At 67.1% G+C, this 57,671-nt stretch carries 37 protein-coding genes and 3 pseudogenes (2 of these 40 running past the window's edge); 10 read left to right on the top strand and 30 right to left on the bottom strand.

Annotation, left to right across the window (positions count from 1 at the left end):
* The 19 genes from OG524_RS30685 to OG524_RS30595 all read right to left on the bottom strand — a co-directional run.
* Positions 1-1,012, bottom strand: partial view of a metallopeptidase TldD-related protein gene (locus OG524_RS30685; protein ID WP_405812062.1) — the 5' portion only. Its footprint begins 419 nt before the window's first position; only the first 1,012 of its 1,431 coding nucleotides appear in the window; it begins with the start codon at positions 1,010-1,012; the stop codon falls past the left edge of the window.
* A 1-nt stretch (position 1,013) separates the two neighbouring features.
* A complete protein-coding gene (locus OG524_RS30680; RefSeq protein WP_405812061.1) occupies positions 1,014-2,510 on the bottom strand; it encodes a TldD/PmbA family protein in 1,497 nt (498 codons plus the stop codon).
* On the bottom strand, positions 2,507-2,926 hold the full coding sequence (locus tag OG524_RS30675) for a thioesterase domain-containing protein (protein ID WP_405387457.1): 420 nt from the start codon (positions 2,924-2,926) through the stop codon (positions 2,507-2,509). Before OG524_RS30675 ends, OG524_RS30680 begins: the two co-directional genes overlap by 4 nt.
* A gap of 54 nt (positions 2,927-2,980) precedes the next feature.
* Positions 2,981-4,102, bottom strand: a complete 1,122-nt coding sequence (locus OG524_RS30670) for an aminotransferase class I/II-fold pyridoxal phosphate-dependent enzyme (RefSeq protein WP_405387458.1) — start codon at positions 4,100-4,102, stop codon at positions 2,981-2,983.
* A complete protein-coding gene (locus tag OG524_RS30665) occupies positions 4,099-5,667 on the bottom strand; it encodes an amino acid adenylation domain-containing protein (protein ID WP_405812060.1) in 1,569 nt (522 codons plus the stop codon). Before OG524_RS30665 ends, OG524_RS30670 begins: the two co-directional genes overlap by 4 nt.
* 51 nt (positions 5,668-5,718) lie before the next feature.
* The gene (locus tag OG524_RS30660) at positions 5,719-5,958 is read right to left on the bottom strand and encodes a phosphopantetheine-binding protein (RefSeq protein ID WP_405387460.1); all 240 of its coding nucleotides are present in this window, start codon (positions 5,956-5,958) and stop codon (positions 5,719-5,721) included.
* A 656-nt stretch (positions 5,959-6,614) separates the two neighbouring features.
* Positions 6,615-9,053 (bottom strand): aminotransferase class I/II-fold pyridoxal phosphate-dependent enzyme, encoded by a 2,439-nt coding sequence (locus OG524_RS30655; RefSeq protein WP_405387461.1) that lies wholly within the window; start codon positions 9,051-9,053, stop codon positions 6,615-6,617.
* Positions 9,050-10,063 carry a 4-hydroxyphenylpyruvate dioxygenase gene (gene hppD / locus OG524_RS30650; RefSeq protein WP_405387462.1) on the bottom strand — a complete coding sequence of 338 codons (1,014 nt, stop codon included), beginning with the start codon at positions 10,061-10,063 and terminating at the stop codon, positions 9,050-9,052. Before hppD ends, OG524_RS30655 begins: the two co-directional genes overlap by 4 nt.
* A 92-nt stretch (positions 10,064-10,155) precedes the next feature.
* A complete protein-coding gene (locus OG524_RS30645) occupies positions 10,156-11,073 on the bottom strand; it encodes a phytanoyl-CoA dioxygenase family protein (protein ID WP_405812059.1) in 918 nt (305 codons plus the stop codon).
* Between the two features lie 6 nt (positions 11,074-11,079).
* Positions 11,080-11,397: a Dabb family protein gene (locus OG524_RS30640; RefSeq protein WP_405387464.1), complete on the bottom strand. Its 318-nt coding sequence runs from the start codon at positions 11,395-11,397 to the stop codon at positions 11,080-11,082.
* Positions 11,398-11,408: 11 nt separating this feature from the next.
* Positions 11,409-12,869 carry a pyridoxal phosphate-dependent decarboxylase family protein gene (locus tag OG524_RS30635; protein WP_405387465.1) on the bottom strand — a complete coding sequence of 487 codons (1,461 nt, stop codon included), beginning with the start codon at positions 12,867-12,869 and terminating at the stop codon, positions 11,409-11,411.
* The gene (locus OG524_RS30630) at positions 12,862-13,209 is read right to left on the bottom strand and encodes a hypothetical protein (protein ID WP_405387466.1); all 348 of its coding nucleotides are present in this window, start codon (positions 13,207-13,209) and stop codon (positions 12,862-12,864) included. The genes OG524_RS30635 and OG524_RS30630 overlap by 8 nt, the downstream gene beginning before the upstream one ends.
* A gap of 906 nt (positions 13,210-14,115) precedes the next feature.
* Complete coding sequence (locus tag OG524_RS30625) at positions 14,116-14,883, bottom strand: thioesterase II family protein (protein WP_405812058.1); 768 nt, start codon at positions 14,881-14,883, stop codon at positions 14,116-14,118.
* Between the two features lie 79 nt (positions 14,884-14,962).
* Positions 14,963-16,567 (bottom strand): PhpK family radical SAM P-methyltransferase, encoded by a 1,605-nt coding sequence (locus tag OG524_RS30620; protein ID WP_405387468.1) that lies wholly within the window; start codon positions 16,565-16,567, stop codon positions 14,963-14,965.
* A 10-nt stretch (positions 16,568-16,577) separates the two neighbouring features.
* Positions 16,578-17,837, bottom strand: a complete 1,260-nt coding sequence (locus OG524_RS30615; RefSeq protein WP_405387469.1) for an acetyl-CoA carboxylase biotin carboxylase subunit family protein — start codon at positions 17,835-17,837, stop codon at positions 16,578-16,580.
* The gene (locus OG524_RS30610; RefSeq protein ID WP_405812057.1) at positions 17,828-19,561 is read right to left on the bottom strand and encodes an ABC transporter ATP-binding protein; all 1,734 of its coding nucleotides are present in this window, start codon (positions 19,559-19,561) and stop codon (positions 17,828-17,830) included. The genes OG524_RS30615 and OG524_RS30610 overlap by 10 nt, the downstream gene beginning before the upstream one ends.
* A gap of 69 nt (positions 19,562-19,630) precedes the next feature.
* Positions 19,631-21,373, bottom strand: a complete 1,743-nt coding sequence (locus OG524_RS30605; RefSeq protein ID WP_405812056.1) for an ABC transporter transmembrane domain-containing protein — start codon at positions 21,371-21,373, stop codon at positions 19,631-19,633.
* 1 nt (position 21,374) lies between these two features.
* Complete coding sequence (locus tag OG524_RS30600) at positions 21,375-30,386, bottom strand: condensation domain-containing protein (RefSeq protein WP_405812055.1); 9,012 nt, start codon at positions 30,384-30,386, stop codon at positions 21,375-21,377.
* Between the two features lie 389 nt (positions 30,387-30,775).
* Entirely contained in the window at positions 30,776-31,759 is a 984-nt protein-coding gene (locus OG524_RS30595) for a fatty acid desaturase family protein (RefSeq protein ID WP_405812054.1), read from the bottom strand.
* A gap of 282 nt (positions 31,760-32,041) precedes the next feature.
* Here OG524_RS30595 and OG524_RS30590 point away from each other — a divergent pair.
* The 5 genes and pseudogenes from OG524_RS30590 to OG524_RS30570 all read left to right on the top strand — a co-directional run.
* Positions 32,042-32,412: pseudogene (locus tag OG524_RS30590) on the top strand (IS5/IS1182 family transposase); the annotation flags it as partial.
* Positions 32,413-32,689: 277 nt separating this feature from the next.
* Entirely contained in the window at positions 32,690-32,893 is a 204-nt protein-coding gene (locus OG524_RS30585) for an MbtH family protein (RefSeq protein WP_405387474.1), read from the top strand.
* Positions 32,894-32,944: 51 nt separating this feature from the next.
* Positions 32,945-34,033: an amidinotransferase gene (locus OG524_RS30580; protein WP_405812053.1), complete on the top strand. Its 1,089-nt coding sequence runs from the start codon at positions 32,945-32,947 to the stop codon at positions 34,031-34,033.
* A 40-nt stretch (positions 34,034-34,073) separates the two neighbouring features.
* On the top strand, positions 34,074-37,247 hold the full coding sequence (locus OG524_RS30575; protein ID WP_405812052.1) for an amino acid adenylation domain-containing protein: 3,174 nt from the start codon (positions 34,074-34,076) through the stop codon (positions 37,245-37,247).
* Positions 37,248-37,407: 160 nt separating this feature from the next.
* The gene (locus tag OG524_RS30570; RefSeq protein ID WP_405812051.1) at positions 37,408-37,911 is read left to right on the top strand and encodes a phosphopantetheine-binding protein; all 504 of its coding nucleotides are present in this window, start codon (positions 37,408-37,410) and stop codon (positions 37,909-37,911) included.
* A 1,090-nt stretch (positions 37,912-39,001) separates the two neighbouring features.
* On the opposite strand, the gene OG524_RS30565 is transcribed toward OG524_RS30570, so the two are convergent.
* Both OG524_RS30565 and OG524_RS30560 read right to left on the bottom strand, forming a co-directional pair.
* Entirely contained in the window at positions 39,002-40,573 is a 1,572-nt protein-coding gene (locus OG524_RS30565; RefSeq protein WP_405812050.1) for an amino acid adenylation domain-containing protein, read from the bottom strand.
* 280 nt (positions 40,574-40,853) lie between these two features.
* Complete coding sequence (locus tag OG524_RS30560) at positions 40,854-41,006, bottom strand: MbtH family protein (protein ID WP_405387480.1); 153 nt, start codon at positions 41,004-41,006, stop codon at positions 40,854-40,856.
* A gap of 191 nt (positions 41,007-41,197) precedes the next feature.
* Between OG524_RS30560 and OG524_RS30555 the strand changes: the two are divergent.
* Positions 41,198-41,443: pseudogene (locus OG524_RS30555) on the top strand (TraM recognition domain-containing protein); the annotation flags it as partial.
* A 576-nt stretch (positions 41,444-42,019) separates the two neighbouring features.
* On the opposite strand, the gene OG524_RS30550 reads toward OG524_RS30555, so the two are convergent.
* The 4 genes from OG524_RS30550 to OG524_RS30535 all read right to left on the bottom strand — a co-directional run bounded on the left by OG524_RS30550 (position 42,020) and on the right by OG524_RS30535 (position 46,691).
* Positions 42,020-43,324, bottom strand: a complete 1,305-nt coding sequence (locus OG524_RS30550) for a BNR-4 repeat-containing protein (protein WP_405812049.1) — start codon at positions 43,322-43,324, stop codon at positions 42,020-42,022.
* 156 nt (positions 43,325-43,480) lie between these two features.
* Entirely contained in the window at positions 43,481-44,782 is a 1,302-nt protein-coding gene (locus OG524_RS30545) for an ABC transporter substrate-binding protein (protein ID WP_405387482.1), read from the bottom strand.
* Positions 44,783-44,844: 62 nt separating this feature from the next.
* Positions 44,845-45,765, bottom strand: coding sequence for a carbohydrate ABC transporter permease (locus OG524_RS30540; RefSeq protein ID WP_405387483.1), 921 nt, complete (start codon positions 45,763-45,765; stop codon positions 44,845-44,847).
* A complete protein-coding gene (locus OG524_RS30535) occupies positions 45,765-46,691 on the bottom strand; it encodes a carbohydrate ABC transporter permease (protein ID WP_405387484.1) in 927 nt (308 codons plus the stop codon). The genes OG524_RS30540 and OG524_RS30535 overlap by 1 nt, the downstream gene beginning before the upstream one ends.
* Positions 46,692-47,035: 344 nt before the next feature.
* On the opposite strand from OG524_RS30535, the gene OG524_RS30530 reads away from it, so the two are divergent.
* Complete coding sequence (locus tag OG524_RS30530) at positions 47,036-49,324, top strand: FAD-dependent oxidoreductase (protein ID WP_405387485.1); 2,289 nt, start codon at positions 47,036-47,038, stop codon at positions 49,322-49,324.
* Positions 49,325-49,388: 64 nt separating this feature from the next.
* On the opposite strand, the gene OG524_RS30525 is transcribed toward OG524_RS30530, so the two are convergent.
* The 3 genes from OG524_RS30525 to OG524_RS30515 all read right to left on the bottom strand — a co-directional run bounded on the left by OG524_RS30525 (position 49,389) and on the right by OG524_RS30515 (position 52,843).
* Positions 49,389-50,177, bottom strand: coding sequence for an IclR family transcriptional regulator (locus OG524_RS30525; protein WP_405387486.1), 789 nt, complete (start codon positions 50,175-50,177; stop codon positions 49,389-49,391).
* A gap of 201 nt (positions 50,178-50,378) precedes the next feature.
* Positions 50,379-51,401: an acetylxylan esterase gene (locus OG524_RS30520; protein ID WP_405387487.1), complete on the bottom strand. Its 1,023-nt coding sequence runs from the start codon at positions 51,399-51,401 to the stop codon at positions 50,379-50,381.
* Between the two features lie 1,121 nt (positions 51,402-52,522).
* Positions 52,523-52,843 (bottom strand): hypothetical protein, encoded by a 321-nt coding sequence (locus tag OG524_RS30515; RefSeq protein WP_405387488.1) that lies wholly within the window; start codon positions 52,841-52,843, stop codon positions 52,523-52,525.
* A gap of 1,020 nt (positions 52,844-53,863) precedes the next feature.
* Between OG524_RS30515 and OG524_RS30510 the strand changes: the two genes are divergently transcribed.
* From OG524_RS30510 to OG524_RS30500, 3 genes and pseudogenes are all read left to right on the top strand, one after another.
* Positions 53,864-55,435, top strand: a complete 1,572-nt coding sequence (locus OG524_RS30510) for an ABC transporter substrate-binding protein (protein WP_405387489.1) — start codon at positions 53,864-53,866, stop codon at positions 55,433-55,435.
* A gap of 714 nt (positions 55,436-56,149) precedes the next feature.
* Positions 56,150-56,260, top strand: a pseudogene (locus tag OG524_RS30505) (IS5/IS1182 family transposase); the annotation flags it as partial.
* 35 nt (positions 56,261-56,295) lie between these two features.
* A complete protein-coding gene (locus OG524_RS30500; RefSeq protein ID WP_405812048.1) occupies positions 56,296-56,517 on the top strand; it encodes a hypothetical protein in 222 nt (73 codons plus the stop codon).
* 46 nt (positions 56,518-56,563) lie between these two features.
* Here OG524_RS30500 and OG524_RS30495 read toward each other — a convergent pair whose 3' ends face one another.
* Both OG524_RS30495 and OG524_RS30490 read right to left on the bottom strand, forming a co-directional pair.
* Positions 56,564-57,073 carry a hypothetical protein gene (locus tag OG524_RS30495; protein ID WP_405393046.1) on the bottom strand — a complete coding sequence of 170 codons (510 nt, stop codon included), beginning with the start codon at positions 57,071-57,073 and terminating at the stop codon, positions 56,564-56,566.
* A 250-nt stretch (positions 57,074-57,323) separates the two neighbouring features.
* Positions 57,324-57,671, bottom strand: the final stretch of a protein-coding gene (locus tag OG524_RS30490) for an ROK family glucokinase (protein WP_405387490.1). 819 nt of this gene lie beyond the right edge of the window; only the last 348 of its 1,167 coding nucleotides appear in the window; its start codon lies off the right edge, out of view; its stop codon occupies positions 57,324-57,326.

The raw sequence follows: 57,671 nt of genomic DNA, 5'->3' as shown, positions 1-57,671 counted from the left end.
GACTGGAGGGCAGGGCCGACAACACACCCGACGAGATCCACGAGGCCCGCCCGGCGGGCATCCCGTTGTCGAACACCGAGGAATCCGCCCCTGAGGCTTGCCCCACCACGAAAGGCCGGCACTCCAGGCCCGGGTGCGCGGGGTCGCTGAACAGCGTGACGGGCTGTGTTGCGAGCCGCTCGCCGACCCGTGTCCCGCCCCCGGGCTTGCCGAACACCGTCCGGCCCTCCGCGGCCTCCCGCGCTCCGGCCGACCAGTACAGGTTGACCATGAGGTCGGCCACGGCAGTCGCCGGCAGCAGCGTTTCGTACCGCCCGGCGGGCAGTTCGACCTTCCGCGACTGCCACGACAGCCGTTGCGCCAGCGAGGCGTCCAGCGAGGCGATGTCCACGTCCGAAAAATCCCGGGTCGTCACCCCGGCCCACGCCGAGCGCGCGAAGTCCGGTGACTTCGCGTTGAGTTCCAGCCGCCCGGTCGGTTGATCGTGGCGCAACCGCACCCCGGCCGACGTCCCCAGGAACGTGGATGTGACGGTGTGCTCGGCGAACCCGTACATCGCGCGCCCGGCTCCCTTGGCCGCGTCCAACGTGGCGCCCAACTCGGCCGTGAACTCCCGCAGCGCGCCCACTTCGGTGCCCGCGGGTATGTCGTCCCAGGACGAAGTGGAAATCGACCCCACGTGCGCCGGCAGTTCATCGGCGTCCTCGGCCGGTGGTGCGGCCGAGGACGCCTTGCCCGCCTCACGGACGAGGTCCTCGATCTGCGCGGGGCGGACGTCCGAGCGCGCCACCACCCCCACCCCGCACGTACCGTCCGCACGCCGGTCGATCGCGATCACCTTGAGGCTGCGCGTGCTGGTGACGCCGTTGGTTGTCAGCGTGTTACCCGCCCAGCGCAGGTTCACGCTGGAACGCTCTTCGGCGATCGCGATGATCTCCCCCCTCCCAGCTCCGGCCGCGAGCGCCAACTCGACCGTGTCCTGCGGGGAGGTCGCGGATGCGTTCGGCATCATCTCAGCCTGTTCCTTCCTGCGCTGTGTTCAGCACTTGCACTCCCGCGAAGCAGGCCGCCGGGGCGCCGTGGCTGACCGGGGCGACCTGCCCCGGCTGCCCCTTGCCGCAGTTGAACTCCCCTGCCAGGAGGTAGGTTTGCGGGCCTCCGACGGCCTGCATCGAGTTCCAGAAGTCCGTCGTCGTAGCCTGGTACGCCACGTCCCTGAGCTGACCGGCGAGCCTTCCGTTGCGAATCCGATAGAAACGCTGACCGGTGAACTGGAAGTTGTGGCGCTGCATGTCGATGGACCAGGACTTGTCGCCGACGACGTAGACACCGTCCTCGACTCCGGCGATCAGCCCGGCGATGTCCGGGCCGTCCGGCGCGGGCCGCAACGACACGTTGGGCATCCGCTCCAGCGGCATGTGGCCGGGGGAAGCGGCGAACGCGCACCCGTTGGACCGGCCGAAGCCACTGAGTTGGGCCATTCGGCGGTCCAACTGGTAGCCGACGAACACGCCGTCGACGATCAGGTCCCACGACTGGCTCGCCACACCCTCGTCGTCCCAGCCGACGGTGGACAAGCCGTGCTCCACCGTTCGATCTGCGGTGACCTGCATGAGCTCCGAGCCGTACCGCAGAGAGCCGAGCTTGTCGGGCGTGGCGAAACTGGTGCCCGCATAGGCGGCCTCGTAGCCGAGCGCGCGGTCGAGTTCGGTGGCGTGCCCGATCGACTCGTGAACGGTCAGCCACAGGTTGGTCGGGTCGATGACCAGGTCGTAGCGGCCGGCCTGCACCGACGGGGCACGCACCTTCTCCGCGAGGAGTTCCGGGAGTTCGGCGAGCTCGCCCGGGAAGTCCCAGCCGGTGCCGGTCAGATACTCCAGTCCCCGGCCGGCGGGCGGTGCAAGCGTGCACAGGTCGTCGAAACCCGCTGCGGTGACCGCGCCCACGGTGAGCTGCGGGAAGAGGCGAACCCGTTGCTGTGTCGCGGTAGTAGCCCCGTCACTGTAGAACTTGCACTCCTTGACCTGGTACAGGTCGGCGTTCACGTGCGAGACGACGGAATGCGCGAGCAGGTCGGCGCTCCACCCCTCGAGGAGTTCGACCTTGTCCCGCGCGGGGACCGCGAACGGGTCGACGTCGTACGCCGAGACCCAGACCACGTCACCGTGGGCGGGTTCGGGGGCCAACTCAATGCGTTCGGTGTTCATCGCGGCGGTGACCCTGGCGACCTCGACGGCCTGCCGTGCCGCGGCTCGGGCAGCTGCCGGGGTGAGGTCCACCGTCCCGGCGAACCCCCACGTTCCGTCCACGATGACCCGCACGGCGAGGCCGGCGTCCTCGGTGTCCACAAGGGACTGCAGCCGTGCGTCCGACAGGCGCAGCCGCTGGCCGTGGATGCGTTCCACCCGGAAGTCCACGTGCTGTGCCCCGGACTTCCGTGCTTCGCTCAGCGCCGCGTCGGCAAGCTCGTGCAGCGGCAGCGCGGCGAACTCGGGATCGATCCCGTTCATCGTCGAACACCCGTCGTGCGGGCGTTGTCAATGCCGACAGCAGTGATGACTCCCTGACGCGCGGTATTCACGAAGAAGTGTCCTCCAGGGAATTCGGTCATGTCGATCGGGCCCGACGCCACCTCGGCCCACGTTTGCCGCAACCGATTCGGTGCGCACACTTCATCGGTCCCGTAGTAGAGGTGAAACGGACAGTCCGGCGGTCGGGCCGTTGAGTCCATGCGATAACCGTCCTGTACTTTGAGGTCCACACCCAGTGCCGACATCATGAGATGCGTCAGCCGGTCGTTCTCCATGACTTCCTCGGGACCGTCCCGAACTTGACGGTCCGGCCTCGGAACGCGGAGTCGTCGAGGTCTTGCGGTTTCCGACGCGGAGGAGATCACCCCGTGCGCCGCACAGCCGGAGACGATCACGAGTGCGGAAAAGGCGGCGCGGGTGCGTGAGCGGTCTACGGAACGTGGCGGACATCAGAAACGACGTCCGATGAATTCGTCGATGCGGTCCAGGGCGAGCGGGAGCGAGGTGCGACCGAGGCCGACACGGAAACGGTTGTCGGCCATGTCGAAAACACTGTCCGGCAGGAGTAGAACGCTCTGCTCACGGGCGAGGTCACGGACGAACTCCTCGACCGGGATGGGAAGCAGCAGCCGAGGGAAGCCCAGCATGCCCGCGCGCGGCGGCTCCCACGCGAAGGCATCGGAGCGGCGGCGAACGAACGACTCCATGCACGCCAGGTTGTCCATGATGATCCGCTTGCTGCGTGCGACCAGGTGATGCCGCGCGCGAAGTGCGATGAGGGACAGGACTTCCGACGGGGCCGAGGCGCACACGGAGGTGTAGTCCTTGATGGCCCGGGTGGCCTCCGACAGCGCCTGGTTGCGGGTGGCCAGCCAGCCGACGCGCAGGCCCGCCAGGCCATATGCCTTCGACATCACGCCCACGCTGACAGCCCGCTCGTCCAGATCGCACGCTGCCGGGAGGGTCGCGGCGGGGTCGAATTCCAGGTGGCGGTACACCTCGTCGGAGACGATGGTGACCCCCGCTTCGGCGCCGAGGGCGACCAGGGCCTCGAACTCCGCACGGCTGGGCAGCGCACCCGTCGGGTTGTGCGGGAAGTTGACGAACAGCGCGCGGGTGGACGGCCGCAGTGCGCGGCGGACGGCGTCGAGGTCGAGGCGCCAGCCATGGGCCGGGTCCAACGGGACCGGCGTGACGGTGGCCCCGAGCGCGGGGGCGATCCGGTGCACGGACTCGAACGCGGGCGAGATGACGACGGCGTGATCGCCGGGGCTCAGGAGGGCGTTGGCGAGGAGGAACAGCGCCTCGGCCGCTCCGCCGCCACAGACGGTGATGCCATCGGTCCCGGTCTTGGTGTACTCATCGGCGATCGCTTCGCGCAACAGCGGGTGCCCGACGGTCTCGGTGTAGCCGAGTTCAAGTCCTTCCCACAGGGCGAGGGCTTCGTCGTCGGCGAGGTCCAGTAGTTCGCGCATGGAGCAGGCGTCGACGTCCGAGGCGCAGGCCACGTGGTCGACGTCGAATTCCCACTGCCCGAAAAAGTTCTCGATCTTTGAGCTCTGGGGGATCACTGGGTGTCGGCCTCCTCGTGGACGGCTGTCGCGACTGGTTCCGGCGCAACACCGTCGCTGCCCGGCGTTCGCAGAGCCCTGTGGTCGGTTTTTCCGCTGCTGGTGGTCGGAATCGCCGCGACCCGGTACATCCGGGTGGGCACCATGTAGGCAGGCAGCCTGGCTGCCAGCCGACGGCGTAGTTGCAGGACATCGCAGTGCGGATCGGCGATGAACGCCGCGAGGTGCTCGCCCACCGCGCTGTGCGCGTCGACCCGGACCGCGACGCGGCCGTGGCCGATCATGTCGGCGAGGGTGCCCTCGACCTCGTCCAGCTCCACCCGGTTGCCACGGATCTTCACCTGGCGGTCCAGACGTCCGGCGTGGACCAGCAGACCGTTGGCCCGCCGCCGGACCACGTCACCGGTGGCGTAGCGCGATCCGCCGTCCAGGAACCGTTCGGCGGTCAGGTCCGGCCGATCCAGGTAGCCCAGGGCGACGCCGGTTCCGCCGATGAGCAGTTCGCCGGTCTCGGTTTCACCCGGCGCAGTCGTTCCCGGCAGTGGACGGATGTCCAGCACAGCCCCGTTGACCGGCGCCCCGATGGGCATGTCCGCCTCCGGGTCGTCAGGCGTGAGGGGAAGGCAGGCGTGCGCGGTCGCGTAGATGGTGGTTTCGGTGGGGCCGTACAGATTCCACACCTGCTTGACGTGCGCAACCTGAGCGACGAGCGATCGGCGCAGGCGCTCCCCGGCGAGCAGCAGGACGGTGCCTTCCGGCAGATCCAGGCCGTTGCGGAGCAGATGTTCCACAACCGTCGGTGTGGTCTGCATGAAGGCGTGCCCGCCGGACTTCTCCAGCAGCGTGCCCAACTGGTTCCCCAGGATCTGCAGTTCGTTGGCGATGACCAGCTCCCCGCCGACCGACCAGGGGCCGAAGATCTCGAACACCGACACATCGAACGCGAACGATGACAGGGCGATGAACACGGAGTCCGGGCCCATGCCGATCAGCGACACCACCGAGGAGACCAGACCGGCCGCCGCGGCGGACCGGACCTCGACGCCCTTGGGCGCGCCGGTCGATCCGGAGGTGAAGATGACGTAGGCGGCGCCCGGGTGCGGGCGAGGGCGCGGAGCTGACGGCGTGGTCTCGCCGGCCTGGAGCAGTTCCGGCGTCGCGAGGTCCAAACGCGGGACGCCGTCCGATGTGTCCTGTTCGGTGTCGACCGCGAGCACCGCTCGGGCCTGTGCCTCCCGCAGCACCGCGGCGCGCCGCGGTGCCGGCCAGTTGGGGTCGATCGGGATGTAGGTGGCCCCGCTCCACAGGACGGCCAGGATCGCCACCGGGCCGCCCGCCCGGCGACTTGCCAGCACGCCGACCCGGTCTCCGGGTACCACGCCCAGGACGGCGAGTCGACGAGCCAGAGCCGACGCCGCGCCGACCACCTCGGCGTAACTCCACACCCCGTCGCTGTCGCGAACCGCAGTTCGCTCGGGTGCGTCGTGCGCCGACTTCAGCACCAGGGTGGCGAGCGGGTCGGGCTCGTCGAGGCTCACTAAAGGCTCCTTCCGTGACGCGCCCACAGGGAACCGGCTATTCGGGCACTTTCGCCAGATCGTTCAGAATTCCCTGCCTCAGCCATTGCCGTCGATCGGTGTCTGCAACGAATTCCAGTGCGCGGTGAACAGCGCTATCGTCGGGTATTCCAGCAACATAAGGACATCGGGGTTGATATTCAACTCCCGCTCGAACCGGCCGGCAAGGTCCATAAGCAGCAGTGAGTGCCCACCGATGTCGAAAAAATTCGCATTGACGTCTGCTTCATCGATCCCCAGCAATTCCGCCCAGATCCGAGAGACCTCGTGCTCGCGCACCAGCATCGTCGATTGCCCCCAACGTGTTTCGGCAGCCTTTCACTCCCTGGCACCCTACACACCAACTTCCGTACGGTGCAAGGATCTTCGAGCAGTGCGACTCCAGGGCGTTCTGGCTGCATTCCAGCATTCATGCTTGCGTCAGTCCGTCAAGATCAGGCGCTTCGCCTGGGCGGGCCCTATGTCCCCGGTGATGCCTTACTCGTGATCCAGCGCCCGGGACTGCGGGCTCCGGAAACTGTCAGGGGCCTCCCCAGGATTCCCGTTCGTCGGCGGAAAGCGGCAACTCCCTCTCTGTTCAAAGGCAGGAACGCAGCGTGCCGCTCCGCCGGACATCGACGGTCGCACAATGAAAGGATCCGCCGAAGCTGTTGAACGCCCGGAACGGCCGGGGATCGCAGTGATCCCCAGTCCTCGGCGAAGCGGCGCATCGGCTCGTCCTGCGCCTCCACGATCACCCGGTCCTCGTCGGTCATCACCACGACTCACCGCGTTCGCCACCAACACCAGCGGCCTGCCCGGACTCCCCCGTTCCGGCTCGGGCGCCGGGTCGAGGCCTCCACGATCCGCCGGCTCCCGCGGTCCCACCGCAGTCCGCCGCCGGCGGCAACGTGACGATTCCTGGCGCGCCTTCCTGCGCGCGAATGTCCTTGGGATCAGCCACCCGTCCTCGCCGTCTCGGCCTCAATGAACTCGGCCAGCCTCCCGGCACCGGACCGAATGCGTTCCGGCGTCAGGCTGCTGAAGGACAGCCGCAGAGTGCTCTCTCCACCGCCGTTCGGGTGAAAGTACGACATCGGGGTCCAGATGACGCCGAAGCTCTCGGCGGAACGCACCAGAGCCTGCTCATCCGCCGGGAACGGGACCTGGACAGCGAGGAAGAAGCCGCCGGTCGGAGCATTCCAACGGACGCGGTGAGCATCCCGGCGGTCGGCGGGGAAGTGTTCGTCCAGACTGGCGAGCAGCGTGTTCAGCGAGTGGCCGTAGTGCCGGGCCGCAGGTTCGTTGGACTTGGACAACTCGCCGTCGCTCGCGAGCAGCATGCCCGCGACGACCGCCTGACTCAGCGACGACGTGTTCACCGTCACCATGCTCTTCACCTTGGCGAGCTCGTCAGCCAGCAAAGTGGTGGAGCCGTTGGCGTCGACGACGATCTGGTCCGCCACCGCGAAGCCGACCCGGGCCCCGGGGAACACCGTCTTCGAGTACGAGCCCAGGTGCACGACACGGCGATCTCGGTCGAGGGCTTTCAGCGTCGGGACCCGCTCGCCCGGACTCACCCCGCGATACGGACTGTCCTCCAGTATGAGGAAGTCGAAACGCGAGGCCAGGTCGAGCAGCTCACGCCGGGTATCCACACCGATGGTGTTCCCCGACGGATTCGAGTGGTCAGGGACCACGTACAGGGCCTTCGGCCGCCTGCCTCGCGCACGTTCGGCGCGGACGGCGGCCTCGACGGCAGCGCAGGACAGCCCGCCGACAGGATCCTCCTCGACCCCCGTCACCGTGATGTCCAGCAGCCGGGCGGCCCCGGTGATGCCCACATAGGCCGGCGTCGAGACGAGCAGGACGTCGTCCCGGCCGCGGAACAGTGCCCGCAGCGTGATGAGCATCGCCTCCTGGCAGCCGACCGTGACCACAACCGCTTCCGGAGCGACGTCGATGCCCTCGTCGACGCGAAGCGATCCGGTCACGATGTCGCGGATCTGTCCCGCTGTGGCGCCGTACTGATACAGGAACGTACGGATGTCCTCCGGCGAGTTTCCCTGGCGGCTCAGGTGTTCCAGGTAGCGGTCCAGGTGCTCGTGGACGTCCTGGACGGAGAAGAACCCCTCGAACGGACGGCCGGGCGCGAACGACACCGCGTCCGGATATCGCGCCGTGATCTCGTTGAGGAAGGTCATCGTGTCCAGCACCGCGTCGGCCAGGCTGGCATGCAGATCTTCCTTGCGCACCCGGCCATCGTCGAGGGGCGTCAGAGCGCCGATACCGCGGGTCGGGGACTGGCGGCGCGGCGCGACCGGCCGAGGCGGGCCGATCAGCTCCGGGTCGAGGTCTGCCACCGAACCTGCCCCGGCGAGCGCCATGGCGTCACGGAACTCTTCACAGACGGTCTCGAGCACGCGCCGCACGCCCGCTTCGCCATCGACAGCCAGGCCGTACAGCACCGGACGCCCGACGAACACCGCGTCCGCGCCGGAGGCCAGGGCGGCCAGGACATCGGTGGCACGTCGCACGCCCCCGTCGACAAGCAGCGCGCATCGCCCGCCCACGACGTCCGCGATCGCGGGCAGCGCCTCGATCGCCGCAGGGACGCCGTCCAACTGCCGGCCGCCGTGGTTGGACACCACGATCCCGTCGGCGCCGGCCTCCAGCGCGCGGATCGCGTCGCCGGGTGCCAACAACCCCTTGACGACCACCGGGAGTCGGCTGATCGAGCGGAGCCAGTCGACGATCGCCCAGTCCACGGCCGGGTCGAACTCCGTCCGGGCGTGAGAGCCAGGCGAGGAGTAGTCCGCCTCCGGCAGATTCGCCGGAACGATCCCCGGCGGAAGCCGGAATCCGTTGCGCAGATCGCGCAGCCGCCGGCCGAGCCTCGGCGCATCGACGGTCAGCACCAGCGCCTCGAATCCGGCCCCCTCGGCGCGGGCCACGAGCTCGCGGGTCACGGCCCGGTCGCGGAAGCAGTACGTCTGCAACCAGAGCGGCGCCCGGGCCACCGAGGCCAACTCCTCGAACGTCCGCCCAGCGAACGTACTGACCACCACCGGCACGCCGACGTCGCCCGCTGCGCGCACCGTGGCCAGTTCGCCCTCGGGATCAGCGATCGTGTGGTACGCCATCGGCGCCACGCCGACCGGCGCACTCCACGTCGCGCCGAGCACCTTCGTCGCCGAATCGGGCTCTGGCGCCCCGGTCAGCATCCGCGGCAGCAGGCGGACGCGGTCGAACGCCTCGATGTTCGCCGCAAGCGTCCGCTCCTCCCCCGCCCCGCCCGCGATCCAGTCCCACACGTCCGGGGCCAGACGCCCGCGCGCCAGCCGCTCGTAGTCGGCGAGCGTGAGGACGGACCGTTCCGGCGCACCCCCGGTCACGCCCCGCTCTCCCGTTCGCGCTCAACCGACTCGTACAGCGCCTGGATGTTGCCGGCCCCGAAGCCCTGTGATCCGCGTCGCTGGATGAGCTCGAAGAACATCGTGTTCCGCTCATAAGGGGACTCGGTGAACAGCTGGAGCAGGTAGCCCCACTCGTCTCGGTCGGCCAGGACGTCGGTGTCGCGCAGGTCCTCGATCGTCTCGTTCAGATGGCCCACCCGCTCGGTCAGCGCCTGGTAGTAGGCGTCGGGCGTGCTCAGGAACCTGACACCGCGCTCGCGGAAGCCACGGACCGCGCCGACGACATCGTCGACGAGGAACGCCGGGTGCTGGACGCCGGCGCCGGCGTTGCGGCTCAGGAACCCGTCCACCTGGCCCGTCTGGCGCGTCGCATCGGGCTCGATGATCGTGAACGTCACCTTGCCGGAGCCGCTGCGCACCACGATCGAGTCCATCGCCTGCGCACCGACTTCCACGTACTCGCTGCTGTATTGCTTGAGATCGAATCCGTCCTCGTAGAACCGCACGGTGTCGCGCAGCGTCCCGTGCGGGACCAGGACCGCGAGGTGGTCCAACTCCCGGATGAAGCCCTCGGTCGCCGAGCCCGGCCGCGCCTCCGACGCGACCCAGGCGCGGTCGTCCGGATACCCGGCGTTCGCGTCCACGTCCGGGCTCCGTTGCACCAGGGTGTGCCCCACATCGCCGAAGCCTGACAGCGTCACCGGGCCGAGCCGGCGCGCGCCGGCGGCCTCGGCCCGCTCCATAGCGGCGGGTATGTCGGTACAGAAGAACGCGACATCGGAGACGCCGTCGCCGTGCGCCGCCAGATAGGCCTCGGTGGCCGGGCCTGAGGTGACGACGATCCGGACGTCGCCCTGTCGCAACAGCGTCGACGACCGGTGCGGCTCCTCACAGAAGGCCGTCTCGGTGAAGCCGAACGACTGAGCGAAGTAGTCCACCACCGATCCATGGTCGCTCGCGGAGAACTCCAGATAGGCGATGTCGTGCAAGGCAGTTCACCCTTTCGGAGCCGGTATTTCCGGCGCTCGGCGGACCTTTTCCGCAAGAAACATCGGCCTCGGTCTGGACGGCCTTGGACACATCACGGACCGTCGCGGCGTTCGCGCCAGATCGTCGGACAGAATTCCGGATCGGCATAGTCGGGCCGCCCGTCCGCGGTACGCCTGACTAGGACATCATGGTTGTACTCCGCAGTGGATCCATCAGCCAGGTTCCATTCTCGGTATTCATTTGCACTGTCCTGCATGTGCAGAGAGATGGCACGTCGTGGCTGCGAGGAGCGATTTGATCCGCTGCCGTGATAGACGCGGCAGTGATGGAAGCTCATATGGCCTTTGGGGATTTCCACCGGGACCTTCTTGACCGCTGCACCATTGTACTCGGCAGTTGCGTGAAGAGCGGCATCGGCTTCGCGTCGGATCTCGGCGAAGTGCCTGGCAGTAATGGCGCCCCGATCCAACTCCTTCCATCGGTGAGAGCCGTCGATCATCGCGATCGTGCCCATTTCGACATTGCAGTCATGGAGCGGTACGAACGCCGTGAGCATTGCATCACTGGTCGATGTCGCCCAATAGTCCCGATCGAAATGCCAAGGAACCACGTTGCTCTCCTCTTCCTGGCGTGGAGGCTTATATATAAGGGTTGCCTGGAAGATTCGGATTGCGTCTGCCTCGGCCAGTCGCGCCGCCACCGCGCCAATCAGCGGTTTACGGAGGATGGCTCCGATAGTGTCATCCTCGTAGTGGATATAGTCATTGTGCCGCTGGATGTCGCCCATTTCCGGCACCCAATAGGAAAGACGCTTCGGTCGCCTAGGGAGGTGACGGTCGCGGTTTCCGGCATAAAATCGCTCGCTCGCTTCACGGAGCGTGTCGACTTCATCGTCGGTGAGCAGCTTCGGCGAGAGCCACCAACCGTGCTCGATGTAAAAGGCGATATCCGAGTCGTCAGGCAACAGCGCGCGGTCATCGTCTGCAAGCTCGAAGAACTGGTCGGCCAAGGGGACCTACTCCTCCTCGTGGGGGAAATGAGCTTCAAACAGGTCGGCGACCGCGCGGTCACTCACGGCCGTCCACCGTGCGGACACCTCACGGTGAGCGGGGTGATCCAGGTAGCTCGTCAGCGCATTCTCGTCTGCGAACATGGCGACGAGAGCGTAGTCGTGGGCATCAGCCCGCTGCGTCACATTCCTCCCGAACCGCATATCCTCGATGGCCGGTACAACGCCTTGGAGGCGGTTCGTGTCGCGTTCGAGATCCAGAAGTAAGGGTTCGTCCGGGCCGTACGGCGGCCGTAGCTTGAGTAGAACGATATGCTTGATCATTTACTCCCCCGTCAGAACCGCTGCCCGGCATGCAGGGCTTCGGCCGTCGACGCGAGCAGGCGCCACAGTTCCTTCACGTCCACCGATGTCGTACGAATATTCCCGACAGCGACGCGGATCACGTATCCGTCTCTCAGAACCGAGTGAGAGACGAAGGCCTGACCACTCTTGTTGACGGCGCCGACGATCGCCGCATTCAGCCGGTCGCATTCATCCCGAGCCAACGGCCTGCCGTTCGGCTTCGGCGTATAGCGCAGGCATACGAGTGGATATGGTGTCGAGCCGATGACGGTCCAGTCGGCGTGCCCAGTCGCGTCCTCTCGCAATTCCTCGGCCATCTCGAGGGATCGATCAAGGTGAGATGTCAACCCGTTACGCCCGAAGGAGCGGAGCACCCACCATGCCTTCAACGCGCGGAACCCGCGGCCCAGTTGCGGTGAAAGGTCCATGTAGTCGAATGCGACAGGCTGATCGGATGTGAGGTAGTCGGGCACTATGCGGAACGATTCTGCAAGTGCCCCTTTACGGCGACAGAACAGGGCGGTTGAGTCCAGTGGCACGAGAAGGGTTTTTTGCGGGTTCACGACCAGCGAGTCACCGACACTGACGTCCTCGACGCGGCCACGCAATCTTGGACATGCTCGGTAGAACCCCCCATAGGCGGCATCGACATGGAGCCAGACCCCGTAACGCTCAGTGATTCGCGCGATCGCTGTGAGATCGTCAGCGGCACCTGTTGATGTCGTGCCCACGGTGGCCACGACCGCCACCGGCTTCGCTCCTGCGGCCAGGTCTTCCTTCAGCGCGGCCTCTAGTTCTTCCGGCCGCATGCGGTAGTGCTCATCTGATTCGATACGCACCAGATTGCGTGAACCGAATCCAAGAGCTATCACTGATTTCTCAATCGAGCTGTGCGCCTGGTCGCTGGCATAGACACGCAGCCTGCCCGCATCGGCGATGCCGTCTTCGCGAACGCTCGGACCCAACGCTGCGTCTCGCGCAGCGCCCAGGGCGAACATGGTCGCCAGCGACGCTCCGCCCAAGAGCAAGCCGTCCGCGTCGGTGTCGTACCCGGCAAGATCGGCCAGCCAGCGAAGCACGACGGTCTCCACCGCGGAGCCGGCGGGGCTCGTCTTCCACAGCATGGTGTTGACGTTCAGTGCGGCCGTGACGGTCTCGGCCAGTACGCCCGGGAAGCTGGCGCAGGTGGGAAAATACCCGAAGAAGGACGGGTGATTCCACTGCACCAGGTTCGGCACGACATTCTGGCGCGTTTCCGCGAGGATCGTCTTGAAATCCTCGCCTTCATCCGGCATCGGGCTGTCAAACTGTTCGAGTAGCAGCTGGGCATCATAGGGCCGGCTGACGGGCACCTGCCGAATCAGCTCAAAATGCTCGCGTATCGCTGCCAAGACCTCGGCACCGTGTTCCTCGAACTCGCTCGGTGACCAGTCACGTACGACGTCAGCCATGGGATGCATCGCCGTGCTGGTCGACGGTTGCCTCCACATCAACCGGCAGTTCCGTGAAGTAAATTATTTGGCGTGGTCGTTCGCAGAAACGCTGATAGAAGTCGACAAGGAGTTCCTCTTCCTTCTCGATGAAGACTTCATGCTCCTCCCGGGATCGCCACGTGTACATCATCCAAATTTCCGCACGCCGGCTCTGCAGCTGGTAGAAGCGCCCGTGTTCGCACCATCCCGGGTCATCATGTGCGTTGGGGCCCACAATGTCATCCATATCCTGCATCAGCTCTAGAGCCTGCTCGGCGTATTCGGATTTCAACAGCCAGTTCTCTATGACCGTGACCATGCGATGCAACCATCCTCAGTCGATGTGGATAGCGATGAGATGTCATAGCGGCTGCATTCCGGTTGCCACCCGTGGAGACTGCTGCCGGAAGAAGTCTCCGCCGCCGGGAGTAATCGCTAGCGTGAATTCAATGACAAGGCGGACATATACCCCCGAGGGAGCGTCGGACGTAAGCACCGATATAGGCACCACTCACAAAACGACACGTGGGCATAAAGTTACAGTCCGAAGAGTGGTTGAAGCAAGGCTCTGTCCTCGATGACTCAGCAGGCCCCAGTCATGACCGATGACAAGAACCGCGGCGTCGAGGAACCCGCCTCTCTTCGACCACTTCGCGACGTATCCGCAGATGTTTCCCCTGGCGGGAAGTGTGGGGAAGGTCGGGAACCGGTGTCGCGGCCCAGATCGTGGATGTATAAGGGATCGCGGTGCCTTCCCATGGGAGGAATTGGCCGGAGCGCCCGGCGGGGTCCACTCGCGCCCCGGCTGGGCGAAGGAGCCGATCGCTCCTTCTTCTTGGTGTCCACGCTGATCACCGGCCGCTCCGGCCTTGAGGAACTCGGCCACGGTGACGTTGAGGTACCGGAACTGGGCACCCCTGTCCCGCGTGGTGGCAGCCGGCATGCACCCACGCGTTGGCGCGCAGGCCGAAACCGGCCGCCTTCAGCAGGGCCGCACCGTGTCGCGGCCCGGCCCACCCTCCGGCCCTGAGCGGCGAGTTCGTCCAGCGAGACGTCGCAACGACTTCGTCGTCCACGTCAGCGGTTTCATCGAATCGCCCTGTGTGCGGTCTTCGACCAGGGCCGGCATCGGGCCCGGGGCCTTCGCCTCCATGTCCGGGCGCTCCGCCCCCTGGCCGGCCGCACCCGCCCGTCCGGCTCCTCGCCCGCATCGAGTCCCAGGCGGTCATAGCCGGGCTCGGGCCATGTCCTTGCTGATCATGTCAAGGACGTCTTGACGCGCACTGTTCACGAAGAAGTGCCCGCCGGGGAATCCGGTCATGCTGATCGGGCCTGACACCACTTCAGCCCACGCCTTCCGCGACGACTCCGGTTCGAACTCTTCATCGGTCCCGTAGTAGAGGCGGACCGGCCGGCCAAGCGGCCGGGCTGCCGGATCCATGCGGTAACTCGCCTTGACCCGGAGATCGGCTCGGAACGCCGGCAGCACCAGTTTCATCAGTTCTCTGTTCTCCAGCATCTCCCCGGGGACCACGTTGTGCACGGCCAGTCCGGCGAGCAGCACGTCGTCGCTGAGGTCCTGCGGCTTCGGAGCGGAGACGATCGTCCGCGGTGCGTCGCATCCAGAGATGATCACGAGGACCGGCCCGTGCCCCCGGGCCTCAAGGCTCCTCGCGACCTCGAAGGCCAGCAAGCCGCCCAAGCTGTGGCCGAACAAAGTGGTTTGGCCGCCGAGGAACGGCTCGATCCCGTCGACGAGCTCATCGAGCAGGGCGGAGAAATCGTTCCGGGCCGGCTCCGCGAAGCGGCTTTCCCGGCCGGCGAGGCGGGCTGCGACGACGTCGGCGTCAGGGATCTGCCCGGCCCAGTCCCGGAAGTGGCTTTCGCCGCCCCCGGCGAAGGGGAAGCAGATCAGGCGGCGCTGGTGCCTGAGTGGACGGCGGAATGTGGTGAACATTGAGGAGCCTTCTGCCGTTGGGAGCACGACGGACACACCCCGTTCGACCGACCGGGCCTGTCGAACGGGGTGCTGAACCGCTACGGGGAAATCAGCATCGGTGCGTCGATCCGCGTCACGTACCCGCCGGAGTGAACCGATAGGCCTCTCGCAGCTTGGCCAGTGCGCCGGCGCTGATCTCGGCCGGCTTGCCCCGGCCGATGTTCTCGGCCACCGCGCCGTTGAAGGCCCCGACCGCGCCCTTGACCTGATCCAGGGTCATCCCCCGGCGCATCAGGTAGAAGACACTCCACAGCTCGAAGCCCGTCTGCGGCAGCCAGTGCGGGTCCCGGACCGTCGCGAAGAGATCGTCCACGATGCCGATCGCGGTCTGCGCGTCCATCGTGTTGTGCGACCAGGTGAACATGGACCCCTGGATGCCCAATTCGTCACGCTTCTCCCATACCGGCGTGATCGGATCCGCGTACCACAGTTGCGCTCGGAAGAAATCCGGGCGTGCTTCCTCCAGCAGGCTTCGCGTCTCGGCGACGGTCTCCTCGGTCTCGCCGGGGAAGCCCACGATCAGATTCGCGTGGGTGACGATTCCGTTCTTCTTCAGGGCGGGTATGGCGCCGAGGTAGTCGGCCCGCCGCGCAGTCTTGTTCATCGCCTCCAGCATCTTGTCCGAGCCCGACTCGATGCCGAGGAAGACCCCCTCGCACCCGGCCTCTGCCATGAGATCGATGACTTCCTGGTCTCCGTGGTCGCTGCGGTAGAAACAGTTCCATCGAAATCCGTACTGATTATCGATCATCATGCGCAGGAGCTTCTTGAAGCGGCCTTTCGGGACATTGAACGTATCGTCGAGGAAGGTCAGGTTCGTCACCGAACCGGACTCCTTGATTCGGTCCAGATCGGCCTCTACTTGCTTCGGCGATAGATACACGTACTTACCGGCGCGTGCGGGGAAGCCGCAGAACGCACACGAATACGGACACGACTTCGCGGTGCGCAGCGAGACGAAATCCCCGAGCGATGAGAACGCACCGTAGTCGACCGGGTTCTCGTCGAGGGCGTTCGACTCGAGTTCCGTCGCGTTGAAGACGAATTCGTCGCCGTCCCGGTAGATCACGTTCGGCACGCCCCGCGGCTTCCGGCCCTCGCGCAGTTCCGACAGCACCCTGGCCAGGGTGAGCTCGCCCTCGTTGCTGTCCACGTAGATGTCCGCACCGATCATGGAGAAGAGCGCGTTGAGATCCTTCTTCTCCAACTGCTTGCGATAGTTCTGGACGAACGGGCCGCCGACCACGATGGTCGTGTCCGGCGAGTGCTCGCGGACGGCCTTCACCACTTCCATCACCGGGCCGGCCGTGACGTACAGCGTCGTCGTCACCGCCACCGTGAGGGGCTTGTCCGCCAGTTTCTGCCGAAGCTCCTCCTTTTCCTGCTGGAACAGGTTGACATAGTCGAACGAAAAACCATGCCGGTTCAGGAACGAACCGAGATAGGCGATGGCCGGCCACAGCATCTCAAAATTGTGGTACCGCCTCCTATCGCCGTAGGAGTCAGGGACGTTCAGGCGGTTGAATATATCCAGCGCCCGCATCGGCGCACCATCCCATTGCACGTAGCTCAGGGCGAGATCACGAAAGGCTCCCGACTCGACGCCCATTTGCTCCACCATTGCGACATCGCTCGGGAAGTGCCCGTCGTTGTGCCCGACTATCAGACAGTCCACCATGATTGTCTCCTCACTCCACTGGTTTCTCGACCTGAGTTGGTGACTTTTCGTGACTCCACGTGATGCCGCTGTCGAGAACATCGAGGACAGCCCGATACCGCTCCCGTAGCTGCTCCGGTGAGACTGCGTCGATCCACACGTCGCAGATCCGTCCCAACGACCCGCTTCGCCAGTCGACGGGCCGGCCCCTCCTGGCGAAGAAGTCCACCCCGAAGACACCGGGAAGCGCACGGAGACCAGCTGCCGAGGGAAGCTCCTCCACCGCCGTGGCTTCCATCGGCGCCTGCACGTAGGCGAGCATCGCCAGCCGGCTCGGCTCACCGAATTCCCGCGGCAGCGGAACCCCTAGTGCGATGTCCACGGCAAGGCGTACCGGGTCCAACCCCAGAGCACGCGGGATCAGGCGCGACATGGTGCCGCCCAAGCGCCCGTTCACCTCGATGATCTGTGGCCCGTCAGGGGACATCTTGATCTCGGTGTGCACAAGACCGGTCGTTATCCCCGTGGCTCTGATGGCACGCTCCGCCAGATCGATGATCGATGCCGCCACCTTTTCCTCCGGGAGCATCGGGAAGACGAGGCCGCCTTCCCGGAACGGCGCGGCCAATGGCAACCGCGCACTCACCCCGAGATGCCTGATCACTCCCCCGGATACAGCGGACTCGACGGAGAGGTAGTCAGCGAGCCAGTCGACGCCGTAGATGTCGGCGCCAGGTATGTATTCCTCGAACACATAGTTCTGGCCCGGTGGAAGCTCGCAGAGCCGAGCTGTCAGCTCGTTCTCCGCTTCGACGAATATCGTGTCCCGGCTCGCCGCACCTTCCTCCGGCTTGATGATCGCGGGGTAGCCGGCCTGGGCCGGCAAGGACACTGATTCCGGGTCATCGAGATAGAAGGCGTAGGTACTGACGCGGCCCACGATGGCGGCGTTCAGACACTCCCGCTGCCTCAGCTTGCTCGTGAGCAGCTCACAGGTCGCCTGGCTGTTGTGCGGAAGACCGAAGGCTTCAGCGACGGCCGCTGCGAGCCGCATCGTCGATTCGGCGAACGTCACCACTCCACTTGGCTTCAGTGGAGCGAGCTTCTCCAGCACGCGCGACGTGTTCCCGCCGTGCGACACCACTGGAGCCAGTTCTTCCAGCATCGGAAGGAGTGGAGCCGCTTGCGCGTCCTGTTCATGGACGAGGAATACGAAGTCCGTCCGCCCGTCGCAAGCCTCTGCGATCTGCATGGGGCTCGCGGGGCCGACGGTGTAGGGGACTATGAGCATTGCTCACCTTCCATACACATCTTCGTGTCCGTCGGCCCGCCGTGCCACGACGACCAAAGCCGCGCGTAGTAGCCGTCGTTCGCGATCAGCTCGGTGTGCGAGCCGAGCTCCGCAACCCGGCCGTCTTCGATGACTGCGATGCGGTCGGCATCGTACGCGGTGTGCAGGCGGTGCGCGATGGTGATCACGGTCCGGCCTGCCAGCAGGGCGTTCAGCGACCGCTCCAGGTCGCGGGCCGAACTCGGGTCCAGCAGCGAGGTCGCCTCGTCCAGGACGAGGACCTTCGGGTCGGCGACGATCAGCCGGGCGATGGCCAGTTGCTGGGTCTGAGCCGGGCTCAGACTCGTGGAGCCGGACCCGACTGCCGTCTCGAGTCCGTCCGGCAGTGCCTGCACCCAATCCTTCGCCTCCACCGCCTTCAGCGCTGACCAGAGCTCCTCATCACCGGCGGATTCACCTGCCCTGACCGCCAATGCCAGATTCTCCCGGAGTGTGCCGCCCAGAACGTACTGCTCGTGGCTCACCAGAGCCACCTCACTGCGCAACTGCTCCAGCGGCAGCTCGATGAGGGGGGCACCGTCGAACCGGACGGAGCCCGAACGGGGGCCGTGGATCCCGGCCATCAGGCGGCCCAAGGTGGATTTGCCGGCACCGGACGCTCCCACGATCGCCAGCCGTTCGCCCTTGGCGACCGTGATGTCGATGCCGTGCAGAACCTCCGGGCCGTCGCCGTAGCCGAAGGTGACGTTCTCGACGGTGAGACTCTGCCGACCGTCCACCGTGTGCTCGCGGACCTGCCGGTCCGGCGGAACCTCCGTCACTCCCAGCAGCCGCTGCAGCGAGGTCGTGGCGTTCTGCATCTCGGTAAGCCAGTCCCGCGCCTGCGAAATGGGCTCCGACATCTGCTGCGTGTACAGCACGACAGCGGTGACGGCGCTGAGGCTGGCCCAGCCCTGGTTGTAGAAGTAGCCACCCAGCAGCAGGGCCGCGATCATCGGCAGCCGGTATCCGATCTCTGCGGTCGGCATGAAGACCGTCCGCAGCCGCAGCGTGCCGATATCGGCGGCGTAGGTGGCCGCGACCGACGTGTCGCCGGCCTCGATGCGCCGGTTCGCCAGTCCCAGTGCCTCGATCGTCGCCGCGCCGTCCGTCGACGCCGCCAGTTCCTCGGTCATACCGGCCGCCGCCGTCTTGTACGCACGGTACGCATCCGTCGACCGGCTCAGATACCAGCGGGTGACCAGCACGACCGGCGGCACCGCGATCAGGATCACCAGCGTCAGCCCGGGAGAGACCGCGAGCATGCCGATGACGGTCAGCAAGAACGTGAAGCCGGCGGTCAGGATCGCCGGCAACGCGTACTGAGCCGCCCGTTGCATCTCATCGACGCCGCGCGAGGCCCGGGAGACCAGATCACCGGAACCGGCTTCCTCCGCCGTGGACAACGGCAACGCGAGCACTCGTTCCACGAACTGCTCTCGTACTTCGGCCAGCACGGCCTGGCTGAGCCTGCCACCCTGCACCGTCGCGCCGCGAATGAGCCATGACTGCACCAGAACGAAGAACAGCAGCACGAGGACGACCCCGGTCACGTGCCCGACGGTCGTCCCGCCGACCACGGCCTGCACCAAGTCGCCGAGCAACCGAGGGCCGACCAGCCCGGCCGCGGCCGCGGCCGCATTCAGTCCCAGCGCGCCTACCAGCAGCTTCGGGTGCTGCCGCATCGTCCGCCACCCGTACCTGCGGGCGGCTGCGGGATCGGAGACTGGAAGAATCTTATGTGGCACGGTGGATCACGCCTCTCCGCGGTTCACGACGGCCGAATAGGCAGGAGAGTCGGCGAGCAGCTCCCGGTGACTGCCGACGGCCGCGACCATGCCGTCTTCCACCATGCAGACCGAGTCGGCCTGAGCCAGCATCAGGGCACTCGAGGTGAAGATCACCGTGGAGCGGCCCGCCCGATGCTGTACGAGTCGCTCACCGATACGCGCCTCGGTCAGCGCGTCCACAGCGCTCGTCGGTTCTATCAAGATCAAGGTCTCGGGTTCGGCAGCCAGGGCCCTGGCAAGCCTGAGCCGCTGCTGCTGGCCGGTGGAAAGGTTCTTAGCCCCGTTCTGGAGCACCGCGTCCAGGCCGTCCAGGCCCTTGATGACGTCCTCGGCACAGGCCGCGTATATGGACCGCTCCAGCTCGGCCCGGTCGATCTCGCGTCCGGGAGCAGTGAGTTCACTGCTGAGCTGGCCGCCGAAGAGCGCGTCCTCGTTGCGTACGAGCACGACGCGCTGCCGGAGCCAGGGCAGGGGAAGTTCCGCCAGCGGCACTCCGCCGAGCGTCGGGCTTCCGGAATCGGCGAAACGCGCCAGCCGCAGCGCGAGCCGTCCGGGTTCGGCCGGGTCCGAGCAGACCACGCCGAGCACGCCCGCGCGTGGCACCGACAGCTTCGACTCGCTGTCGGCGAGCTCAGCCGTGGCCGCCATGGCTGCGGGTGGCACGACGGACGACAGGGCGGAGTCGCTGTCGGACGGCTGTGCCGCCCCGCCGAGCTCGGGCTCGAGCCGCAGGAAGCGCGCCACTCTTCCGGACGCGACATACGCGCTCGTCGTCGCGCTCGCCGCCGCCGCGATGATCGACAACGGCAGGGTGAGAAACGTGGCGTAGCCGTAGAAGGCGACCATCTCGCCCACCGAGATCTCCTGACTGATCGCCAGGGTTGCCGCGAGCCACGTCACCCCGACGGCGAACACACCGGGCGCGAGCACCTGCATGGCGTCGAACAACGACTGGACGCGGGCCACCTGCACCCCCGCCTCGCGCAGGCTCTGCGACTTTCTCCGGTAGCGCTGCTCGAAAGCCCTCTCTCCGCCGATACCACGAAGCACCCTCAGACCTGCGGCGATGTCGACAGCGATGGTGGTCAGCTGCGACTGCAGAGCCCGGAAGCTGGATTGCCGCTGTTGCAGGATCTTCGTCAGGAAGGCGGTGAAGGCCATCAGGACCAGCGTGCCGACGACGACGGTCAGGCCGAGTGGGATGGAGGAGCTGAACATGAGCACACCCACCACGATGATGGCGCCCACCGCGCCCATCGTGACCGGAAGGTGCTGGAAGACGCCGCCGATCGAACCGATGTCAGCGCTGCCGATGGTCACGACCTCGCCGTTGGCGACCACCTTCGGCAGGGTCGCCCCGAGTCTCGCGACGTGCCGTGTGACCAGCTGAACGGTGCGGAACTCAGAGGCGTAGAGGTTGGCCATCGCACTTCGGTGCCGCCCTATGCCCGCGGCTACGGTCAACAGGGTCAGAAGCAACGCCAGAAGGCTCCAGCGCACCAGTTCGCTGCTGTCCTTGGCCGCAATGCCCGCACCGATGGCCTGGCCGAGCACCGCGGGCAGCAAGGCGAGTGAGACCAACCAGAGCACGCCCCACACGGTGCCCAGTGCCACCGGCTGCCATTGCCGTCTGCCGAGCCACAGCAAGTAGCGGGCCGCCGAGCGGCTGTCCGCCACGCCGGGGTCGGGGACAGGGAATTTCTTCACGTCACTGTTCCTTCTGCAGGGTGCCTCGTGCCCGGACGGGCTCGTCCGGTCGTATCAGGCCCCACATGAGCCAGCTGCCGAACTCATCGAGAAGGCCTTGCACGGTCGCCTCCGACAGCACCGTGGTGTCGTATTCCCAGTAGGTGTGCAACCGCCCGCTCACCAGCTTGACGTCGACGATCAGATCGAGCTTCGCCTCCTGACGTGGCATCAGAATGCGCTGTGCCTGGACGCCGGCGAAGTCGATCGTGGTACCGCCCTCGTTGTGGAGAGTCAGCATGATCTCGTAAAGGGCCCTGCTGTTACCGGCCCGCTCTGCCGCGCGAGCGTTCATCACCTCTTCGACGCGGAAGTCCGTTCGCCCCAGAGCGTCCGCGAACCTCGCATGGCTCTCCTGGACGATCTCGCTGAACGAGTTGTCACCGTCGCCGACGGTCGTCCTCAGTGGGAGCGTCTCCATGAACAGCCCGATGGTGTCCCGGTAGGTCGCGTCTGCCCTGTTGGTGACCGGCACACCGATGACCGCCTCCTTCTGGGAACTCACCGTGGATATGGCGAGCGCCAGAGCACTGTGTACGGCGTTGAACCGGGTCACACCCAGCCGCCGGCACTCACCGTCCAGGCGGTCGAGATCGTCCCCCTCGATGACCAGTTGAAGTACTCCGGCGGGTTCGCCTGCAGCAGTTCGGCGGTCCGTCCTCTGCAGGGCGTGTGTCGCCGGAGCGCCCTTCAAGGTCTCGATCCACCATTCCGTGTTGGCCTTGACCGTGTCACTGTCGCCGGCCGGCCCGGCGGCATACTGCTGAAAAGGCACCGTGCGGCCTGATTCAGCTGTTCCGTTGGCCGAGATCTCCGCATACAAGCGCGTCAGGTCCTCCAGGAGGATCTTCTCCGACCAGTCATCGAAGATGATGTGGTGCACGATGATCTGCAGATCGGCGGAACCGTCCTGCCTGTCGTGGATGAAGGCCTTGCACAGCGGATCAGCGAAGAGGTTCACCGCGCTGCTTCGCCGCCCCAGGATCCGTTCAAGTGATTCCTCGCCGTCGCCGCACGGAACGACCACGACGCAGTCCCGACCGGCCGTCGCCTCACCGGGCACGAGTACCGGGAGCCCGGATCGTTGCGCTATGCGGGACTTGAGGATCGGATGCCTGTCCATCAGCACGATCAGGGCGGTCCTGAGGTGATCGACGTCGACGCCCGCGTCGATGTGGAAGCACAGTGAAATCGCGTGGTCCGCCCCGGAACCCAGCTTTTCCATGAAGTAGAACCGGCGCTGAGCGGCGGTCAGTCCGACCTGGCCGTAGCTGCTCGGCGCCGCCACAGGAGGAGCGCCATGTGCGGCCGCGGTTGCCACGTCGGGCGTGAGGAGTGCGCACTGTTCGCTGAGCGTCGCATGGCGATAGAGCACATCGAGCGTCACCCCGGCGTCGAACTCCTCGTTCATCCGCATCAGGAGCAACGTCACCAGCAGCGAATTCCCACCCAGCGAGAAGAACGAGGAATCCGTCGGCAATTCGCCGGAGACTCCCAAGACCTTCCGCCAGATCGCACTCAGCCTGCCCATGATCTCATCCGGCTGCTCCGCACCATCGTCCTGCTGGACCAGCACGTCCTGGGGAGCGGTGAGTCTGTGCAGATCGACCTTTCCGTGAGCGGTCAGCGGCAGTTCCGCGAGCAGCGTGATGGTGTCCGGCACCATGTATCTCGGCAGAAGCTGCCGGAGGGCGTTCCGCAGCTCGGTTTCGGTCTCCCACGTCCGTGGCACCGACGCCGCCGGCAGGACGTAGGCAGACAGCCGTTGGCCGTCCTCGGATATCGCGCAGGCGCAGTCGACGACCCCGTCGACGCCGCCGATCACCGCCTCGATCTCGGCCAGGCTGACTCGGAACCCTCGGATTTTGATGTTGCCGTCGCTCCGGCCGTGATAGCGGAACGCCGACCCGATGAGCGAGGCCTCATCGCTGGTGTGGTAGCCGACGGCACCGGCCATCGACGGCACGGCCCGAAAGCCGGCTGCCGTCTGGCCGCTGTCCAGGTAGCCACGCGCCAGCGCCGAGCCCATGATGACGAGCTCGCCGCGCTGGTAGGGAACGCAGACTTTGTCCCGGCGCACCACGGCTATCGTCGTGTTGCAGATCGGAGTCCCGATCGGCACCGAACCTGTCCGGGTGTCCAGGTCGGTGATCTCATGGACGACGCATCCGACGGTGGCTTCGGTCGGACCGTACTCGTTGAAGAACTGACTCTCTCCGAAGGCCTGGTACCAGGGCGCCACGACAGCAGCCTTCAGGTCCTCGCCACCGATGACGAAGACGTTCCTGGCGTCCGACGGCTGCTGCGTGACCCCTATGTTCGACAACGCCACAAGGTGCGATGGAGTCAGCTTCAGCAAAAGCCGGTCGCCCTGGTGCCGTGTGAGCACCTTCTGCAGCCCGCTGATCTCGTTGTCTTCTTCGACCACCTGCAGCGTCAGGCCCATGGCGAGTGCGAACAAAGTGGTGGTGACAGTCGCGTCGAACGAGTGCGGACTCGACAGGACCGCGACCTGCGGGTCGCGATCGAGGTACGTGGCGGCGCAGTGCGCCAGGTAGTTCACCACCGATCCATGGGTCACCGCGACGCCCTTGGGCTTTCCGGTGGAACCGGAGGTGAAGATGACGTAGCACAGATCCGAGTGCTGAAGCTCTGCCCGCACTCCGGGAGAAGAGGTGCCGGTCAGCGGAACTTCTCGCCGCCGCACCACAGTGACGGCTCCTGGATGCGCAGGTGAATCGCTGTCCTCGACGACGGCGAAGGCAATGCGATGCTCACGCAGAATACCTGGTTGGTTCTGCCGAAGGTACTCCGAATCCATCGGGACGTAAGCAGCCCCCGCCTTGTTCACCGCGAGCATCGTCACCAGGAACTCGGTGGACCGCTTCAAGCACACCGCCACCAGGTCGCCCTTGCGTACACCCTTGTCGCGCAGCAGGGCGGCCATGGCATCCGACCGCGCATCCAGGCCGCGGTAGTCGACGACGCCCCCCGGGGTACCGCGGACCGCGTGCCGTTCCGGAGTCGCGGCAGCGGCGCGGGCGAAGGCATCGAGATAACTGTGATCCGTCAGGGGTACCGCCGGACCACTCATCAACGCCAGGGAAGGCTCACCGCCGGCAGGCCGACCGAAATCGAGCTGGCCGACCGGCACAGCCGGGTTACTGACCGCGGTCTCGACGAAGGATGCGAAGAGCTCCGCCATCGTCTTTATGCGCTGCGCCGAGAACAGGCTCTTCTTGTATTCCCAATAGATCGCAAGACGGTCGTCGATCACCTTCGAGTTGAACAGAAGATCAAACTTGGACTCGGCCGACGCCGCTTTGATCGGACGTGCCTGGCAGTCGTGGAAGGGGAACACGCTCCGCCCCTCCGGGTGGAGCGCAAGCACGATCTGGAGGATCGGGTTCATGCCCAGGACCCGCTCCGGATTGACATGCTCGACGAGTCGGTCGAAGGGCACGTGCCGGTGCGCGAACGCCTCCCGGTAGTACTCCCACTCCGCCACGATCAGTGAATCCAGCGTCTGCGCCCAGTCGATACGGTGCCGGAAGGGAACCGTGTTGACGTACATCCCCATCGCCGCGCTGTCTGCCTCCGTCTCCCGGCAGTCGTAGGGCGCGCCGATGACGACGTCATCCTCACCGGACAGGAAGGAGAAGAAGAGTCCGACGACGGCATTCAGCACGACGAACATCGTCGTCCGGTGCCGCCGTGCGAGGCCGGCGAGCTCGGCCGTGGCCTCCACGGACAGCTCCGAACGCAGGGATTCGCCGTCGTGAGCGGCCTGGGTTGCGCGGTCGCCGTCAAGCGGCAGGGAGTGCCTCATCGGCGCGCCGTCCAACTGCCTCGCCCAGAAGTCCAGGCTCTCAGGGCCCGACCATTCGGTCCGGGTCAGGTACCTGAAGAAGGCAGCCCCGTCGTCGCGCCAGCGCGGCTCGCGGCCCTCCAAGGACGCCTCGTAGCACTCTTGGAGGTCCTCGATGAGGATCGCCTCGGCGGCGCCGTCAGTGATGATGTGATGGATGCACAGCATCAGGTATCGGGTGTCGGGCGACGCGGTGACGAGCGCCGCCTCGACGAGCGGGCCGGTTGCGAGGTCGAAGGGCCGGTTGATCCGCTCTATGAGAAGCCGCTCGGCGCGCTCGGGGCTCAGGCCCGGAATCTCTATCTGCGACAGCATGAGGTCGGAGGCGTCACGCAGCCGGACGAAGACTGTGTCGCCTTCCTCCTCGAAATAGCTCCTGAGAACTTGATGATGTGACACGACCTGCTGGAACGCCGTCCGGAGAGCACTGACGGACAGGGGGCCGGTCAGTTCGAGCAGCAGCGTCGTGTTGTAGAGGGTCGAGGGTCCCGATGACTTCGCGATCGTCCAGAAGCGCTGTTGCAGCGGCGAGATCGCCATCTCCTCGCTGGGGATGTCGCCCGGTGCGACGACCGGGTCGGCCCGATCCCGGCTCGCCGCGACGAGCTCCGCGAAGTCCCGCAGCCTCGGCCGGTCGAAGACGGACTTCGCGCGCAGCTCCAGGCCGAAGGCCCGGTTGACGGCGTGCACGTACCGGGCAGCCAGCAGAGAATGCCCGCCGACGGCGAAGAAGTCGCTCTCCCGATCGATCCGCTCGCCGTTCGGGAGCAGGGCCTGCAGGATCTCCGCCAGTGCGGATTCCGTCTCTCCCACGAGCTCCCCGAGACCACCGGCCGCCTCTTGACGGGCCGCCAGTAGGAGCAGCGCATGGCGATCGAGCTTCGCGGACTTGCTGAGGGGGAACGCCGACACCAGCACGAGCTGGTCCGGGCGCATATGCGGGGGAAGCACGGCCGCGACTTCTTCGGCGACCCGGCTCACCAGGACGCCGCCTGACCGAACCGCCGTCGGCGTGGTGCTCAGCGGCCCGGTCCGGCCGCCCTTCGACGCCACCGCGAAGCTCGTGCTGTCGGCGTACCGTGCGCAGTCGGCCCGGAAGACGACCACGTCGAGGCGGCTGACGGATCCGTTCTCGTCCCGGGCGTAGTGGGCGCTGGTCCGCAGTCCATGAGTACCCGCCACCCTTTGCAGCCGGGTCACAACCTCCTGCGCGGGTTGCGGCTTCGCGGCTCGTGGGCCGGCCGGCACACTCGACTTGGCTGAGCGCAGCGTGTCACAGTGATCGGCGGTTCGGGGGTTCCGGACACCTCGAACGACGACCGTGCCGCTCTCGCCGGTGGCGAGCGATCGCCACAGACCGTCAGCCTCGGCGAGGTCCGCGTCCCGGACCTCGACCGGGCCCGCCGAACCCACTTGAAGCAGCCTGTTCGGGTCCTTGCTCAGGATGACGTCATAGCGAAAATCGAACAGCTCATTCGAGACAGGGCCGGTACGCGGCAGGACGCTCACTCCGGCAACGCTCTCGCGCTGTACGGCAAACTCGGTCCAGTACTCATCGGAGATGAGAAGTTCGGTCACCTGCTCGGACTGCGCATACGCCGGCTGAAGACGTTCAAGACCTGGCCGTGCTTCGCCGTCCGGTATCTGGGTGTCCACCACGGACAGGCTGAATTCGTCCAGCAGGTCGTAATTGCGGACGTCGCCGACGAAGACGTTGCGCACGCACTCGATGGCCAGGACCTTGTCCAGTACCTCTTCCAAGTAGCCCAAACCAGGAAAATACTGAACCACCGAGTTGATGATCACGGTGTCGACGGCCGCCTCGCGGACACGATCGACATACTGGTCGATGTCGATCGCCTCGCAGGTGAAGAACGACAACCGGCCCGTGCTGATCTTCCTGGCGTTCTGCTCGTTCATCGCGATGATCTGCGATGAGAAGTCGCAGGCCAGGTAGTTGTCCACCCGACGGCTCAGTGGATAGGCGATGATGCCCAGGCCGCAGCCGATCTCCAGTACGCTCTTCGGCTCGACGGCCGAGATCCGCTCAAGCGTGCTCGAAAGCCAGGAGCGCATCTCCTCTTCAGGGATCTGTCCACCGGTGTACGAGCTGATCCAGCCCGACGCGTTGAACTCGATGTCCCCGGTGACCCGCTCGGCGTATGCGAAGTCGTAGACGTCCCGCCACTGTTCGACCACCGCTTCGGCGTCGATCTGTGTCCGGGTGCCATCGTCCCTGGCACCGTCAGCCGAGTCATCCTGCTGGATGAACGCGACCGTCCGTGCCGTACCCTGCGGGTCTTCGTCGATCAGGACCTCGGCCCGCCTCACGCCGGCCGTCGACTCCAGCGCGGCCCTGATCTCCCCGAGCTCGACGCGGTACCCACGGATCTTCACCTGATCGTCCCGCCGGCCGAGGAACACCAGCTGGCCGTCATTGCGCTGGCGGACCCAGTCCCCCGTCCGGTAGCCACGCCCGGCGCCTGCGGCGAAGAACGCCGCGGGCCCGTCCTGCGGTTCGGAGAGATATCCCGCGGCGACCTGTGCGCCCCGGATCACCAGTTCGCCGACTGCCCCGAAAGGCACCGTGGCGCCGTCCACCGTCTCGATCGTGAACTCGACGGCGGGCAACGGTCGCCCGATCGGAAGCGCTCCAGAAGCCGCCGGATCGCTCACGTCCGCGACGAAGACGCCGATCGTGGTCTCGGACGGCCCGTAGTGGTTGTGGACCGCGACCGACGCCGGAGCGTCGCGCAGCGCGCGGATCACCGCCGGCGGGGCCGCCTCTCCCCCGAGCACGAGGATCTTCCTCGGCAGCAGCTCGGTGATCGGATGCGTTTCGAGCAGGGCAGCCAGATGGCTGGGCGTGATCTTCAGAACGTCCGTGTCGTGCCGCCGCAGGAACTCGCTCATGGCAGCGCCGTCGAGGATGTCGTCGCGGGTCGCGATGTCCAGCCGCCCACCGGTGGCGAGGGCACCGAACAGGACCGTGTTGCCGAAGTCGGTCGCCACGCTCGACTGCCAGCAGTACCTCGCCCCCGGTTTCAGGCGCAGCCTCCCGGCCACGCCCCCGAGGTAGGTGGCCAGATTCCGATAGGTGACCCGAACGCCCTTCGGCCGACCGGTCGAACCCGACGTGAACACGTAGTAGAGGTCGTCGTCCGCGGACACCGGACCCCGTGGGCTGCGGCTGTCCGCCGTCAGAGTCCGGACGTCGACGACGTCCATGTCCCCCGCCTCATCGAGCGGGCCGTGCTCACCAGCCGTCAGCAGGCAGCGGGGTTCGGCAGCCCTGAGAACCGTCGCGCACCGGGCCGCGCCGTCATTCCGGTCGACGACGACGTACGAACCGCCGACGGACATGATGCCGACGATGGTCTGCACCAGCTCGACGGACCGCTCCATATCGATGGCGAACACGCCACTTCGGCCGTATCTTTCGGCCAGCGCCCCGCCTATCTCTCCGGCTCGGCGCATCAGCTCGCCGTAGGTCACCTGCCGGACGCCGTCGCTGACCGCCACCCGGTCGGGATCAGCGTCAGCGGTCGCCACGATCCGCTCAAGGACATCAAGGTCCTCGGCCACGCCGAGGGCGGCGTCAGCGCCGCCCACACCCTGCGGCGTCTGCTCCGCCAGCGAGGTCCTCAGGTCCGCGACGGGTACCTCGACGCCTTCGGAGGCGATCTCCAGAATGCGCGAGAACCAGCGGGCCCATCGTTCGATGGTCGCCTTGTCGAAGAGGCTTTCGTCGTAGACCCACAGCAGCTCCCGTCCACGGCTGCCGTCGTCCTGGACAAAGACCTCGAGGTCATACCGGCTACGGTCCTGGACGTCCGGCAGCACTTCGATCCGCGTGCCGTCCAGGGTCGGACCACCGGCGCCGAAATTCTGCAAGGCCAGGATGATCTGGAAGATGGGCGATCTGTCGTTGCGCCCATCGGTCACGACCTCCACGACGCGCTCGAACGGCACTTGCTGGAAGGCGTAGCCGAACTCGATCTCGGCCATTTTCGCGGCCAGCACGTCAGCGAACGCGTCGTCCTGGCGGACCGCCCCACGCACCGAGATCATGTTGACGAAGAAGCCGACGGTCTCTTGGATGTCCCGCAGCTCGCGGTTGGCGATGGGGCTGCCTACGACCGTCTCCTGCCGGCCACTGACGATCGCCACCAGAATCGCGAGGACGGAGTGCAGCCCGGCGAACTCGTTCGCCCCGGCGGCGATGCATCGCTTGGTGAACGAGTCATAGATGTCGCCCTCGATCCGCTGCGCATGGATGCCGGCGACCTGGCCTCGCGTATCCTGGCCGCCGCCGTCGACCGGCATGCCATGGACCAGCGGCGCACCGTCCAGGCGATCCCGCCACCGGTCCACGAGGGTGTCGAGGAGATCGCCGGTGATCATCTTACGCTGCCAACGTGCGTACTCCGCATAGGCGGATCCGGAGCTCTCGTGCCCGGCATCCGGCGCATCGTAGAAGCGGCTCATCTGCTGCCATATGAGCGGCATCGACCACCCGTCACACGCTATGTGATGGATGTTCAGAATCACGTAGGACACATCATCGGGCGCTGTGACCAGTCGGCATCGCACCGGGATCTCAGCGCTCAGGTCGAACTGGCGACCCGACTCGGCAAGCTGTGCCGACCGAGCCTTCGTCAGGGCTTCCTCGGGCGTTCCCGCTTCCTCTCGGACGATGTGCAGGTCCGTGTCCAGTACGACCTGGCTGATTGCATCGCCCGCCATCCGGTAGACCGTGCGCAGAACGTCGTTCTCCCTGACCACGCGGCGCAACGCACTGCAGAGTCGGTCCGGATCCAGAACGCCTCGGATGCAATAGGTCTCGATCGAGTTGTACTCCTCGGAGCGCTCCGCGATCTCGTTGAGAAGCCACAAACGCTCCTGCTGGTAGCTCAGCGGCGCCGGGCCGTCGGCACCATCAGCGCCCCCGATCGGTGCTGCCTGAGACAGCAGGTGAGCGATGATCTCCGCCTTGTGCATCCGGACGAAATCCGCTTCGGCCGGCTCCAGTTCACGGGCTCCGGCCGATTTGAGCGTGCCCTGCTCCAGGTAGAATCGCACGCCACGGCGACCCAGATCCTGCATGAGAGGCAGCAGGTCTCGGTCCGCCGCGACTCCCCCATGAGAAACCACTGCGATCTCCTACCTTTCTGGTGATGCAGCGACTCGACCGCGGTAGCAGCAGCCGCACCCGTGACGACGGATATCGAGGCTCGCGCAATGGAACAAGTGTTGCGAGGACTTATGCATGTCTGAAGGGAGTGGATGACTCTCGAAGACCCCCGCCGGGCATCGGCCAATGGCTCCGGGTCTGCAGCCCTTCCTTTTGAAACCAGTTCGCGGCGCAGCGCGATGTGACGGCCTGGGGCGCCGATGACGAGTAACCAGTTCAGTGATCCAGTCCGCAGGTTGACCCACGAGGGCTTCACTTCATGTCCGGTCGTCGACTACCCGGGTACGGCTGAGGGCCGCGGTCAGGTCGCGGTGGAGGACCCCCGGTGACGGGACAGCGTGCTTGCCGCCTCGGCCTGGTGCAACAGCGGCCGACTGCGGTAGAGGAACCCGACGATGGCGGGAACCGGGCTGACGACGCGAGGCTGTGCGTCGAGCCGGTCCCGCCGGCGTGATGTGACCCCGGGCATCTGGGACCAGTGCGAACCGGGGCTGAGATGGTGTTCCTGGTGGTATCCGTCGTTGAAGGTGAGGAAGTTGTACACGCGGTTGTAGTGGCTCACCGAGTCCGCCGCGCGATCCTCGGGATTCGCGCCGTAGTGCCGGTAATAGTTCTGCACGTTGACCAGCGTCAACGCGGCGAAGAACGCCGGGAGGTAGCACATGACCGTCCACTGCCAGGACAGCGTCGCGAACACGACCAGGGACAGACAGTGCGCGGCGCGATCGGCTCGGATCTGGCGGAGCTCGCGAGCCCTCCCGCCCTCCCGGCGTGAGGCCAGGGACAGAAGTCGCTCCTCGCCGCGACCGACGCTCCACAGACGCGTCGTGGAAACCACGTCCTTGACGCGGCCGACGATCGAGTCCACCGCACCGCCGAGAGCATAGGCAGCCAGCCGCTGGTGCTGCCCGTTCTTCCCCTTGCGGTACGTGGACGACGCGTCCCGGGTGGTGCCGTCAGGGCCCTGCCGGTCGTTGTTGAAGCGATGGTGGTTCCGGACGTGGGTCAGTTGGTACGCCTGGACCGACTGCCCGATGTTGACGGAGTTGACCAGGGACATCACGGCGTTGAGACGGCTGCTGACGAACCACGGCACATGGGTGAACAGGTGTGAGATCACGATGATGTTGTAAGCCGTCATCACGGTGAGCAGAACCCCTCCGGCGACCCTGGCCGGCAGCGAATCCGTGTCCCAGGTGATCGCCAGTGCCGGAGTCACGGCGAACTGGGCGAGACTTAACGCCACGAGGATCAAGTCTTTGGGAGTCTTCTTCCAGATCTTCACTGATCCCCCTCATTGCGACAAGCCGTACGCCGGCCTGCCACCGTCGGATCGCACCGGCGGCGGGAGTCCGGATCGCTACTACACGGTCTCAATCTTTGACAGCCATGCGAATGGGTGTCGCGTCGCCAATGCGGATCCTGACTCTAGACCGTAATGATCGATGTCTCAAGGTAACTTTGGCGAACTCGCCTCACCAGCTGGGCTGTTGGTGCGGCATATGAGTAAAGCCCCCGATAGGGGAAATCACGGCCGAGATCACCCGGTGCCCACCAGAGGCTTCACGTGCTTGTCTGCCCCTGCGGGCTGGACGCGTCCGGTCGGCCCCTGTATTTTCTCGCTGCCCGCTTGCGAGAACACCGTCGTCCGATCAAGGACCGTCGGCTCCCGATCGGCCGTCAGGCCCCGCCGGTGCCGGCACATCTGCGATACAGAACCAATAGGCCCAGCTCGCAGCAGGGTTCGGGGCGAGCACCGTCTACCACTACGTCACCAAGGCCGTCGACCTGCCGGCCACACTCGCAGCGACCCTTGACCAAGCCCTCCGGGCTGCTTCGAGGAAGGCGTACGTCCTGCTCGACGGGACGCTCCTGCCCATCGAACGGATCGCCGCCGGGGCCGTTCACCACCTTCGCGCGGCCCGGGAACACGGCATCGACCATCCGCATCACGGCCTCGTCCAGGCCGTCCTCCCGTGCATCACGCCAGCTCAACCGCAGGTGGCAAAGGCCTCAGCTGACCAGGCAATCGACGATCGGCTATTGACACCGACAACTTGACCTTGGTGAAGTACTGCACATTGCGAGCCCGGCCGTGATCATGTCAGAACCCGTATATCGGGGGCGGGTCGCGGTACGCGTCGAAAATGCCGGCACGGACGTGTCGAGTGGCCAACGGCCATCCGGGGACCCGACCCGACAACGGAAGGCAGTCATGTCAGAGCCCGAGGACCTGTGCTTCGTCGTGCGCAATAACGAGGACCAGTACTCGCTCTGGCCTACGGGCCGAGAGGTCCCGGCCGGCTGGGAAACCGTCGGCGACCGGGCTCCGCGGTCCGCCTGTCTGGATCTGATCGCCCAGAGGTGGACCGACATGCGGCCGGCGAGCCTGCGGGCGTTCATGGACCCGGGTGCCTGAAAAGCCGCCGATTCACCAATCTCGCCTACGCCTCAGCAACGGAGCATCGAAATGCGTGAATCAGAGGTTTCGACCGAGTCGGAGTGCCCGGTCAGCTCCTACAACGAGTGGGATCCGCTGGAAGAGGTGATCGTAGGCGCCGTCGACGGCGCTCACTTCCCGCCGTGGCATGTCTCGGTCGGCGCACCGCTGTCAGCTGAGCAGCGCGCCGTGTTCCGGGAACGGGCCGGGCAGCCGTTCCCCGCCGACGCGATCGCCGCCGCGCGCGACGAACTCGACCAGCTGGTCGACATCCTGGAAGGCCAAGGGGTCAAGGTTCGCCGACCCGAATCGCGGGATCACGGCCGGTCTTACGGGGCGCCGGGCTGGTCGAGCACCGGCCTGTACGACGCGATGCCCCGGGATCTGCTGCTGGTCGTCGGACAGGACGTGATCGAGGCGCCGATGGCCTGGCGGTCACGCTCGTACGCGGCGTCGGCCTACCGGCCGCTACTCAAGGAGTACTTCCGGCAGGGCGCCCGCTGGAGCTCCCCGCCCAAGCCCGAACTGCCCGACGAGCTGTACGTCGCCAACTGGACCGACCAACCGGACGAAGAACCGTTCCGCTCGGTGATAACCGAGTTCGAGCCGACCTTCGACGCGGCTGATTTCATCCGGTGCGGCCGTGACATCTTCGCCCAGCGCAGCCACGTCACCAACGCGATGGGAATCGAGTGGGTCCGCCGGCACCTCGGCGATGACTATCAGGTCCACGAACTGCAATTGGCCGACACCCACCCCATGCACATCGACGCGAGCCTGATGCCGCTGGCCGAGGGCAAGCTGCTGATCCACCCGGACCGGGTACCGGAGGTACCGAAGATCTTCAAGGACTGGGAAGTGCGGGCGGCGCCGAGTCCGGTGATCCCGGACGGGCATCCGCTGTACATGACCAGCAAGTGGATCAATATGAACGTGCTGATGATCGACGAGGAGCGGATGGTCGTCGAAGCGCAGGACGAGCCGATGCGCCGCCTGGCTGAGAGCTGGGGGATGACCGCAATCCCGTGCCCGTTCCGCAACTTCAACAGCTTCGGCGGTTCCTTCCACTGCGCGACGACCGACATCCGGCGGCGCGGCAGCCTGCGCTCCTATTTCTGATGCCTCAGCCCAGTACGTCGGATTCGGAGATAGGAGCCTGATGCCCGGTCCCTGCATTCAGCATCTGTTCGAAGCTCAGGCTGCGCTGACGCCGGACGCCGTCGCAGCGGCCTGGGACGGCGGGACCTTCACCTACCGCGAGCTGGACCAGCGGGCCAATCAGTTCGCCAATCTGGTGGCCGCCGAAGGCATCGGGCCGGAGCGCCTGGTCGGCGTCGTCATGGAGCCGTCGCCGCGGCTGCTGGTCACGATGCTGGGGATCTGGAAGGCCGGCGGAGTGTATGTACCCGTCGATCCGTCACTGCCCCGTGACGTCGCCGAGGGGATGCTCACCGACGCCGGCACGGTCCTGCTCGTCCGGGACGGACAGATCACCGTGGCCCCCCCGGGACTGCCCGTGATGGACGCGGACCGGCTCGACCTGTCCGATCAGCCGACGACCGCTCCGGAGCCCGCCCTTCACCCGGAAAATCTGGCCTATTGCGTGTTCACCTCAGGCTCGACCGGCAAGCCCAAGCGGGTCGCGGTCCAGCATGCCAGCTTCGCCAACCACGCCCCGTCCCTCCGGGACGAGTTGCGGTTGGAGCCGACGGACCGGGTCCTGCAGTCCACGGCGATCGCCTTCGACGCCGCGCTGGAGGAGATCCTGCCGGCGTGGGCCGCCGGGGCCGCCGTCGTCATGCCCGGCAAACGGCAGTTCACCAGCGTGGAGTTCACCGACCTGATCAACCGGTTGGCCGTGACGATGGTGAGCCTGCCAAGCGCCTACTGGCACCAGTGGGTGGACGATCTGGCCGCCGGACTGGTGGGCCTGCCCGCCTGCTTGCGCATCGTGTTCATCGGCGGCGACAAGATCCATGTGGACAAGCTCGCCGCCTGGTACCGGATTCCCGGAGCGGAGAAGGTCGACTGGATCTCCGACTACGGGCCGACGGAGACCACCATCAGTGTGGCCCTTCACCGTCCCGAGGGCGTCGACGCGTCCGACCCTGATCCCGACGCCTACGCACTGGTTCCCATCGGGCAATCGTTCGCGGGCGCCGCACTCTACATCCTCGACGACGATCTGCGGCCGCTGCCGGACGACGAACCGGGCGACCTGTGGGTCGGCGGCCCGCCGGTGTCCCGCGGCTACCACGGCAATCCGGTCGCCACCGCTGAACGGTACCTTCCCGACCCCCGAGGCCTGCCTGGTTCGCGCATGTACCGCACCGGTGACCGCGCCAGCCGCCGGCCGGATGGAACGCTGGTCTTCCTGGGCCGCTCGGACCGCCAGGTCAAGATCCGCGGGTACCGTGTCGAGCCCGGCCAGGTGGAAAGCGCCGTACTGCACTGCGCCGGGGTCAAGGACGCGGTCGTCGTCGCGGTCGAGGATCCGCCTTTCGGATCCCGGCTCGTCGCCTACGTCGAGGCCGAGGCCGGCGTGTCCGAGGCGGCGATCCGCGCCGACGCCGCCGGCCGGTTGCACGAGGCCATGGTGCCCCAGACCTTCGTGCTCCTGGAGCGCATCCCGCGCTCGCCGCTCAACGGCAAGGTGGCCCGCTCCCAGCTTCCACCGGTCGCGCCGACGCAAGCCGGGCGCACCGGCCAGGCCGACGACGCAGGCGGGGCCGGGATGTCGACGCTGGAACGCGTCCTGGCCACCCTCGTCGGTGACGTGCTGGACGGCCCGCCAAGCAACCGCGACGAGAACTTCTTCGCTGCCGGAGGCGACTCGCTGCGGGGGCTGCGGCTGCTCAGCCGGGTCACCGAGGTGACGGGCGTGGCGTTGACGTTCGCCCAGTTGCGCGCGGCTCCGAACGTGGCGGGCATCGCAGCCGCGGTGAAGCAGGAGCACAGTCACAACGTCGCGGACACGGTGGTCCTCCCGTCAGGCGTCCGCGGCGACCGGCACCCCGCCTCGCGCGGGCAGCGGGCCCTGTGGTTCGTGGACCAGATACACCGCGGCTCGCCCACCTATGCGATACCGGTCTGCTACCGGATCCGCGGTCCCCTCGACCTCGATCGCCTCGACGCCGCGCTGACCGCGATCGTCACCCGGCACGAGGCGCTGCGCACGGTGTTGGAGTACCAGGACGGTGAGCTCCGGCAGCGGATCCAGACTGCGAGCCCGGTCCACACCGCTCTGACCGTCGCCTCCGACTTCGACGAGGCGTTCCGCCTCGCCGAGCTGGAGGCCGGGCGCCCGTTCGACCTCGCCACCGGCCCGCTCCTGCGGTCAGCGTGTTTCCGCGTCAATGCCGAGGAGCACCTGTGGCTGGTCGACGTGCACCACGCGATGTTCGACGCCTGGTCACTCGCCGTATTCTGGCGGGAATTCGGCGCGCTCTACACCGGTCGGCCCTTGCCCGAGCCGACCACCCAGTACGCCGACTACGCCGCCTGGCAGGAGCGCTGGCTGCGCAGCCCGGAAGCAGACAGGCAGCGGGCGTACTGGCGGGCCCAGCTCGCCGGGGACCTGCCCGCCACCGAACTGGGCTCCGCGCCCGAAACCGGGAAACGAGTCGGCACCGAGGGATTCGCCGTGGAGCTACCGCCCACTGCCATCGATCCGACCGCGCTGCAGCGCGTCGTCGGCACGTACGGCACCACGGCCTTCGCCGTTCTGCTCGCGGCCTTCTTCGCGACGCTGCGCCGGACCGGGGGCGTCGAGGAGACGGTGGTCGGCGTGCCGATGGCCTGCCGGAACCGGCCCGGTACGGAGGAAGTGATCGGCTATCTGGTCAACACGGTTCCGCTGCGGATGCACTTCACCGAGGGCATGAGCTTCCGCGAGCTGATCGCACGCACCGACGAGGCGCTGTCGGGGGCGCTGACCAACCAGGAACTGCCGTTCGCCGAACTGGTGGAAGGTTTGACGCGGACCGGTGGTGCCGGGGAGAACCCGCTGTTCCAGGCGATCTTTGCCATGCAGTCCACCCCCCTGGACGGTTTCGGCGACATCGAGGGCCTCGACATCGCCGAGCGGTTCGTCCACTCGCGGACCGCGAAGGTCGCGCTGACCTGGACCGTGCGGCAGGACGCCGCCGGAGTCGCGAGCGAGATCGAATACGCCGCCGACCGGTTCGACCAAGCCTCGGCACGCCATTGGCGGGAGACCCTGCTGGCCCTGCTCGCTGCCGGACTGGCCGGTCCCGGAACACCGATCGACGAGCTGCCGGTGCCGAAACCGGACAGGCCGACGGCACCGGCTCCCAGGACCATCCGTCGATGAGTAAACTTGCGGGTCCTGCGCAGTTGAGGCCGCTTCGACCGGCCGCAGCGAGCGTAATACGACGGGGAGGACAGAGTTGACAACTCCTGAACTTGCGACAAGTTCCCTTGCGGTCAGAGTCAGGCAGGTCATCGTCTCGACGCTCAACCTCCCGCTCGAAGTGGCCGACCTCGACAACGACCTTCCGCTTCACTCAGGCCCCATCGGTCTGGACCCATCTGCGCTTCGGCACATCATCACCGAACTTGAGCAGGAGTTCTCCGTCGAAATCGACGACGAGGCGATGACGTCCGCCGAACTGGTCGACGTCGGCAGCCTGGTGGACCTCATCAGCGGTGCCTTGCCAGCGGGTACCCGCTCACACCACGAGGTCGAACCGCAGGCCGCGCAGTTGACGGAGACGGAGCAACTGCTCGCCACGATATGGCAGAGGGTCCTCGGCGTCGACGAGGTGCACAGGGACTCGAACTTCATCGAGTTCGGCGGCAACAGCATGGACGCGTTCAAGGTCGCGAACATGATCAAGGAGACCTTCGACGTCTACATGCCGATGAAATCCATCATGACGTTGAGAACCCTCGGGGGCCTGGGGGCGGCGATCGATGCGGAACAGGCATCGGCGAACCCTCCAGCGCAGGACCGCACTGTGGTCACCGAGTGGTGAGACCGGATCGCTGGAACCGTTCGGTCACGGCGGCGTGACGATGTGTCCGGCAGATGCGCCGCCAAGGCAGCGAAGCTCCCGTTGGCGCGGGTGACCTTCCCAAGTCGCCTGCGTCGACGGGACTTCCATGTGCCGTCAGCATGCCACCGTCTGCCTGATCACATCGCCCGCCGGTCACCCACGCCGGCGGCGCGACTGGAGACGCCGGCCGCTCCACGGCACCGATACGGAAGGCCGCACCCGTTCGTGAGCGTGCTGCCGGTGGCATGCTCAGCGGTGGTGGCCGTGCTGCTCCTTCGCCAGGATCGGCCAGTGGGCGCGCAACGCTCCGCACCCTCCCCCGGCTCGGCGCCCGGACCCCCACGGCGTTCGGCGTCCGTCCGGCACCGAGCACGGCCACCGTCCGGCGCCTGACCAACCGCCTCTGCCCCAACGGCTCGGCCGACCGGCTGGGATGATGGCCGTCCTCTTGCCGGTGCGGCTGCCTCGTACGGCTTCGACGCCGACCGCAACCCCCACCAACTCCACGGCGCCTTCGACTGCCGGGTCACTCGCGTGCCGGGCAAGCCTGGCGCCCACGACATCATCGAGAGCGTCACCATTCAGACGTGCCAGCAGGCAGCCCAGGGTGGTCGCGCGTGGTGGACGGTGGAGCCCGATCCTTTCCCGCACCTCGGGAGCGGCGTCGACGGCACACCGGGCAATGCCGGCCGGCGTGGTAGTGCCACGCAGCACGGCGATCAGGGAGCCCAGCCGGTAGCGGCGTCCCCTCACCCGTCGCGGATCGGGGAGCCGGTCCAACACCTCGGACAGGTGCGGTGAGTTCGGACGGCTCGGCAGGCAGGTGCAGCGGGGCGGGGCGACGTCCTCGCGGTTGGCGCTGGAGAACGTCGATCAGGGAAGAGGGCACGCGAACGCGACCCCCTGTTCGTGATCAGAGGCTTCGAGAACCTTGATCACCAGGGTCGCGTCGTCGTGCCCGAGCATGGACCAGCGGGCCATCAGCGCACGTCGACACACGAGTTGCTCATCTCGCCGCGTGGAAACGCACGCGCCCTGCCGCGGGCCCCGGCTTCGCGTGAAGAGGCCGCTACGAAGTCGATTCGGCGGGAATTCTGGCCATAGCATCCAGCTCCGGCAGCGACGCCCTGTCGACCTTCCCGTTCGGCAATATCGGAAGACTATCCACAAGAATATAGCGCGCGGGGATCATGGCTCCGTGCAATCGACCCTGCAGAAAGTCGTACAGTCGCGCCACTAGCCCTTCGGCCGTCTCTGGCAGGGCGACAACATAGGCAACAAGAATCGAAGTGTCAGCCGACACAGCCTTCACGGCGACTGCCGCCGCGCTGACGTCTGAAAATTCAGCAAGAACCGCTTCGACTTCCGCAGTCTCTACTCGCACGCCGTGAAGCTTGAACTGCCCATCGCCGCGTCCGAGGTATTCCAGATCTCCACTCGGCAGCATCCGAGCAAGATCACCTGTCCGGTACATCCTGCTCCCCGGAACTCCGCTGATGTGATCAGCGACGAAGCGTTCGGAAGTCAAGGCCGGCGCATTGAAGTATCCTCTTGCGAGTTGAGGCGAAGCGATGTATATCTCACCGGCAACGCCGGCGCGAGCCAACATCAAGCGATCGTCGAGGACGTAGATCGTGACGTTTCCAGCTGGTTTCCCGATCGGCACATTGGCGGATACCACGTCAGCATCCACGCAGAACTCCATGGCGCCGACACCACCTTCAGTCGGCCCATATACATTCACGAGGCGTGCCCCGGTTTGAGACTTGATGGATTCCGCCAAGCTCCGACTAAGGGCTTCTCCGCACGACGCAATGGTACGCATTGACGGAATTTCCCGAAAAACTCCGGCCTCCGCATACGCCCGAAGGAGGGTCGGTACCGCGAGCATCAAGGTTATCCCGCGCGAATTGGCGTAGTCACGAAACACCGACGTGATGGTGGCGATATCGGTTGGAACGACCACCGACATCGCTCCCGAAATCAGGGCTACCGCCGTCTCCCACAACGCCGCGTCAAATCCGTTGGGAGTACGCTGCGCGATGCGGCCCGCCGGTCCGACTCCAAGAAACTCGGCCTCCCAGAGAAAGTGGTTGACAAGCGATCGATGAGGAAGTGCGACGCCTTTCGGCTTTCCCGTCGATCCCGATGTATACAATATGCATGCGAGCCGATGTGCGTCATCCGGCGTGCACTCGCCGTGGGATCGCGGATCCGCAAACGGCGCTTCGCGGCATTCAGTCGCCAGCGCACCCTCGCCCTCAATCGAATTCAACGGGATCAGCTCTCCGTCGAACGGAAGGAGCGATTCGGTATCCTCACGACACACCAGAGCGACAGCGCCTGAGTCACGCAGCACGTAAGTCAGCCTGGCCAACGGATATTCCGGATCCAGCGGAACAAAAGCACATCCGGCGATCATGACACCAAGAATGGCGACTGCATAGTCGCACGAGCGGGGCACCAGAACACCGACCGGCGATTCAGTTTCCAGCCCTCTAGCACGGAGTACCGCAGCCAAACGGCGGGCGCGGTTCACCAGTTGTTCGTAACTGATGCTCCCATCAGGGTCGGCGACCGCGATGGCCTCCGGGGACGTCTCCGCATGTTGGCAGATGAGCTTATCGAGGGTTGCGCTCATACTTCGAGGACGCTTAGGGCCACAGATCAGTGTGGATCTGGTCGGCTCGTCAGCGTGGCCATAACTGTCGGCATCCGCTTCGCCGGTCCGGATAGTCATCCGACCTCACACCTCTCTCATAAACTCGTTCTTTGCCACAATGCTGCAAATCGATCTTTATCTATTTCGCAACCTGGACTCGAGCGCACTGATTGCCGGAGGTGCGATCACTTGGTGTCGATATCGTCGCCTCGCATGACCCGTGCCAAACTCAACGGCCTCAGATCTTCCCAGTCCATCTCTATGTGATCCAGCAAGTGTCCCGACCAGAAGGACCATGGACAGCACGCCAGCCCGCCGGTGCGAGCACAGACGCCGGCCCTAGCGAATGCTGCCCTTCGGAGTTCGACAAGACCGTGAAAGATACGTCCCGGTCATCAAACGGGTTCGCCATGCCGCTCCTAGTGAGGTGCCGAGCCGTGCTCGGCGCGAGATCCGCTCATGCCTTCCGGCGATCTCGGTTCAACCCATGGCATGTGCCGGGTCTGCCACCATCTCAGGCTCTGACGGTAGCGGAGACCGAGCCAGTTCGTCAGCGATCTGATCGAGACGGGAAGTTCTTGTGGACCGACGGGCGAAGGTGGGGGCCAGAAGGTCCGGGGCGACGCCGGCATGGACGCCATGTGGTCCGCCTCGGCTGTAAAGGTCATCGGCTCCGGCATCGACGATCCCGACTTCGCAGACAAGTTGTCCCGGTTGATCGGCGATCACGACGTCGAGACCACGTCGACCTCACACCCGGAATCCGGCAAGTCCACCTCGGTCGGCATGCGGCAGGAGCGGATCCTGCCCGCCGACGCCATCCGCGCCCTTCCCAAGGGCAGGGCCCTGTGGGGTTGTTGTCGGTGGCGGCGGTGTCCAGGGCGGCGGTGAGGGTGTCGTGTTCTGCGGTCAGGACCTGGACCCGGCGGGTGAGGGTCTTCAGAGCGGTCAGGAGGGCGACGCGCGGTCCGCCGCCGGTGGGACGAAGTCGACGGCGGTCACTGTGCCGTGGGCGTTCAGGAACGCGATCGCCGCGTCGTATCCGGCCGCCGTGGTCGGGAACTCGGCTCGGCGACGTGGCCGCCCCGATCGGTGATGACCGCGAAACGTGGATCGTGTCCGCGTGGGAGTCCACTCCGCCGAACACCGCGCCCTGTTCGGTGGCGGCGTGATCGTCACGGTCATCCTGGCAACTGCCTTCCCGGGCCGGAGGTGACGCCGGCCGAGTGGGTCGGACAGGACATTGAGAGGGCCTCTGGCCAAGCTCCTGTCACCGAAGTCCGGCTGGAGTACGAGAGACGCCGAAGTGTGCGGAGAGCGCCGCCCCGGCCGCAGTGATCTTGTCCCGGCCCGCGACCTGAACCGCTGCGCCGTCCGCACGGCCGTGACCTCCCCCGAACGGACGGCGACGAGCGCCACGACTCCTCAACGGGTCGCGTAATAAAGGGTGTTGTGTGCGGTGTCCGGCAGGTAGAGCACATCGTGACCGTCCGAGTCCCGTCGCACCGCAAGCCGGTCCGCGCTCACGCCCGGCGTGACGGACTGCGCGGTCCAGGCTCCGTCCGCCGACTGGGTCGCGGAAAAGACCCGGTCGGCGCCCGAGGTGGTCACGTAGTAGATCCGCTTGGTGTCCGTCTCGTCCCAGGTGATGCCGAGGGCGGCCGCGGTCTGCCCGTCGGCGTACACGGTCTTGCCGACCCAGCCGCCACCGCTCGGATAGGCGTAGTACACGCGGAAGTGACCACCGCTGTCCGCCGAGCGGTAGCGGTAGGCGATCTTCGGGGTGGAGCCGTCGAGGGTGAGCTTGGCACTCTGCACCGCGGGACCGGTGTACGCGTTGTCGGCGCTCCACTCCTCTCCCGCGGTGAGGTCCTGGACGACGTCGGAGGTTGCGGGCGTGACCGGGGTGGTGACGGTCGTGTTCGTACTGTCCGCGAAGGAACCGGTCGACGGGTCGTAGGCCAGGTAGGAGAGCTGGTGGCGGAACGCGGTCGCCGGCGCCTTCGCCCACTCGTAGAGGAGGTGCACGCGGCCGGAGGCGTCCACCGTGAGGTCGTCGGGGTACACCGAGCGGTACAGCGCACTCGCAAAGGTCGCGACGACGCTCCAGCGGGAGTTGGCGTTGTCCCAGCGGTACAGCTTGCCGGGGCGCCGGTCGGAGCCGGTACCGACGCGGGCGGCCAGGTACAGGTCGCCGTTGGGCGCGGTGGTGACGACCGGGTAGGTGATGCCAACACCCTGATCGGGCAGTTCGGATGCGTGGTCGGTGACGTCGCCGCCGGGGGCCTCGGTGCGGAAGTAGCGCCAGGAGTTGGCGTGCATGGAGGTGAAGACGTGCAGGCGGCCACTGCCGTCGCGGGCGATCGACGGCTGGTTGTGGCCGTTGTCGTCGGGGAACTCGGCCTGCTGCCCGTCGCTGTTCAGCAGCGGCAGCCGGCTCCAGGCCCCGTCCGGGTCGCGCCGGGCGATGGCCGGCCGGTGCGTCGCGGCCGTCGAGCCCGGCTCGTTGAAGGCGAAGTACGTGTACTGACCGCGGCCCTTGTACGTGGCGACCGGCGTCCACCAGGCGGCCTGGTTCGACGCGTCCATCGCGTACGGGACCTTCTCGATCACGGTCGCCGCGGCTGCCGTGGTCTGCGCGGTGTCGGCCCCGGCGGCCGGGGCGGGCAGGAGGAGAGCGGCCAGGGCCGCAGCCGAGGCGGTGTACGTGCGTACCGTGGGGCGTCGCAAGATGAGCTCCTTCGCGGGTGCGTGTGCGGGCGTGGGAGGTGACGCGGACGGCAACGGCCCGAGGGCCGGCCGGCGCGGTCGTCGTGCGGGTGGGGTAGGGAGCGGGGCCCGGCGAGGCGTGCGGCGCTCGCCGGGCCCGGACCACGGCGTTCGGCCTCAGCGCTTGATGAGCGCGGCGGCCTCCTCGCCGGCCTGCTTCATCGCGTCCTTCGGCTTCGTCTTGCCGACGAGGACGGCCTGTACCTGCTTGGCGACGGCCTCTTCGATCTGGGCGTTCTGCGCGAACTGCCAGAAGGGGCTGCCGGTCGCGGTCCTGGTGATCTTCTGGGTCCACTCCGTGGTGAAGGTGTCCTTGGCGACCTCAGGAGCGGCCAGGCCCGCTGTGGTGGACGGCGGCAGTGCGCGCGCGGCGAAGTACTCGGAGGTGGTGGCCCGGTCGGTGGTGGTGTGCAGAGCGAACTCGGTCGCCGCGTCCTGTCCCTTGCCCTTCACGATCGCGATCACACCGCCCCACAGCAGCGCCTGCGGCGTGTCCCCGGCCTTGAGCACCGGACGCTCCATCGGCTGCATGGCGCCGGCCAGCGACTTGTCCTTGGACTGGGCGGAGGTCACGCCCTTGCCGATGATTGCGTCGTCGTAGAAGGCGGCCTTGCCCTGTCCGAAGAGGGCGCGCGCGTCGAAGCGGTCCACGTCGGCGGCGATCAGCTTCTCGTCATGCAGCTTCTTGTACCAGGTGACCGCGTCGACCGAGGCGTCGTCGCCTATCGTGACCTTCCCGCCGTCGAGCAGCTTGCAGCCGAAGGTCTGCATCCACGGGAAGATGTCCTTGAGCTGCGCGACCTTGGTGGCGGCGGCGTACGGCACGACTCCCCCGCCGAGCCCCTTCAGCTCGCGCAGCGCGGCCTCGAACTCCTCGACCGTGGTGGGGTGCTTCTTGATCCCGGCCTTCCCAAGGAGCTGGGAGTTGGCGATCACACCGATCGATCCGGTGTTCCACGGCAGCCCGTACTGCTTGCCGTCGTACACGCCGCTCTTCAGCGCCACGTCCGTGTAGCCGCCCTTGCCGGCCACCGGTCCGAGGTCGACCAGTTTGCCCATCTGTGCCATCGCGGCGAGCCAGGCGATGTCGAGGTGCACCGCCCCCGTCGTCTCCCCGCCGCCCAGCTTGAGCGTGAGCTGGCTCAGGTACTCGTTGTACGGGTACGAGACCGCCCGGATCTTCGACTTCTCGGTCTTCTCCCATGCCGCGATGATCTTCTCGATCGAGGGCTTGGCGGCCTCCTCGTTGAGCGACCAGGAGGTGAAGTCGAAGTTCTTGGACTTCGGGTCACCGCCGTTGGACGGGGAGCCGGCGCCGGACGGCGCACAGGCGCCGAGCACACCGGCGCCCGCTGCACCGAGCGCGCCGATACCGAACATGCGCAGCGCGCCGCGCCGGCTGATGCCAGAGGTGGTCATGATCTCTCCATGGGAGTGTGCGGGAGGGGAAGTACGCGAGGGTGCGGGCCGAACCAGCGGGTTCAGCTCTTGACCGAACCGGCGGTCATACCGCCGACGAGGTAGCGCTGCAGGAACATGAAGGCGACGATCACGGGGACCGACACCACGAGCGAGGCAGCCATCAGCTGCGGCCAGGCGGTCTGGAACTCGCCGATGTAGGTGGAGACGAGCCCGGGGGGCAGGGTCTGCTTCTCCTTGTCGGCCAGGGTCAGCGCGAAGATGAAGTCGTTCCAGCCGCGCACGAAGGCGAAGAGCCCGGCGGCGATCATCCCCGGCGCGGCCAGCGGCGCCACGATCGAGTGCAGCGTCCGCCACCGGGACGCGCCGTCGATGGACGCCGCTTCCAGCAGGGCGTCCGGGATGGTGTCGAAGATGCCCTTCAGCATCCAGACACACAACGGCATGGTGAACGTGGTGAAGGAGAGCACCAGGGCGCTGTACGTGTTGAGCATGCCGAAGCTGGAGAAGACCGTGTACAGCGTCACCAGCAGAAGCGCCTGGGGGAACATCTGGGAGGCCAGCACCAGGTGCATCAGCGAGCGCCGGCCCCGGTAGCGGAACTTGGAGAACGAGTAGCCCATGTACGTGGCGACGACCACGCTCAGCACGGCGGTGATCGAGGCCACGACGAGCGAGTTGACCATGTACTTGATCAGCTGCTCGTTCTCGGCCAGGGCCGTGAAGTTGCTGAGGGTGAGATCGGTGGGTATCAGCTTCGGCGGGAACTGGAAGGTCGACTCGGGGGTGCTCAGCGCCGTGGCCAGCAGCCAGTAGACCGGCAGCAGACCGAAGGCGCCGATGACGACGACCGCGCTCCAGGCGGCGATCCGCGAGCGCAGCAGGTCCTTGCGCATACGGCGCCGGGTACCGCGCCCGGCCTGCGTGGCGGACGGCTGCGGCCGGTCGACGGCGGACAGCGGGGTGGAGGTGGTGGAGGCCATCAGGCGTCGCCCTTCCGCTCGGTGATCCTGAGGTAGACGGCGACGAGGAGGAGCAGGAGCAGCATCCACAGTCCGCCCAGCGCGGTGGCCCGGCCGATGTCGAAGCCCTTGAAGGCCGTCTGGTACACGGCTGTCGCGAACGTCTCGGTGGTGCCGGCGGGGCCGCCGCCGGTGAGGACGTAGATGGTGTCGAAGTGCTGGAAGTTCCAGATGAACTCCAGCAGCAGCACGATCGAGGCGACACCGCGGACCTGCGGCCAGGTGACGGCGAAGAAGCGCCGGACCGAGCCCGCTCCGTCCATCGAGGCCGCCTCGTGCAGTTCCTTGGGCACGGTCTGCAGACCGGCCAGGAGCATCACCATCATCCAGGGGAAGCTGGCCCAGGTCTTGGTGACGATCACGGCGAGCATCGCGGTGCCGGGCCGGCCGAGCCAGGCCACGGACTCATCGATGATCCCGGCCTCCATGAGGACGCCGTTGAGCACCCCGTAATTCGCGTTGAAGATCCACATCCAGAGGAAGGAGACCACCACGCCCGGGATCACCCAGGGGAACAGGAACAGGCCGCGCAGGAAGCCGCTGCCCTTGAGTCCGGTGTTCAGGGCGAGCGCGAGCGCGAAACCGATCACGAAGGGGACGAGCGTCGCGCCGACGGTGAAGATCAGCGTCTGCTCGAGGATGGCGAGGAAGTTGCCGTCCAGCCAGTAGGTGAAGTTGTCCAGGCCGACGAACTCCCGGCCCGGAAGCCGCAGATCCTGCCTGAAGAAGCCGGTGAACAGTGCCGACAGCAGCGGGTAGAAGATGATCGCCGCGAACAGGGCGAGGCCCGGTGCGGTCAGCAGCAGGGCGAACGCACCGTTGGAGAGCCGCCCCCCGCTCCGCTCGCGGGGCGGGGGCGCCTTCTGGGGAGGTGCGGCCGTACTCATGGGTCTGTCCTCTCAAACGGTGGCGGGAGCGCCGTAGCCCTGCGCGAACGTCGCCCCTGCTGCGATGAATGCAAGTTGCAGCATGCGGGATCGTTCTCCATATCGTGCGATGGCGTCAACCCTTTTCGTCGGTGAATCACCGATTCTGTGCAGGACCTGGAACAAGGCCCACCTGCCCCGAACTTGCACTCCGGCGTCACGACGGCCAGGTCGGTGGCCGCAACCGGAACTTACAGCGCAACCCATAGGTTGAACAGTGGTTGCACAATATGGATGTGATGTACGTTCAAGCCCGCTCCGCCGCGTCGGGGAGTATCCGAGCTTCACACCAAGGAGGCCGCACCGTGCGGGAAGAAGAGGTCCATTACGACATCGCCGTGATCGGCGGGGGATTGGCGGGGACCTGCGCGGCCATCGCTGCAGCCCGGCTCGGCCGACGCGTCGCCCTGGTCAACAACCGGCCCGTCCTGGGTGGCAACGCCAGCAGCGAGATCCGTGTCTGGGTCTGCGGCGCCACCGCACACGGCGTGCACCGCTGGGCCCGCGAGACCGGGATCATGGGCGAGTTGTACACCGAGAACCAGTACCGCAACCCCGAGGGCAACCCCTACTACTGGGACCAGGTCGTCCTCGACGCCGTCCGCGCCGAACCGAACATCGACCTCTACCTCAACACCGACGTACGCGAGGTCGACGCGAGCGGCCCCGCCGACAGCCGCGAGGTGCACTCCTGCACCGGCTGGATGATGGGCTCGGAGCGCCGCATCACCTTCCGCGCACGCCAGTTCCTCGACTGCACCGGAGACGGCCTGGTCGGCCACCTCGCCGGTGCCCGCTACCGCATCGGCCGTGAGGCGCAGTCCGAGTTCGACGAGCCCTGGGCACCGTCCGAGGCGGACCGGGCGCTGCTCGGCTCGACGACCCTCTTCCACACCAGGGACACGGGCCGGCCGGTGAAGTTCGTACCGCCCGCCTACGCCAAGGACTTGTCGACCACACCCATCCTGCGCAACCGCATCCTGCGCACCGGCGACAACGGATGCGACTACTGGTGGATCGAATGGGGCGGCGAACTCGACACCGTCCACGACAACGAGCGCATCCGCGACGAGCTCCAGGCCGTGATCATGGGTGTCTGGGACCACATCAAGAACTCCGGCCTGTTCCCGGACGCGGCGAACCTCACCCTGGAATGGGTCGGCAGTCTTCCCGGCAAGCGCGAGTACCGCCGCTTCCTCGGCGATCACGTCCTCACCCAGCAGGACATCCTTCAGCAGCGCCAGTTCGAGGACCGGATCGCCTTCGGCGGCTGGTCGGTCGACCTCCACCCGGTGCAGGGCATGTACGCCGAGGAGCCCGGCGCGCGCCAGCGGTACGCGGACGGCATCTTCCACATCCCACTGCGCTCCCTCTACTCGGCGAACGTCACGAACCTGCACTTCGCCGGGCGCAACATCTCCGCCACCCACATCGCTTTCGGGGCCACCCGTGTCATGGCCACCTGCGCGACACTCGGCGAGGCTGCGGGTACCGCCGCGGCCCTGTGCGTCTCCGAGAACCTCACGCCGCGGGAACTCGCCACGGAACGGGCGGAACTGGTGCGCCGGACCCTGCTGCGCCAGGACGCCTCCGTGATCGGCCTCGCCGACGAGGACCCCGGCAACCTGGCGCGCACGGCCCGCGTCACCGCCTCGTCCTGCCTGACCCGTCTGGCCGCCGAGCCCACGCAGGACGCGCCCGGCACCCCGTGCCCCCTCACCCGCGACCTCGCCCTCCTGCTGCCGGTCGACCCCGCGCTCGACACGGTCGACCTGCTCGTCCACGGCGCCCCTGACGACCGGCCCCGCGAACTCACCGTGGAACTGTGGAGCACGGGCCTGCCCGAGAACGCTGTCCCCGCCGACCACCTCCTCACGACCACCGTCATCGTCCCGCCGGACGGCCCCCACTGGGTCACGGCCCGCCTCGGCCATCACCCTGACACGCCCCGGAACGCGATTCTCGTCGTCCGGGCCTGCGCCGACACGGCCCTGGTCCTTCTCCCCGAACGCACCGACGGGGTCCTCGCCCTGCGCAGGAAGGTCGAGGGGGACGCGGGCGTCGACCACGACATCCCGGAGGAGGACGGCCAAGCGGTCCTGGAATGGCAGGCCCGCGGCCTCCGCCGGCAGACCTTCGCCTTCCGGGCGGCCCCCGCCACCAGGGCGTTCCACCCCGAACGGGCCGTAGGCGGATACCAACGTCCCTACGGTGGCCCCAACATGTGGTCCTCGGCGCGGGAGGACGACGCCCAGTGGCTCCGTCTCGACTGGCACGGCGAGCAGGAACTCACCGAGATTCGCCTGGTCTTCGACGATGACGTCGACGAGTACCTCAACAATCTGCACCGCCACCGCACCCCGTACGAGGTCATGCCGGAACTCGTACGCGACTACCGCGTCCAGAGGTGCGACGCAGCAGGTACATGGCACACGGTCCTGACGGTGACGGACAACCGGCGCCGCCACCGCGTACACGCGTTGAAGGCCCCGGACGGCGGCCCCGTACGCACCGACGCACTACGGCTCGTGGTCGACGCGACGCACGGGGCACGGCACGCGCACGTGATCGCCTTCAAGGCGTACGGCGCATAGCCGCACGGCGAAGGGGTCCGGTGGAAGCCGGTCAGCCTCCACCGGACCCCTTCGCCCGTGTACGTCAGAGCGCGCCGAGCGCCTGACTGGTGGCGTCGGCGGCCTCGATGACCTCGCGTACGAGGGCGAGGCGCTGCCCCTCGGTGTCGGAGCGGTCCCCGAGCACCGAGGTCGGGCCCCAGAGGGAGATGGCCGCGACGATCTCCCCCGAAGCGTCCCTGATCGGTGCGGCAAGGGACGCACGCCCCAGGGCGCGCTCCTCGGCCTCGACCGCGTAACCGGTGCGCCGGACGGTGTCGATCTCGGCGTCGAGGAGGTCGTGACTGGTGGTCGTGTACTCCGTGTGCGCGTCGAGAGGATCTCCCAGCAGCTTGCGACGCTCTTCGGGGGTCAGAGCGGTGAGCAGGCACTTGCCGATGCTCGTGGCATGCAGCGGGGCGGTGTGTCCGGCCTGCGTGTAGGACTTGGGGGCGCGCGTGCCCTCGAAATTGCACAGGAACATCAGCTCGCCACCGCGGCGTACGGCCACGTTGGCCCCGAGCCCGGTGCGGGTGGCGAGGCCCTGGAGCACCATGCGGGCGGCCCGGTGCACGGGGTGGCGGTTGGTGGCGGTGGCAGCCAGGGGGAGAAGGCCCAGGCTGAGGCGGTAGAGGTTGCTGACCGGATCCCGTTCGACCATGTCGAGGCGTTCCAGGGTGGACAGCAGGCGGGAGGTGGTCGAGGAGCCCAGTCCGGTGAGCTCGGCGACGTCGGAGACACGGAGTTCGGCCCGGCCGGAGTCGAGTGCGCGCAGCACCGATACCGCTCGTTCGACGCTCTGGTTCGTCCCTGAATCAGTCGCCCGCGTAGCCATGGCCCTCCTCGTTCTGCAAATGCCTTGCACATTCTGCATCAGCATATCGCGCCTGGTCGAGCCCGGACCTGAAAATCAGCGACCGTGGCAGTTCCGCGACGTCCTGCGGGCCGGACGTCCGTGACGTCGCGGAACCACCAGGTCACAGGGCAGGAACCCGTGAGGACCTCGGCCCTGCGGAGCCGGTCGTGCGGCGGACGGTCAGGCGGTGGGGCGCGGCACCATGGGATCCGGCCCCGACAGGAAGCGTCGCTGGGCCTCTTCCAGGGCCGCCGCCTCGGCCCGCTCGCCCGGGTGGTCGAAGTGCCCCGCCCGCAGAACCACGAGTTCGCGCGGCCCGGCCAGCGCGTTGTGCACCGCGAACTGCCCGGGTGGGGGTACCGATGGATCGAACAGGGCGGCGCCCACATGTACGGGGATCTTGAGGTGCCGGGCCGCCGTCGCGGCGTCGAAGTACGCGAGGACATCCAGCACCGAGGGTTCCTCGGCGAGCCGCGTACGCACCGACTCACCGCTGCCCGTGCACGGAAGTGTCACCCGGAGCGGATGGTTTCCGAAGGTCGGCACCGTCAGGCCGGCGGCATGGAAACGGTCGTCCCAGGGGAGTGCCAGCGCCCCGATGCCGCCGCCGAAACTCGTGCCCAGGTACGTCAGCCGTCCGGCAGCCTCCGGCACCAGCCGCTGCAGCGCCGTGGCCGCGCACCAGACGTCCGCCACGCATCCGCCGATGAGGTACGACTCCCTGGCGCCGATGCCGTGCAGGACGTGCCCCGCCGACTTCGAGGGAACGCCGGGCAGCAGGCTCCGCGTCCCGAGCCCGCGCAGACAGGGCCAGATGGTCGCGGTCTCCGGCGGGGACTGCCAGGGATCCGGAGCCTCCCGGCCTCCGTATCCGTGGGTCGCCACACAGCCCTGTGTGACCCGGCCGTCGGCAGGGACGGTCAGCCACCCGCCGATACGGACGCCGTCGGCGGACGTGTACGTGACGTCGGCAATCTGCATGCCGTCCACCGTGGCCCAGGGCCCCTCGATCCGAGGCGCCGTGTCGATACGCAGCGCACTCGCATAGCGCTCTCGCCAGAAGTCGGCGAAGTCGTCCGGGCCCGGCGGCGCCTTCACCGCGAGGAGGCGCCGCAGGTCGTAGCCGTGGGCGGGATCGAAGGGAAAATCATGGGGCAGCGAGCCGAGTTCGCCGGTGTCCGTCGTGAGCGGATGGGTGGACAAGATCTCTCCTTGTTCGGTGTGCGAAGTGACCAGCACGTCCACCGGAAGGGTTCCCGGCGCGACGCGCCCTGTCCTGTCGGCGCCGAACCCCCCGTACCGGGCCTGGCCCGCCGACTCGACGGTCATGTCCCGCTGGGCGGTGTGGTCACGGGCAGCTGTTTCGATGCGAACGGCGGTGGCCGGTCCAGGGCGACGGAGCGGAGGAGGCCGGGACGACGCAGGTCCGTCGTTCGCTCTCCCGGTCCAGGCCGGTCGGGCGCTGCCGTCGGCCCGCCGTGCGGCGAATCCGTCGCCGCCCATCAGCCCGAGGACCTCGCGGCGCCCGCCGGCGGAATCCCCATCGTGATCACCATCGCCCGCGAGACCATACGGTGATCGACCTGCGCCTTGCAATAAGGAGACGCAGCGGCTGAGGCACGTGGTTTCGAGGCTGCGTCAACGCCGGCGCGCTCCGCGAGGACGTGGTACCCGGTGGCGAGCAGCGGGCCCGCGCAGAGACCCGTGTTCTTGGCGAGGGCATGCGCACGGGCGGGTGGGAATCCCGGCCGCCTTCGCGATCCGCTGCTCCTTGCTCATGGCGTCCGGCGCCGGGGCCAGGACCTGGGCGAGAGCAGGCCGGCGCCCGCTTGCCCCACGGGCGGCTCAGGAATGCTGCACGAGCATGACGGGGTCGGCCCTCTGGGATGGTGAACCACCGCTGCCGAGTCCGGTCGTCAAGGGCAGCCAGGCCGCTTCTTCCGGATCACTGCCGCAGGGGCGGGATGTCAGTGCTGCGTGGGAGAGTCCTGGGCATGACGCGGGGCCAGGGCTCGGCGGGCCGGCCGCCGAGTTGCTGCTGGTGCCGGTCCACCGCCAGACCGCAGAGGTGTGGCGGCCGAGAGACGGCGCGGTGGCCGTGCCCGTCGAGGCCGCACTCTGGGCCGAGCCGGCCTTCCCACGCCACCGGACCCGGCGGCCGGCGTGGAGCGCGACGATCCACCTGCCGCCGCACCCGCGACTGCCGTTCCGGCCGTCCGGCGGTGCGTTCCGGCACACGCCGGCGCGGATGCCCGCCGTCCAGGAACCATGGCTGCGGGCAATCCACGACCGCAGGTGTCGACCCGTCAGGGTGCCCGGTGGACTTATACGTTGGGTTCGACGTATACGGCGTGACCGTGGAGAAAGCTACCGACCGCCTGGCGTCCAGGCCGGTCCACGTTCCACTCCCCCGGCAGGGCCTCATCGCAGAAGACGCGGACGAAGTCCTCCTCGCGCACGATGTTGAGCTGCCGGCAGGCGGGGCACCGCCGGAACACCACCTCGCGCGTGAAGCTCGGCGGACGAACGATCCCGGCTTGGCCCAGGGCCTCGGCAACAGCCGGCCACGAGCTGACGTCCAGGCAGTAGCCGGTGGACTGGTTGCTGAGCCCGTCGACCGCCCACCGCCCGAACTCATCGAGCACTCACCCCTGTTATGGGCAGCCTTGACCTGTGCAGTCGTGTGACGGGCGATTCACCCTTCGCGTCGGGCGACGGTTCCGGCCGGCGCCTCGCCCGCAGGCCTGTCCGCCGGCGTTTCCTTGCCCGTCCGGCATGACGGACCGGCGCGTTGCCGGCGGCGCCGGGCCCGTCATTGAGCCGGAGGACGAACCCACGGAGCGAACCCCCGGCCGGGAACCATGTCCTCGCGCCAGTACCTCAAGACGGTCCCCTGCACGATATCGAGCCGCTCCGCGGAGACCAGGCAGGTGACGGGGTCCACCCCGCCGGAGTCCGCTTCGAAGCGACCACCACGGGTGGGCATCCACCGAACCGGCGGGAGAGAGGCGGCGGTTCCTCGGATGTGACTGTGCGGAAGACGGGATCTTCGAAGTCCGCGGGGCGGCAGACGAGGGCCGGGTTGGTGAAGGTCGGTTCCAGGTCGTGGTGGCAGGTGATGTCGGCCCCTCGGCAAGCCGGAATCAACCACCGTTCCAGGCGAGGACATTCCAGTCCCACCCGGAAACTTCGGGCAACTCGATTGCGATATCCGATCGTCCGGCGTTCACCTGAGGACCCTCAATCTGTTCGTATAGACCGACAGGTTATACAGAGGTACGAAGCATCCGGCTTGAAGGGGTATATCGCCGAGGTATCCGGACAGCCCAGGTCACAGGGCTGAATCCAGGGGCTTCACGGGCTGCTGGATGAAGATTTTTTTCGTACGATGTGACAGCGCGCATCGCGGTATCCAAGTAGATTGCCAACATCACCACGAGATTGATATCGACCTGCCAACTGCAGTTCACCGACCGGCATTTGGCGGTCAGTCATCATGTAAAGAGTTCCTGGCGAACACCGAGTCCGGCAGCCCGTCGGTCCGCAATCGAGCCCGGTCGGGCCGACAGTGCTGGACGGTCGCGGTGTTCGCTGTCGTTTCCGACTGATCCGGTTGTCCGGGGACACCCCCCCACGCGGCCGGCCGAGAGCATGAGGAACGTTCTGTGAAGGTTCGTACGAGGCGGCCGAGCACCCTGATCGCCGGGGGACTGGCAGCGATGTTATTGACGGCTTGCAGCACCCAGGGCTCCGAGAGCAGGATGGTCGTCGGGATGTCCGACGACATCCTCGCCACGGATCCGGCCTCGGGATACGACCCGGGGTCCTGGCTGCTGTTCAACAACGTCTTCCAGTCCCTGCTGAGCTTCCCGCCCGGAGCGTCCACTCCCGTGCCGGAGGCTGCCGAGGAGTGCAAGTTCTCCGACGGCAGCAGAACGTACACCTGCACCTTGCGTGACGGGCTGAGGTTCAGCAACGGCAACAGGCTCACTTCGGCGGACGTCAAGTACTCCTTCGACCGGACGATCAGGATCAACGACCCGGCGGGCCCCGCGCCGCTGCTCTCCACGATCTCGTCGATCAGCGCCCCGGACGACGAGACCGTCGTCTTCCGCCTCAAGGTGCCCGACGCGACGTTCCCCAGCAAGATCGCCTCGGGGGGCGGTTCCATAGTGGACCGCCAGGTCTACCCCGAGGACAGGCTGCTCGAGGGTGACAAGGCGGTCGGTTCGGGTCCCTACAAGCTGAACTCCCTCGACAAGGGGAAAGCCGTCTTCTCGGTCTACTCGGGCTATCGCGGAACCGCCGAGGTGAAGAACTCGGGCGTGACCCTGGAGCTCTTCCGAGGTAACCAGCAGGCCCTCCAGTCGGCTCTGGAGAACGGCGACGTCGACATTGCCTACCGCGGCCTCAGCGCCAAGGCGATAGCCGCTCTGGATACCTCGTCCACCGCGGAGAAGGGCGGCATCGAGGTGGTCCAGGGCAACAGCGCCGAAGTCCAGCACATGGTCTTCAACGTTGACGACCCGGTCGTCGGCAAGCTCGCCGTCCGGAAGGCCATCACCTACCTCGTCGACCGCCACTCCCTGGTCAGCGAGGTCTACCAGTCCACGGCGGCACCGCTCTACTCGGTCATCCCTGTCGGCATCACCGGCCACGGCACCTCCTTCTTCGACACCTACGGGGACAGCCCGAAGCCGAAACAGGCGAAGGCGGAGCTGCAGGACGCCGGTATAACGGACAAGGTGAAACTCACCCTCTGGTCCACCCCGAGCCGGTACGGGCCCGCTACCGACGACGAGTTGCACACCATCGCCGATCAGCTGAACCAGAGCGGGCTCTTCGACGCACGCATGGAGTCCGTCCCCTTCGACGAGTACGAGAAGGGCATCGCCGAAGGCAAGTACGGCATCTACGTCAAGGGCTGGGTGCCGGACTACCCCGATCCGGACAACTTCACCCAGCCGTTCTTCGGCGAGGGCAACGTCCTGTCGAACAACTACGACAACGAGGAGATCGTCGACCGGATCATCCCGCGGACCTCGTCCATGACGGATCGTGCGAGCACCCGGCAGGAGTACATGAAACTGCAGGACATCGTGGCGCAACAGCTGCCGATTCTGCCGCTCTGGCAGGGCAAGCAGTACGCGGTCGCCCACGAGAACGTCCGAGGCCTGCAGAACTGCCTGGACACCTCGACCGTCTTCCGGTTCTGGGAACTCAGCACTGCTTACTGAGGCGTGTCGCAGAAGTGGATCAAGCTCTGCGGTGATCAACGTGTGGGGCGCGAAGATGCAGCGAACGTCGAACGGGCCGGAGGCATGGCGCCGGTCCGCGAGAGCGTCCGGACGGCCTCCGGTCCGTTCCACGCGTCAGCTGATGGGCGGCACACGGAAGCGAGCGGGGACACCTCGTCGCGGAAACGAAGTCAGCGCCCCAGGCGGTCGCTCCACGGATGCCGGATTCAGTGAGCGTAGAACGCGTCTTCATGCGGTCCCGCACCGGAAGGCGACCGGTCCGGGCGACCGCAGGCCCAGATGGCGGGCGGCCCCCGTACCGGCGACGACGATCCCGCGGCTGCGAAAGGCGGCCGGCTCCCCGACCGACGAGGTGGCCGAAGAGCACGACAGGCCCGCCCGGTGTACGGGTGCCGCACGCCGGTCCCAGCGGCAGGCGCCGTGTCGGTGAGTTTGGATGCCCCGGGCTTGTCAGCAACGGGCCCCGCCCGCAGGGTCAGATGCTCGGCGGCCCACCGTCCTCGACCTGCCGAGGAGTCCTATGTACGTGCGCAGCCCTGCTTGAGTTGCCGGAAGTCCGCAGGCGGTGACGTTCTCGCCGATGTCACCCGCGGTGTTCCACCATCCTTCGAGGAGGTCGGCGAGGGCGCACAGAAGCTGCTGCCGGGGGCGGAGGAGGCTCGATAAGGAGGACGGGGTCTGGAGGGGGCTGGGAAAGCACTGGGGCGGTCTCGTGGTGGACCGGCAACGAAGATCCACCTGGCGGCCGACAGCAGCTGCCGCCCGCTGGCCTTCATCATCACCCCCGGCCAGGCTGGTGATGCCCGGCATTCCCGGAGGTGATGGCAGGGGGTCCGGGTGTGCCTCGATCGCCTACGCGGTCGCCGCGGCGGGGGTGGGCGGCACCGCGCCACCTCATCTCGGTCTGGCTGGTCGACGCCACCGGAAGCAATCCCGCTCCGGCCGCGTTCCTGACTCCGGTCGGCGTCTGCGGACTCGTGGCCGGCCTTGCCCTCCGGGACCTCTCCGCAGTCGACGAGGAGCCCTCCGCCCCCTCCTTGACCAGCGTGGTCGAGGGGTGACAGGCCGCACGGCGTCCACCGCACCCGGCCGCCCCGTCCGTTCCCCCTAGGGGGTCGCCGCGGACACCACGTAGACGACGGGGGCTGCCGGGTCGGTCATGTTGACGGTGATGTCCTGCGTGGGGCGCGGGTCCTTGTTGCGGTGGGTCGTTCCCGCCCAGTCGACGCCCGGTCCGAAGAACCATCCGGTGATCTTGGTGTCCCGGTCGCCGATGGTGACCTTGCCTGTCTCCAGCGCCGCACGGCCGGATCCCACTCCGCTCAGGAACCGGTCAAGGCCGGCGGAGGTCGTACGGAACTTCACGTACATCCTGCTGGCCTTCCAGTTGTTGGTCTCGTAGTACTGGACGCCTACGGCGTTGCCCGGGATCGGCAGTTCGAAGATCCGGCGCTGCATACCGGACGGCCAGTCCTCGCGCAGCCCCTGGGCCGCCGCCTCGGCCTCCTTGTCCTGGCCCGAGCGGCGGCTCTGTCCGGCGGAGATCACCAGGTAGCCGGCCGGAATGCCGATGAGCAGCACGATGATCGTCAGGGTGATCAGCCGTCGCCTGATCATCCGGCGGCGGTCCTGCGGCGGCGTCGCTCCGCCACCACCGGAGGAACCGCCGAAGCCGCCGGGACCCGAGGAACCCGACGACCCCGAAGAACCGGCGGAACCCGAAGAACCGTCGGAACCGGACGGGCCGGCGGAAGGGGGCTGGCCCGGCACGACGTGGTGCTCGGCTGCTGTCATGGTGGGTGATCCCTCGAAGCTGCGGTGCGGAGTGCTGATGGCCAGGATGCCGGGTGCCGCGGCGAGGCCGCGGTCAGTCGGTGGCCCGGGGGCTGCGCGTGTTGCGGATGGTGCTCGCGGCCTGGTCGTAGAACTGCGCGTAGCGCTCGTACCGCTCGACGCGCCGCCGGTTGGTCCGCCGGAATCTGCGGGCGACCAGGCGGGCCAGGTCTGCGGCGCCGACCATGCCTGCCTCCGGGCCGAGCTGGGCCTTCGCGATCCGGGCCTCCGGGCGGTAGCCGCGGCCGGTGAGGTGGCGCTTGAAGGCATCCCGGGCCGGGCCGATCAGCAGGTCGTCGGCCGCGCTCACCCCGCCGCCGATGACGAAGCAGGACGGGTCGAGGGCGGCGGCGAGGTTGGCGATGCCGACGCCGAGCCACTG

The organism is Streptomyces sp. NBC_01520, from assembly GCF_045040375.1.
Lineage (GTDB): Bacteria > Actinomycetota > Actinomycetes > Streptomycetales > Streptomycetaceae > Streptomyces.
Note: the sequence above shows the minus strand (reverse complement) of the source record. Positions and strands in the feature narration are given on the sequence as shown.

Bases quoted from the DNA above. Each gene is read 5' to 3' on its own strand.
- OG524_RS30680 (WP_405812061.1), bottom strand. From the start codon at position 2,510: ATGAACGGGATCGATCCCGAGTTCGCCGCGCTGCCGCTGCACGAGCTT.
- OG524_RS30640 (WP_405387464.1), bottom strand. From the start codon at position 11,397: ATGATCAAGCATATCGTTCTACTCAAGCTACGGCCGCCGTACGGCCCG.
- OG524_RS30635 (WP_405387465.1), bottom strand. From the start codon at position 12,869: ATGGCTGACGTCGTACGTGACTGGTCACCGAGCGAGTTCGAGGAACAC.
- OG524_RS30630 (WP_405387466.1), bottom strand. From the start codon at position 13,209: ATGGTCACGGTCATAGAGAACTGGCTGTTGAAATCCGAATACGCCGAG.
- OG524_RS30620 (WP_405387468.1), bottom strand. From the start codon at position 16,567: ATGGTGGACTGTCTGATAGTCGGGCACAACGACGGGCACTTCCCGAGC.
- OG524_RS30615 (WP_405387469.1), bottom strand. From the start codon at position 17,837: ATGCTCATAGTCCCCTACACCGTCGGCCCCGCGAGCCCCATGCAGATC.
- OG524_RS30610 (WP_405812057.1), bottom strand. From the start codon at position 19,561: ATGCGGCAGCACCCGAAGCTGCTGGTAGGCGCGCTGGGACTGAATGCG.
- OG524_RS30600 (WP_405812055.1), bottom strand. From the start codon at position 30,386: ATGCAGGATCTGGGTCGCCGTGGCGTGCGATTCTACCTGGAGCAGGGC.
- OG524_RS30585 (WP_405387474.1), top strand. From the start codon at position 32,690: ATGTCAGAGCCCGAGGACCTGTGCTTCGTCGTGCGCAATAACGAGGAC.
- OG524_RS30580 (WP_405812053.1), top strand. From the start codon at position 32,945: ATGCGTGAATCAGAGGTTTCGACCGAGTCGGAGTGCCCGGTCAGCTCC.
- OG524_RS30575 (WP_405812052.1), top strand. From the start codon at position 34,074: ATGCCCGGTCCCTGCATTCAGCATCTGTTCGAAGCTCAGGCTGCGCTG.
- OG524_RS30565 (WP_405812050.1), bottom strand. From the start codon at position 40,573: ATGAGCGCAACCCTCGATAAGCTCATCTGCCAACATGCGGAGACGTCC.
- OG524_RS30560 (WP_405387480.1), bottom strand. From the start codon at position 41,006: ATGGCGAACCCGTTTGATGACCGGGACGTATCTTTCACGGTCTTGTCG.
- OG524_RS30545 (WP_405387482.1), bottom strand. From the start codon at position 44,782: ATGACCACCTCTGGCATCAGCCGGCGCGGCGCGCTGCGCATGTTCGGT.
- OG524_RS30540 (WP_405387483.1), bottom strand. From the start codon at position 45,765: ATGGCCTCCACCACCTCCACCCCGCTGTCCGCCGTCGACCGGCCGCAG.
- OG524_RS30535 (WP_405387484.1), bottom strand. From the start codon at position 46,691: ATGAGTACGGCCGCACCTCCCCAGAAGGCGCCCCCGCCCCGCGAGCGG.
- OG524_RS30525 (WP_405387486.1), bottom strand. From the start codon at position 50,177: ATGGCTACGCGGGCGACTGATTCAGGGACGAACCAGAGCGTCGAACGA.
- OG524_RS30495 (WP_405393046.1), bottom strand. From the start codon at position 57,073: ATGATCAGGCGACGGCTGATCACCCTGACGATCATCGTGCTGCTCATC.